Below are 56,735 nucleotides of genomic sequence, written 5' to 3'. Positions count from 1 at the left end.
AGAAGGTAATTTGGTCATTAAAGATTCATGGCCGGGTCAGATGCGTACCATTTGGGGAGATCCAGAACGCTTTATTGAAGCCTATTTTTCAACTTATCCGGGAACCTATTTTACAGGGGATGGCGCGCGTCGTGACGCAGATGGCTACTATTGGATTACTGGACGAGTCGATGATGTATTGAATGTATCGGGTCATCGTCTAGGCACAGCAGAAATAGAAAGTGCCTTGGTGGCACATGAACATGTTGCAGAGGCTGCTGTCGTGGGGATGCCACATGAGATTAAGGGACAGGGGATTTGTGCTTTTGTGACCTTACAGGCGGATATCGCTGAGTCGGACGAATTACGTACAGAGCTTATTGCATGGGTGCGTAAAATTTTAGGGCCAGTGGCAACACCAGATGCATTGTATTGGGCACCCGCTTTACCTAAAACGCGTTCAGGTAAAATCATGCGTCGTATTTTAAGGAAAATCGCGGCCAATGAACTGGATACCTTGGGTGATACGTCGACATTGGCTGAACCACAAGTGGTGGAGTCCTTAATTCAAACGGTTTATCCAAACCGCTAAACATCTAAGGGATAAATACTGTCTGATGTTTAGGCAGTATTTTTGTTTGGGGAATAAGCACTCACGGTCAGAGACTGCATTAAGCTAAAAAATCATAAAAGTGTTAGATCAAATGATGAATGTATGGACTGCATTAACTATCGATCTGCTATTCATTACGACGATGCAATGGTTTTCATAACTCAAACAGTATGGAGAAGTGACTATTGCCACAGTCAAAATGCATCCACGAATACATTATTCTATATCGCAAAATCTTTCAGGTTATGGAGGCATGAGCAACCACGGCCAAACGAAATATTGACCATTTTTAGCACTCTGTGTACCCAAACTTTGCATGATCCTGTGGATGATAAATATTGAAAATTTGGCGAATGGGGATTGATGAACAAAAGGCTCAAAGCCAGTTTTTATGCGTAATGGCCAGATAAAAAATATAAGCACGTATTCTAAGAGTATTAAAAAATACTATACGTATAAAAGGGTGCACTGCCATATAGGCAGCTTAGATAAACATCAATATATTTGAGTTAAAAAATAAAAAAAGCCCCCATCTTTCGATGAGGGCTTTTTGAATTTGGAGCGGAAAAAGAGACTCGAACTCTCGACCCCAACCTTGGCAAGGTTATGCTCTACCAACTGAGCTATTTCCGCAGGGTTACCCAATTTTTTAAATAAAAAAACTGAATGAAAAAATTTGGAGCGGAAAAAGAGACTCGAACTCTCGACCCCAACCTTGGCAAGGTTATGCTCTACCAACTGAGCTATTTCCGCAGGGTTACCCAATTTTTTAAATAAAAAACTGAATGAAAAAATTTGGAGCGGGAAAAGAGACTCGAACTCTCGACCCCAACCTTGGCAAGGTTATGCTCTACCAACTGAGCTATTCCCGCATAGCGATGTATAATACATTAAGAATTTTCAAGGTCAATCACTTTATGAAAAAGCTGAGTTTAATTGCATAAAATAAAAACAATTTAAAGGTGATTGATAATTATTTGATCAATTTTTTATAAAATTTGACTGTTGATCGTATAGGAAATGGATTTCTTCCACACAGAAGCTGAACACTGATCATTATTACCGCTATACTTAAAACAGTTTATTTTGATTTTTTGGAGCGCAGTCATGAGCTTAGAACAGCAACTCATAGAGCGGTTACAACAGTTATCACCTAGTCATTTAGAAGTCGTTAATGAATCTGCAGGGCATGGGGGGTATTTCCCAGATAAAGAATCACACTTTAAAGCAGTGATTGTAAGTGAAGCTTTCACTGGATTGCGTTTGGTTCAACGTCACCAAAAGATATATGCTGCAGCTGGTGATTTATTAAGTCCAGGGAATATTCACGCTTTGGCTATTCATGCCTTTTTACCTGAAGAGTGGAAAGAACAAGATACGTCTAGTCCAGAATGCGCACATGCTCCAAAAGCGTAAAGGTGATTAAAGAATTATGGAAACACAATTACTGATTAAAATCATTCATATGTCTGGCGTTGCCTTGGCGTGTTTGGCTATTTTCCTTCGGGCTTTTACGCTGTTTAAAGGCGTGCAGGGCAATCAACCCAATCCTGCTGGTCGTACCATGTTTGTGGCATTACAGCATGCGTCCATGACTTTAATTGCCGGCACAGGAATCGCCTTATTGGTGATGAAGAATTTTGATGTACAGCCATGGTTCTATGCCAAAATTATCTTATTCTTGGTTTTATTGTCATCTTTAAGTAAAGCTTATAAAAAAGGCGACACGTTTTTATTGGTACAACGCCGTGCAGGTTTACTCATTGCAGTCGTGGTTTTTATTGCGATTCTTGCTCTTGTGATGATAAAACCAAACTTTGGCTAATTGTTAGACATAATTAATTGTAGCGAAATGGTTCTCGGGTAGACTGAGCGCCATTGAAATAATCATCAAATATTGGGGTTTTTAATGCGTACACGGGTGGTGTTTAATCAAAAAGGTGGTGTCGGGAAATCAAGTATTACAGTAAATTTGGCGGCCATTAGCGCACATCAAGGCTTGAAAACACTGGTCATCGACTTAGACCCTCAGGCCAATTCTAGCCAGTATTTACTTGGAGAAGATGCCACTTATTCGGCCGATAAGCCTGCATTAGAACCCAATATTGAAAATTATTTTGAAGAAGTTCTTGGAACACAACCGGGCAAAGGTCTATTGGGCAATGCCATTGGTTCTATTCTAAAAAACCGTTCTAAGGGGTTGGAAAGTTATATCCATCAATCACCTTTTGAAAACTTGGATGTGATTCCTGCAAGTCCTAATTTAGGAGCTTTGGCCTATGCGCTGGAATCTAAACACAAAATTTATAAACTACGCGATGCTTTGCAACAGTTGAATGGCAAATATGACCGTATTTTTATTGATACACCGCCTGCGTTTAACTTTTTTACCTTGTCGGCACTGATTACTGCTGATCGCGTACTCATTCCTTTTGATTGTGATGTATTTTCTAAGCGTGCATTACAAACTTTAATTGAAAATGTGATTGAAACGCAGGACGATCATAATGATCGTTTGGAAATTGAAGGCATTGTGGTTAATCAATACCAGGCACAGGCCAAACTGCCACGTGAAGTCGTCCAACAGTTGAAAGATGAGGGCTTGCCAGTATTAAACAGCATGTTACCGCCATCCATCTTGATGAAAGAATCTCATCATAAAAATCGACCATTGATTCATTTAGCAGCAGATCATAAATTGACGCAGGCCTATCAATCATTGTTCAATGAAATTGAGCAAAAATAAGATCGAGAACTCTATGAACGCAATTAAATTAAGCTTATTGGCAACCTGTTCAGTATTGTTAGGTGCATGCGCCACGACAGTCAAACCGACTTATGTATCGCCAACGCAGTATCAATCTCTGAACTGTACGCAATTACAAAGTGAATATAATCGAATTCAGCAGTATTTAAACAATGGTGTGCAACCTGCAAAACGTACAGGAATGGGCGTAGGCGTTGGTTTAGGTGGTGGCTGGGGGAGCGGTGGCGGTTGGGGCATTGGCCCAAGCGTTTCAGTCAATATGGGGCAGTCTTCAAATACCAAAAAGACCGAAATTTCACGCTTAATGGGCGAACAAGAAGCGGTTATGCAAGCCGCAAAATTTAAGGGCTGCCCCATGATTCCACGCAGTGTACCACAACCTTAATTGGGGTCTAGTGGTGGATGTATTTTGTTCAGTTCACTGTGCATTGTGAGCTGAACAAAAAGAAAAGTGTAATAAAACTTGTCGATATAATTTTATATTTAAAGTCGGTTTTACCATCTTTGCGATAGATTATTCATAAGTTATTAAATAACTGAAAATTAAAAATAAAGAATAAACCCAGCACGCAGGTATTTCTCTATTTCATGCTTTCAATTGAGTCTAAATTTGCAATTATTGAGTGAATTAAATTAATTTTTTAGTTGGCGATAGACTTGTATTTATAAATTCATTTCGGCTAAGGTGTGCCCACTTTTGGGGAAATTCAGGTGCTTATGATTGAGAGTTGGCTTTTTGTATTGGCAATGATTGCTGTCCTTATGGCACCAGGATTGACCAATGCATTACTTGCAAGCTCCGCACATCAACAGGGCATCGCAAAAACCAGTTTATTTATTCCTGCAGAATTTTTTGGTTACTTCTACGCCATTAATATGTGGGCATTGTTGATTCATCTGAGCGCGCCGATTTGGCCAAATTTGATTCATATCCTGCATTTTTTAAGTATGGTGTATGTGTTTTGGCTGGCTTTCCATTTATGGAATTCAAACGATTTACAAAAGCATAATCAGAAAAATACCGCTATTCGCCCGCGACAACTGTTTTTTTCAACCTTAAAAAATCCTAAAGCTCTGTTATTTGCTGCGGGTATTATTCCGTTAGAAACATGGGAAAACACCACCAATTTTGTTTTGGTTTTTGCTATTTTTAGCTTAATTTTATTGCCGACAGCATTGTTTTGGATGTCTTTTGGACGGGCAATTTTGTCGGGTAGAGTGAAGCAAATAAAAACCGATCTCTTGTATAAAGGATCGGCTACAATGTTGGTGCTGTGTATGTTTCCGGTGATTATCCGTTTTTTCTCATAAGTGGTTTAGTCTGTGGTTGAAGGTGACTTCTTCAGTTTTTGGCGGATAAAACCAATAATGCCTGGTAAAATACTAATAATAATGATACCGAAAATTAAATGCGTGAAATTGTCTTTCACAATCGGCAGGTTGCCAAAAATATAACCCAGAAAAATGAATGAACCTGTCCAGCACAATGCACCAATGACATTGTAGCTGAGGAAAAATTTATAATTCATACTGCCTGCACCTGCCACAAAAGGGGCGAAGGTTCGTGCAAAGGGAATAAAGCGGGCAAAAATAATAGTTTTACCGCCATGCTTGGCAAAAAACTTTTGCGTTGCAATTAAATGTTGCTTATTGATAAAGCGTGATTCAATTTCAAATACTCGTGGGCCAATATATTTACCAATATGATAATTTAAGGTATCGCCCAACACGGCCGCAATAAATAGCAAAATGAATAAGATCCAAGGGTTCATAGCCCCTGTAGAGGCCGCCAATGCACCAGCAGCAAATAGCAAGCTATCCCCAGGTAAAAACGGCATAACCACTAAGCCCGTTTCTACAAAAATAATCAGGAACAGAATCGCGTATATCCAAACACCATAATTGGTAATGAATTCCAGCAGATGGTCATCTACATGTAATATAAAATCAATAAGTTCCATGAGTAAAAAACAAACAAAAATGTAGTGGAATGCTATCAGTACAGTCTTGTAAAGTCAGTATTAAAAGGGAAATTAATTGCATTATATATTGTTTTAAATATGGAACGCTGAGTATTAAAAACTCATATTTATTGTATAAAAGCAACGACGTATCATTTACACATCTTCAAAATAAAATTCAAAAGGTGCCAGTATGTTTAATCCCAATGTTGTTGTTAAAAATCTTGTTCATCAACCTGCTACCAATGCGACGATTGCACTGATTGCTCGTATTCTTATGGCGTATATTTTTCTTGTCGCAGGTTGGGGGAAAATCATGGCTTACAATGCAACGGTCGGTTATATGGAATCCATGGGTGTACCTGGTGCTATGTTGCCTTTAACGATTCTGGTTGAGTTCGGTGGTGGTTTGGCATTGCTATTTGGTTTTCAGGCACGCTTTGCAGCTTTTGGTTTAGCCATATTTAGTTTGATTACGGCATTCTTATTTCATGGCGGTGCAGAAGATGGCATTAATTTCATGAAAAATTTTGCCATGACAGGTGGGCTATTTTTCTTAATGTTACATGGTGCGGGTAAATTCAGTATCGACCATATTATTGAAAAATAAGTTCAAGAGATCCATCGATATTCAAGTGGTTCATTGCATTTGGATAAAATGAAACTGCGTTGAATACAGCATGATTGTCTATTCCATAGATCCTAGAAATTTCACTAAAATTAAGCGTTTTTAGGCTCTGTCCGAATAGTGTGCGTATTGCGTGGAAAAATGTTAGAATGTCGCGCTTATATTCGTTGCCTGCATAGTTGTTTACCCATGACTACCAATACCCAAATTACTGAAGATCGTATCCTAATTTTGGATTTCGGTTCTCAATATAGTCAGCTTATTGCACGTCGTGTACGTGAGGCTGGTGTTTATTCTGAAATGTATGCCTATGACATGTCTGAAGAAGACATTCGTGCGTTTAATCCGAAGGGTATCATCTTATCTGGTGGCCCTGAAAGTGTGCATGAAGAAGGTAGTCCACGTGCGCCAGAAGTTGTATTTAACTTAGGTGTTCCTGTTCTAGGTATTTGTTATGGTTTACAAACCATGTCAGAACAACTTGGCGGTAAAGTAGAGCCGGGTACTGTACATGAGTTTGGCTATGCTGAAGTTAATATTCAGGTTCGTGACAAACTGATTGGTGATCTTGAAGATTCAAAAGATCAGTTAAAAGTGTGGATGAGCCACGGTGACAAAGTAACCCGTATTCCGGCCGGTTTCCAAGTGACTGCAAGCACACCAAGTTGCCCATTTGCCATGGTTTCTGATGAAGCACGTCGTTTCTATGGTATCCAATTCCACCCAGAAGTAACCCACACTGCAAAAGGTGCAGAGATTCTGTCTAACTTCGTACACGGAATTTGTGGTTGCCGTAACCTTTGGAACTCTGAAAACATCATCGATTTACGTGTTGAACAACTTCGTAAGCAAATTGGTGATCAAAAAGTTCTTTTAGGTCTTTCAGGTGGTGTCGATTCATCGGTTGTAGCAGCACTTTTACACCGTGCCATTGGCGATCAGCTCACTTGCGTATTTGTAGACAACGGCTTACTTCGTTTGAACGAAGGCGAGCAAGTGATGGACATGTTTGCGAAAAACATGGGTATCCGTGTGATTCGTGCCGATGCTGAAGAGCGTTTCTTAACTGCGCTGAAAGGTGAAGTTGATCCTGAGAAAAAACGTAAAATTATTGGTCGTGAATTCATTGGTGTATTTGCTGAAGAAGCACGTAAGCTGGATGGCGTAAACTTCCTTGCTCAAGGCACAATTTACCCAGACGTGATCGAATCTGCTGCCACTAAAAATGGTAAAGCACACGTGATTAAATCGCACCACAACGTGGGTGGTTTACCAGAAGATTTAGCTTTTGAATTGGTTGAGCCAATTCGTGATTTGTTTAAAGATGAAGTACGTCGTTTAGGGACGACTTTAGGTTTACCATTCGAAATGCTTTATCGTCATCCATTCCCAGGTCCAGGTTTGGGCGTGCGTATTTTGGGTGAAGTGAAAAAAGAATATGCAGACATTCTACGTCTAGCTGATGATATTTTCATGCAAGAGCTTCGTGCAAGTGGTTGGTATGACAAAACTGCGCAAGCCTTTGCTGTGTTCCAACCTGTGAAATCTGTTGGTGTAGTCGGTGATGGTCGTCGTTATGCATGGGTGATTGCGTTACGTGCAGTTGAAACGGTTGACTTTATGACAGCGCGTTTTGCACATCTTCCATATGATTTAGTAGACAAGATTTCTACTCGTATCATGAATGAAATTGCTGATGTTTCTCGTGTTGTTTATGACGTATCAAGTAAACCACCTGCGACGATTGAATGGGAGTAATTTCCTGCGGAAATTACTAAAAATAAAAAAGACGCTTAAGCGTCTTTTTTATTTTTAGCTACCCATCCGATAGCATCTTGAGGTGGGTTTTCTTCATCTATCCAAATGAATTCAAGACCAATTCCTCTCATTTCATCTTTGAATTTGATTAGACGGATGCCATTGAGACCAATATCATCTAGTTTTTGTGAAGTTAGTAATTCTCTTTCTTTTAACTGGAAAACTTCCCATAAAATCCATCTCCCTAAAATATCCTGATTATTAATGGATTGAATTGCCTTACCTGAATCTTGATTTATATATGATTCAATTACATTACCCGATGGAATAAATTCTAGTTTGAATTTACGTTGATCTTTGGGTAAAGCTAATTTTGAACTCTGAGTTTCAAATGTACCTATATTTTTTCCAAAAAAATCTGGTCTATTTTTATGAAAATTTTTAGATTCAGGAATAGGGATATACATTTCTGTAGAAGAACGAAAAACTAATTTTTCAATCTCGTTTAATAATGGCTGATTTTTTAATAGATTGGTGTCTTGAATTAAATTTAAACGTAGCCCTTTTCTTTTATCAATATCTTCTGCTGATTGTGTCCAAGACGTTAATAAAATTCTTTCTAAAGATGAAATAATGAGGTCAAGTTGTGGCTTTGGTATTAATGGTTGATACTTTACCTGAATTGTATTAATTCTATCCTGTCTATCGACTGTAGATAACTTTGTAGACCCATCAAAAGCATTAAAGCCTGAACTAGTTTCTAATTTACCATCTTCATTGGGTATCATCCAACTCACAGAATCTGTAATTTCATCTTTGATTTGAGTATTATCTTCCTTAATTGGTGTTGTTATATGACTCGTTGATGTACTAAATTGATGTAAATTTTCAAAAAAATAGAATGGATTGTTAAGATAGTTGATATCCCATGTTTCTACTACAATTTCCCTATTTTTAAAGTCCATAAGCAATTGGCTATCTGATGAAGTATATCGATAGTTATGTTGACCATCAGTAAATTCAAAATTTTGAGGGTATTTATTATTTTTATTTTTGATAATACAAATATTATTAGTATCAATAGGTAAATAAGGAATCTGACCTACTAAAATTTGCGGTTTATTGTTTTTATTGAAGGGCATTAGTACATGATAAATAACTTCTACATCAATATCTGAACCATTAAATCCTTTCGTTTGTGCTTTAGATGATGCAATTCGAGCATTTCTTAAACCTGCTACTTTTAGAGCTAGTTTTTTGTATAAATTTTCATTTAACTTATTTGCTTCGGTTGCTTCTTGAGTTTTTAAATTTTTTTTAATATCGGTTAACAAAGTTGACCAATCATCAGATGCGCTATCACTTTTAAATTGAGCAACTTTTTGGTAACCAGATGTGTGACCAAAAGATTTAATACCTACTAAATATTTTTTCTTATTCGTTAATTTAACTGAAGCATCATAAGAAGTATTTGATATATCCTCACTGATCGCATCAAAAGCTTTCTGAAATGCTGTTTCTTGAAATTTTGAGTTAACGATAGGCGTAATTTCATTATCGTTTGATTCAGAAGATTTTTGAGAAAATACTTTGCTTAAACTAGCAAAGTTTGTAATTAATAATTTATATTTTTCTTTTTTTTCGGTTGGAAGTTCTGACCACATGACTATTATTCCAAATAAATGCTTATAAAACAAAGATATCAAAATTTCTATATGATTCCTGAAAATTCAAGAATCATATATTAAATGAACATTACGAATTAAGGACTTTTAAAATCTGCTCACCAATTTTTTGAATTAATGGCATCGTGACCGAATTTCCTGCTTGCATATACAGCGCACTATTGGACATTTTTTCAGGAAAAACCATTTTTTCTACAGGGTAACCTTGAAACGCAAAACACTCTTTTGGGGTCAATTTCCGGATACCGTAATTATCTTTAATTAACGGTACATTATGACCACCTGCACCCATATTTGCTGTTAAAGTTGGGCAGACATTGCTTTTATTTTCACGTACATATACACGACGCCACTGATATAAAGTATCACGAGAGGTCATACTTTCTTTCAATGTTGGGTAATACATGTGATCAGGTTGGTAATAATATTTATCATCCACTTTTTCTTGCTCTAAGACGTCATGGATTGTTTTTGTTAAGATGATTTCTTCAGGAAATTGAAACTCAGCATGATTTGGCACCAATGCTTCATGAAAAGCCACAATAAAAATACGCTCACGATTTTGAGGTACATTGGCATGCGTCATACTATTTAAAACTTGAAAATAAACCGCATAGCCCAGTTCTTTTAACGTATTTTTGATGACTTCAAACGTGTTGCCTTTGTCATGGGAAACTAAGTTTTTAACGTTTTCTAAGAAAATAACACGTGGTTGATGTTTTTCAGCGATGTCTGCAATATCAAAAAAGAGCGTCCCACGGGTTTCTTGAAACCCCTTTTGATTGCCCGCAATTGAAAAGGCTTGGCACGGAAATCCGCCACACAAAATATCAAATTGTTCAGGGATTTTCGCTTTGGTTTCATCAAGTGTAATGTCACCATCAGGAACTTCACCATAATTAGAAAAATAGGTTTGTTGCGCGTGCTTATTCCATTCACTAGAAAATTCACAGCGTCCCTTGAGGTTTTGCAAAGCCATCCGAAAACCGCCTACGCCTGCAAAAAGGTCTATAAATTTAAACTTATAGTCATGTGGTTGCGGGAAAGGAGTGGGCAAAAGATCAGATTGCATTAAAAACTCGACAATAGCGATAAAATTTTATTGGGCCTCATTCTAATTCAAATCACCGAAAGATTCAGTGAGAAACTCAAAAATTGAATCAGGTGGATAAAACTTTATAGAATTGACCAAGTGGATTTTGTTCTCTCTTTTTGATGTGTTTGAGACTTTATGATTGGTACTGGTTTTTTCATTTTGGCTGAGGTGAGTTTTGATGGAATACTCATTGATGGCTCATAACGAATCACACAATTTCGGCCATTTTCTTTGGCTTGGTACAGTGCAAGGTCGGCTTGTTTAATCAGTTCATCTAAATTTTGCTTATGTGACTTGAGCTCAGATATGCCAACTGAAACGGTAAAACACAGTGGAATTTCAGGCTTTAGAAATAGACACTTGTTTTGAATTTTGTTACGGATACGCTCAGCAATAGTTAAGGCATCTTGTATCGCGGTTTCGGACAAGAGCACAATAAATTCTTCGCCACCAAATCGGGCCAATATATCTTGTTGACGCATTTCTTTACGCGCGATATCAGCAATAACCTGAAGTACACGATCACCAATATCATGTCCGTATGTGTCATTAATTTTCTTAAAATAATCGACATCAAACATCAGGAGGCAGGTACTGGCAGGCGTGGGCCATTCATGAATTCGGCGTTCAGCCATATCAACAAATTGACGCCGGTTAAAGAGTTGAGTCAATTCATCGGTATGCGCCAAGCTTTTAAAATTATGTAAATTCCAGTCATCGAGTAAGCTTCTTAAAAAATATCTGCGTGCGTTGCGTGTACTATTCCAACTGATATATAAGCTAAACAAAACAATGGGAATAAAGGTTAGAAAAAATAGAAAGGCTTCTTGGGGGTTGAGTAATTTTTGTATAGCAATCAGCACAAATAGACTCATAAAGATGGTGCTATATAGGGCCGGTTTAAAATGTACCTGTATGCCCAAATTGGCAATTAGGATGAAAATTACAGCGGTATAAAGATAAGAACTGGCCCATGGGCTATCAGACTGTAACAACAAAAAAATCCATAGTGCCAGACCACAGGCGGTACTGATCGGGAGGATCATATCCAAGAGACGGATATCTTTTTTATACTGAAATAAGTAAAAACAGACCATTAAGGAAATTGCGACACAGCCTAAGCGTAGTACCGCAGATAGATAGTACACATCTTGTATAATAAAATAGTCTACAAAAAAGTAGATAAGCATGACCAATTGGGCAATGTAATTGATATGACGCAAAAAAAAGTGTTGTTGCTGATATTGGAAGTCTAAAAAAGCCTGTCGAAAGTCTGTCGGAATACGTGCTTGCTGGTCAGTTAAAGCTTGTTCAATGACGACACGGTTTTGCAGGCTACATTCTGATGGTTTTAGTAAGTGTTGCTGTAACGTACCTTGAGTCTGTATTCTCGAAAGGTCTTCCCCCCCCATTTGAATATCTACAGTCATGGCTTGACCTCTATGATTAACAGTAGTGCTAAGCTAATTAACAAGAAGTATGCACAACTTAACTGAAAAATAAACTCACCAAATTTGGGTATTTTACGATCTAATTTATTACAAAATGTGAATTTGTAGGTGTGTGTTTTTGGATTTATTTAGTATGTGTACGCTGTGGGGGGGGAGGCTCTTTATATAAAAGTGAGTGAAAAAAAACAAAAAATATATTGTCCTATTTATGATATTCAGCATATTAAGAGAAGCATAGGCTTAGACAAAATAAGCCGATATGATCGTAAAGTAGCGATATAAAGACAATATCCAGCACCAGAAGCTAGATTAGCTAGATTTAGGATAGAACGATGACCAATACTAATTATACCGAGTTGTCCTATTCGGACGACTGTGAAAAATACATCAATCAGTTTATTCAAGATTTTACTTTGCGTACTGCAGAAATTGGGCAAGGTACGGTCATTAAACGCGCTTTGCCTAGCCGTGAAAAACGGATGATTGGAGCATGGTGCTTTTTAGATCATGCTGGCCCTGTGACGTTTCCGCAAGGAGATGGTTTAGATGTCGGCCCACATCCACATATCGGTCTACAAACCTTTACATGGATGATTGAAGGCACAATGATGCACTCAGATAGTTTGGGTACAAAACAATTAATTCGCCCCAAACAGGTCAATTTGATGACCGCTGGATATGGCATTTCACATACTGAAGTTGCGCCCGAAACAGAAACGAGAATGCATGCTGCTCAATTGTGGATTGCCTTGCCAGATGCCAAAATTAAGATGGCACCTCGTTTTGATCATTATCCTGAACTCCCTGTCGTGCAAAAAGATGGTATCGATTTTACGGTATTGGTTGGCGAGTTTCTATCAGTGACCTCACCTGTGCAGGTACATTCAAAATTACTAGGGGTAGATTTGGCGACGCAAGAGTCAACCCGAACACTTCTACATTTAAATCCAAAATATGAATATGGTTTCATGGCGTTGGAAGGCACTGCTTCAATTAATGGTCATGAACTGACTGAAGATAATATGGTGGTGTTAGAACCGGGCTTAGAACAGGTTGATATTGCAATTCATGCCAACAGTCGTATTTTATTGCTCGGTGGTGAACCGTTCGAATCACCTATTTTACTGTGGTGGAATTTTGTTGGTCGTACTCAGGAAGAATTGAATATTGCCCGAGAGCAGTGGATGAACAGCGATGAACGTTTTGGTCAGATCCCTGATTATGATGGCCCGCGTTTAAAAGCCCCGATTTTTCCAGATAAAATGCGCGCTTCAAAATAATGCAATAAAAATAAGGACAATGAGATGGGATTGATTTCATCAGCAAAAGTACAAAGTTTAGCTGCACCTTGGGCAGGTCAGGTCAGTAGTGGTCAACATCAGCTACTGACAGATAAGCCCGCGTCATTTGGTGGTGGTGATACCGGTCTTGCACCCTATGATTTTATTTGTACAGGCTTAATTTCTTGCACCATGATTACGTTGCGGATGTATGCACAGCATAAAGGCTTAGATTTAGGTGAGTTTAGCGTTCAGGCCGATTTTTATACCAATAAAGAAGGGCATGAATGGATTGAACGCCGTGTACATTTTGAAAATCAGTTGGGCGCTGAACTAGAGCAAAAAGTACTGGATATTTGTAGTAAAACCCCAGTCACCAAAACATTGCTACGCAGTTTGGAAATTCAGACCAGCCTAATTTAAGGGTGTTGCTGACACATACACGATATGGTGCATTTGCTTTTTTGGATGTCACTAAATAAATCATACGGCACATGAACAATAAGGATAAATATGCTGACCTTGCATCACTTAGAACAATCGCGCTCTTTTCGTATTCTATGGGCATTAGAAGAATTGGGACTGGAGTATCAGATTAAGCTTTATAAACGGTTACCAACTTTTTCTGGCCCGCCAGAGCTAAAAGAAGTACATCCGCTGGGTAAAGCGCCTATATTGACCGATGATGATCAGTGTATTGCAGAATCCGCCGTCATTTTGGAATATTTGCAGGAGCACTTTGATGAGTCTGGTCAGTTTGCACCGCAAACGGCCTCTGAACGTCAGCAATACCGTTATTGGATGCATTATGCCGAAGGGTCACTGATGCCACTGCTGATCATGCAACTGGTAATGGAAAATGTACTAAAGTATGTACCATGGCTGATTAAACCCATAGCCCAAAAAATTACGGGTGGAGTAAAAGGTGGTTTTATCAAACCGCGTTTAAAAGATCATCTCGAATTTTTAGAACATCATTTATCTTCCAATGATTATTTTGCAGGGCAATTTAGTTTTGCTGATATTCAAATGAGCTTTCCGTTGCAGGCCTTGCAGTCACGTATAAAAGGAAAATATCCACATATTCAGGCTTTTGTTCAGCGTATGCGTAGTCGTTCTGCATTTCAGCATGCGTTGCAAAAAGAACAAGCGCTGAATTAAACCATCGTTGTTGCATAGATAAAAAGCCTGCATTTTGAGCAGGCTTTTTTGAGCGCTTGATGGATTCAATCTAAAGATCAACTGACGTGATATAAACGTTCTTTCGGGAAAACCACTTTAAAAATTGAACCGCGGTTTTCTTTGGACTCAACTTCTAAATGTGCCTGATGTTGCATTAACACATGCTTTACAATCGCCAAACCTAAGCCTGTCCCGCCAGTTTGACGGCTACGAGCGCTGTCGACACGATAAAAACGTTCAGTTAAGCGAGGAAGATGCTTAGGATCAATGCCGATCCCTGTATCTTCCACAGTAAAATAACCATGTTCGGTATCATCATGCCAGCCAATGGTGACTGTGCCTCCCTTGGGAGTGTATTTGATGGCATTGGTCACAAGGTTACTAAAGGCACTGGCCAGTTCCGTGTCTGAGCCAATTAAGTCACAGTGACTGTCAATTTCTAAATTCAGTTCATGGCCATAATCGACATTATAGGCATGTGCATCGTCATACAATTGATTCATGAGACTTGGCATATCGATAATTTGATTTTTTGCAATTTTCTTATCATTTTCTAAACGTGATAGGAGCAATAAATCATTCACCAAAGCATTCATGCGCCGTGTTTGAGATTGCATCTGGTCAAAGGCACGTTTCCAACGCGGGTTTAAATCTTCTTGATCGGTAAAGGTTTCAATATAGCCACTTAATACCGTCAGCGGGGTGCGTAGTTCATGAGAAATATTGTCCACGAAGTCTTTACGCATTTGCTCTAGATTATGCATGCGCGTGACATCGTAAGCGACCAACAAGCGACTTTCGCCACCAAATCGGGTCATTTTGACTTGTACATAATGCTCATCGAAACCCGTCGATTTCATTTTTAAACCGTCAGGTGCTTGATCGATATTGTTAAAATATTCAATAAAACTAGGTTGACGTAGAATGGTCAGAATACTGCGCCCTCGGTCGGTAGACTGAATGCCTAACAGGTTTTCAGCCGCAGGATTCCACCATTCAATTTGATGCATTTCATCAATTAAGACCACCGCTTCCGCTAAGGCAACCAAGGACGATTGTGCGCGGTCAATCAGCCCGACCATTTCTGCCTGTACGATGCGTTCTTGGCGCTGTGCACGATAAACATTGAACAGTAATGCCCCCCAAATACCATCTAAATTGGGAGGAACATCGTAGGGGCGGTTAGAAATCCATTCATTGACCAAATACAAGGAGCGCAATTGCAACGCAAAGAAAATACTAAAGGCGAGAAAAATACTGACCCAAAAATACCCGATCCCAAGGCCAATAAAGCCACCGATCATCAGCAAGAACGCCAGCTGGCGTAAGTCCTGCTTGGCAAAAGTCCATAAACTACTGTAGCGGAATTTTTTATGTTCACGCGCCAGTTCTGGGACGGGATATGGTTCGTACATAAAATGCAATTAACCTAAAAAACACTAACCGAAAGCGGCATCCGCACGGGTAGAAAAACGATAGCCTGTACCGCGAACTGTTTGTACAAAGCGGTCAGCACCATAAGGTTCTAATACTTTGCGTAGACGACGGATATGTACGTCAATGGTACGGTCTTCAATATACACGTTTCCGCCCCAAACTTGGTCGAGTAATTGAGCGCGTGTATAAGCACGTTCTGGATGGGTCATAAAGAATGCCAATAGACGGTATTCCGTTGGGCCCATTTCTAAAATACAGTCACCATGGCTGACGCGCTGACTGACTGGATCTAAGATGAGGCCATTGGCATCAATGGTTTTTTCACCCCCCAAGGCATTTGAGCGACGCAATACCGCTTTAATACGTGAAACCAGCTCACGGGTAGAAAACGGCTTGGTCATGTAGTCATCTGCACCAGCGTCTAGACCTTGTACTTTATGGTCTTCTTCGCCACGAGCAGTCAACATAATGACGGGAATTTCAGATAAGCTTTCATCTCGTTTTAGACGACGGCATAAATCTACACCGCTCACACCGCCAGGCATCATCCAATCTAATAGGATAAGGACAGGGCGCTGATCTACGATCATTTGATGCGCTTGTTTCGCATCTTCTGCTTGTTGGCATTGAAAACCTGCCATATCTAAAGACGTATGGATCATTTCCCGAATTGGGAGTTCATCGTCGACAATCAAAATGTAGTCATCTTTCACAGCGCAATACCCTATTTCATGTAAACGGTGGACCGTTTTATATTTATGACAGGCTTATTACAAAGATTAATTATGACAGTATCATTGCAAAAAGGTAGGGGAACCCTATTTTTGAAAGCTTTTGTGACAAATATTTGAGTGAAAAACCTATTTTATTTAAAAATAACCAATTGTTTTTAAATAAATTAATGAAAATATTTTTAGCGTCACAAATCACGACTAATTTTTTTTCAACGCGAGGTTATTTTCAGAGAAAACATTCAGTAAAGATAAGAATACCAGACTACACGAAGATAAAACCTCATCCATCGATTGTTTAAATCCACTCATGACCCAACGAATGGCAATTTGTGTGACATAACCATTGAGTCCTGTCGCGACCAAGGAAATTTCGCGTTCCGAACGGTCAATATTGGGCATCATCAGCATGACAAAAGCATGAATCATCCGGTCAAAACGGGACATGGTTTCATGAATCGTGGCTTGGTTATGCAGTTCTTGCACCAACATGGCATCAATATAAATAATCCGTGCCATACGTGGATTATCTTTTAAGGTCGTCAATAATGCAGTTAAACCTGCTTCAATCATTTTTTTCGGATCGGTCGATGCTTGCATAATGGCTTGCATGACGTTTTGTTGCAGTTCATCAATCAATTTTAAAAAAATGGTTTGAAATAAGTTTTCACTTTTTTTGAATGACTCATAAAAATAGCGTTCGGTCAGCTTGGCTTCATTACAAATATCTTTGACCGTAACAGAGAAAAAACCATGCGTGCCGTAGGCTTCAATGCCTGCTTCAATGAGTTTTTCACGACGCAATTGTTTACGTTCAGTCAGTGACATGCCTTTGAACTGGCGCTCTTTTTGGCTATTTTTCTGCGGTGTTGTCGTTATCGGTTGTTCTGTCATATAAAACGTAAGCCAACTGGGTGCGATGTCTGTTGGTATATTAACAATAAATGTGACAAAGACCTATGCCATTTGCTTTGAAAGTCCCTGTGATTGTTCAGTCCCAAGATGATATTGACAATGTGTATTGTCAAAACTATATTGGAGGCCAGAACTGCAATAAAAATAGTGCAGTAAATGCATGGTGCTGAAGCGTGAAGCGGATCACTGGTTTAAGCCAAAGGAAAAAACAATGAAAAATTTTAAAAATAAAGTGGCCGCAATTACTGGAGCAGGTTCAGGCATTGGTCAGCAGTTGGCGGTATTATTGGCAAAACAGGGTTGCCATTTGTCATTAAGTGATGTCAATGAGCAAGGTTTGGCCCAAACAGCAGAACTGGTTAAAGGTAGTAATGTGCGGGTCACAACCCAAAAAGTGAATGTGGCGAATTTGGAAGAAATGCGTGCTTGGGCACAGGACACCGTACAGAATCACAGTTCAGTCCATATGATTTTTAATAATGCAGGCGTGGCGTTGGGTTCAACAGTAGAAGGTGCAAGTTATGAAGAATTGGAATGGATTGTAAATATTAACTTTTGGGGCGTGGTGTACGGCACCAAAGAATTTTTGCCCCTGATTAAAAAGTCAGGTGAAGGCCATATTATTAATATTTCAAGTTTGTTTGGTTTGACTGCGCAACCGACGCAGTCGGCGTATAACGCGACCAAATTTGCAGTGCGGGGTTTTACAGAGTCTTTACGTCAGGAATTGGACATGGAAAACTGTGGTGTGAGCGCGCTGTGTGTGCATCCAGGCGGGATTCGTACCAATATTGCCAATGCAGCCAAAATGAATGATAGTTTGCGTACTTTGGGCATGAACCCTGAAAAATCAGCCCAGACGTTTAATAAATTATTACGTTGCCCGCCTGAAGAAGCGGCCCGCCAAATTTTAGAAGCGGTACAAAAAGATAAACGCCGTTTATTGATTGGTAACGATGCCAAAACTTTAGATTTAATCCAGAGGATTTTACCGACGGGCTATCAGAAAGTCACCGCCTTGGCGACGAAATGGAGTCAAGGAAAAGGAAAATAAACTGTTTTGGTGTAAAAGAAGAGTCCGCATGATGCGGGCTTTTTTATTGGAAAATAAAAGCCTTAGATACGGTACAAAATGACGTATTGAAGTCATTTGGTGATAATTTTATCCGCATCGTATGGTCATTCCTTTGGGGGCTTAATGCTGTTTTTAATTTTTATATATCTAAAATGCAGTATAAGAATGTCAATTTTTTGACAGATTTGAATAAGTAAATTGTTCATGATGACTTCACAGACAACCAGTCTATCCAATATCAATATATGAGGGCGTGATCATGAGCAAGCAATATCAACACATTCAAGTTAAGCCAGTAAATGGTCGCATTGGTGCAGTGATTGAAGGCGTAACGTTATCTTCAAAACTTGACGATGCTGTGGTGCAAGAAATTAATCAGGCACTGCTGATACATAAAGCAATTTTCTTTAAAAATCAGTCACATTTAGATGATACCGAGCAAGAAGCTTTTGCTACCCGTTTGGGTACACCATTGAATCATCCGACTGTTCCTGTCAAGCAAGGGTCTAATCACATTTTAGAACTTGATTCGCGTGGCGCACGTGCAGACAGTTGGCATACCGACATTACTTTTTTAGATGCCTATCCAAAAGCGTCAATCTTACGCAGTATTGTTGCACCAGAAGTCGGGGGAAACACCGTTTGGGCCAATACCACGACGGCATATAATGATTTGCCAGAAGAGTTAAAAACTTTGGCAGACAGCTTAAGAGCCATTCATAGCAACAATTATGATTATGCTGCCAAAGCCAGTGTACCTGCTGAAGTGTTGGCAAAATATAAAGATTTTTTTAATTCGACTGAATATGAAACGGAGCATCCTTTGGTGCGTGTACATCCAGAAACGGGTGAAAAGACTTTATTACTCGGACATTTCTTCAAAAAATTTGTCGGCTATAGTGCCGCAGATTCACGCCGTTTATTTGACTTATTTCAGAACTATGTCGAAAAGTTGGAAAATATTGTCAGCTGGCGCTGGGAAGCAGGTGACGTTGCCATTTGGGATAACCGCGCAACGCAGCACCGTGCAATTAATGATTATGGTGATCAGCACCGTGTGGTGCGTCGTGTCACTTTGGAAGGCGATATTCCAGTCGGTGTTGATGGTCAATTGAGTCAAGTCATTCGTAAAGACGTAAAGCGTGATGTATCGGATTTCCGTTATGTTGTAGCTGAAGGCGCTTATAAAAAAGTTTCATAATAAAAGCAGATTCATTGACAAGCTTTGCAGATAAAGCGAAAACCAATGAAGAATAAATGATTCGTCTGTCCAAAATAATCCATCTAATATGCATATTAAAAGTATTAGATGGATGAATAATCAAAATGCATGATTTAAAAGATCAGACGAATGGTCAGGTTTTAAAAAATATATTTAAAAATTTATCTGAGCATGAAATTAATTTTATTTTAAAAATGTCATTTATAAAAAAATATCAAAAAGGTGATTTAATATTAAACAAAGAAAATTGTAGAGATGCTGTTTATATTTTACTCGATGGAATTATCCAAATTGGATATTTAAGTCCATCGGGTCGTTTTCATGCCTTTAATTATTTTTCAGAAAAAAGTCCGATTAATTTACTGGCGTGTATCAATGAACAGGTCATTGATTATGATTATTATGCGTTTAATCAAGTTAAAATCTTGCATATTCCGATCGCTATTTTTTCAAAAGAAATTGGTAATAACAATGCTTTAAAGCAAGATGCTTTAGATATTTTGAGCCTGCGCATGCAATATCTTTTACAGCAAATGAAGTTTTTGCAAGTTGCTAATTTGCACCAAAAAATTTGTAAAACCTTACTCGACTTGTCTCATCAATATGGTCAAAAGCATCCTTTAGGTACCGAAATTAGATTGAAAATTTCACAGCATGATTTGGCTGATTTATTATCTTCTTCTAGGCAAACCATTAATAAAGAGATTAAGAGTTTAACTTCTCAGGATGTGATTTTTTGGCAGTATGAAAATATTATTATTAAAAATTATGAATATTTGAAATATCAGATAAATAGAATTTAAAATCACTTTTTATGATTTTATAAAATCAGATATAAAAATCAAATTATATTATTTTTATGGGTTTAGTAAATAGGTCATATTGGTTTCTAACAAAAAATCAGGAATTTAAAATGACTATTCAATCTATTAATGTACGTAATCAAATTAAAGGCACTATTCAGGAAATTGTCAAAGGAGATGTAGTTTCTGAAGTGGATGTCGTGACAGCATCGGGTGTTTTTACTTCCGTCATAACCACTCGTTCAGTTGAAGAATTGGATTTACAGGTCGGCAGTCAAGTGATTGTGCTGATTAAATCGACCGATGTGTCACTTGCCAAGCTGTAGGTGCACCGTTTCCATGAAAAAATTTATAACAAAAAGTGCAGGTGTATTGACCTTACTGAGTGCCAGCATTGCTATAAGCCATGCAGATACAGATGTCGCGCAGTTACAGCAACAAGTCAGCCAGCTTGAGCAGTCACTTAAGCAATTGAAGACTGAGTTGAGCCGTATACAGGGGCAGAGCCAAATAGTAGCCGTGTCAGCTGATGCCGACAGTGTGGATGCTGAATTGGCATCAGAAGGGGAAGATGATCAAAGCTTTGTGACCCGAGCAGAATTGCAAGGGCTACAGAGTGATATTGAAAACTATAAATACCAAGTCCAACGTGAACGTGATACCAAAACAGCATTATCCACCCGTCAATTGCTGATTAATGGAGTGGTGCAGGCCAAAGCATCTTATATCGATGAACCCCAAGTGGTACAACCGCAAGGTCAAAATACGGGTTCTGCGGTGAATAATCGTCGTTCATCGTTTGATTTAGGTGCAGTACAAATTGGCTTTGCAGGGAACCTGTTTAAAGATTATGAACAGGGAAAAAACCTAGATTTTAATTTGCGTTTCGGAACTTCGCCACAAACAGGAACCAATAATAGTTATCTGAATTTATTAGATGCGCAGCTGATTTATAACGTACTTCCAACTTTCAGTGCAGATACAGGGCGTTTGACTGTGACTTTGGGGCAACAGTTATTGCCTTTTGGACAAGAAGTACAAGCCACGGAAGATTTAAAACCGACCATCAACAATGCCTTATTTAGTTTGCCTGGCTATGGCTATGGCTTGGCACTGCGTGAAGTCGGGCTAATTGTCCGTGGTGATGCCTTACCAACGGTCGATTATGGCTACAACTACCGTTCGCCAATGATCAGTTATGCCTTTGGTTTAGTGAATGGTAATGGCGCCAATAAGTCGGATGACAATGACGATAAAAACTTTATTGGTCGCCTGCGCTATACCTTGCCTGCGCAATACAACTCATGGTTGCGTGAACTGAGTTTTGGCGTGTCATGGTATCAAGGCAAGAGCAATTTGTTTGATACCTCAGGTGTTTCAGCATCTTTTGCTGGCAAAGGCGATGTGTTACGGAAAGGTTTTGATATTTATTATAACCATCATCCTTTTGGCGCCACCTATGAATATGTACAAGGTGAAGATGAGACCTATAGCAATTCAACGGCAACGGTGTATACGCGCGAAAGTGAATCACATACCGGCACATTGTTTTGGAATTTTGGTGAACAATTTGTCAAAGGGTTTCGTAACCAAGGTCGCTATGACGACTGGTGGCCAAAGTCTTATCAAGCGTTTTACCGCTTTGACAGTATTGATCGTGACACCAATGCATCGAATCAAACCATTGATATTCACAGCTTAGGGCTGAATGCATTTTTTGCAGAAACCACCAAGTTACAAGTGAATGTAAACCGCGTCAATAATGAAATTACCAATAAGACATATAACGAGCTGGTCGCACAGCTTCAATACGGTTTCTAAATTTTAAAAATCAAATTCAGAGGAAAGTTAGAGATGTACAAGTGGACTAAGATTTTATTTACAGGTGTTGTTGTTGCAGCCACTTTGGTGCCTGCTGTACAGGTGATGGCTACCGAAGCAAAGCCCAGTGTGATTCGTTTGGCATCACCTTATGTTGGCAGTGGTAACCGTCCCGTGGGGTATGGTAGTTATTATGCCACCACGCAAACCTTGGGCTTAATTGAAAAAGAATTCCAAAAAGATGGCATTAAAGTGCAGTGGAATAACTTTAAAGGTGCAGGTCCTGCCATTAATGAATCCTATGCCAATGGTTTAGTTGATATTACGTGGTTAGGAGATTTGCCGACACTGATAGGCAAGGCCAGTCGCCTAGATACTAAATTGATTGCAGTCGGCGGTTCACATGATAATACCTATTTGGCCGTCGCCCCAGATTCTCAAGCGAAGACATGGGCTGATTTGAAAGGCAAGCGGATCGGTTTCTTTCGCGGTACCAGTATTCATCTCGGACTGTATCAAATCATCAAAAAATATGGCTTAACTGAAAAAGACTTCCGTTTTGTTAATGTCGATGGCCCTGTGGGATATGCCGCTTTAGCCAGTGGGGATGTCGATGCCATTTTCACTAATCAGTCGATATTTCCAGTGGTTGACCGCGGTATTGCGAAAATCATTTACAGTTCGAAAAAAGAGCCGAGCCAGCTACAAAGTTCAGGCTACATTTTGGTGAGTTCTAAGTTTGAACAAAAATATCCTGAAACTGTACAGCGTGTCGTAAATGTACTGGTCAAACAGGCCGCATGGGAAAGCCAAGCCAGTAACCGTGAAGCATTATTTAAATTGTGGTCGAAATCGGGATTGTCTTATAACACCTTTGTTCGTGCCAATTCAGGTGTCGATTTAAAAGCGCACAGCGCACCGATTCTTGATGCTTATAACGTGTCTTTAATTAAGCAAAAGCTGAAAGCAGGACAGGACTTGAAACTCATCCGAGGCACGATTGATGTCGACAGCTGGATTGAGCCGAAATATGTCAATAATGCGTTAAAGAGCCAAAACTTACAGAATTTTTGGACGCCTTTAAATGCCAGTGGAAAATAAGCCATTGGCCTGCGAAAGGAGCGGAACAGATGTTACAAGAACTTGAATTCGGTGTGGCTAAATCAGAACCGCAATCCACGGTACAAAGCACCCAAACTATTGGGGCATGGCTGAGGCAAAGTCACATAGTACAGTGGGGCGTTGGCCTTATTTTCCCTCTTGCGTTGCTTTGGTTGTGGCAGGTTTCTGTGGCAAAAAACTGGGTGAATCCGTTGTTGTTACCTGCGCCCGAATTGGTCTGGACAGCGTTGAAGGATTTATACAGTAGCGGTGAGTTATGGAGCAATCTTCGGGTCAGTTTAACTCGTATTGCATATGGATTCAGCGCAGGCATCTTGCTGGCCATAGTTTTGGGTTTGACGATGGGTTTATCGCGTCGCGCCGAAGCCTATATTTGGCCAACCTTTAAAGTCATTAATTTGGTGCCAATTGTCGGCTGGATTCCCTTACTGATTTTAGTGGTCGGAATTGACGAAGCTTTAAAAATTATCCTGATCGCCAAAGCGGCGTTGGTGCCGATGACCATTAATGTCTTTAAAGGGGTTCGTAATATTCCACAGCCCTTAACTGAAGTGGCGCAGGTCTATCAATTGGGCACCTGGTCAAAGTTTAAAAACTTGGTTTTACCGGGTGCATTTTTAAGTTTTATTGGTGGCTTGCGCTTATCGTTGGCCAGTGCATGGGGCGCGTTGGTGGCGGTAGAACTCTTGGCATCTAGTGAAGGCATCGGCTATGTCATGGTCTATGGCCGTCAAATTTTCCAGCTAGATGTTGTCATGGCCACAGTCATTGTGATTGGTTTGGTGGGTTTTGGTTTTGATGTGTTAATCAGCCTTTTACAAAAACAATTTCGTGGCTGGGACAAAGCCCAATAAACAGGTGAGTGAATGAAAAAACTTGATTACCGTGGTGCAGTGATTCCACTGATTTTATTTGGGTTGTGGTCATGGGTAACAGTAAAGCAATGGATCGACCCTGCACTATTACCCCTACCGAAACAGGTTTGGCTGGCATTTTTAGACGGGCTTCAATCTGGTGAACTATATGAAAATGTGATTGCCAGTTTGTTGCGCAATACCACAGGTTTTATTGTGGGTGGCGTGATTGGTGCTGGTTTGGGCCTACTATTGGGTTTAAATGTCTGGCTAGATCGGTTTTTCTCACCGACCTTAAATGCCATTAAGCATGTCGCGGTTTTTGCATGGATTCCTCTTATGATCATGTGGTTTGGTCATGGTGAATTATCCAAAGTGATTTTCATTGCTTTGGTGGTGTTCTATCCCGTGTTTTTTAATACCTATGATGGAGTAAAAAATGTGCCCAATAAAATTAAGGAAGTGGCACAGATTTTCCAATTGAGTCCTGTCAGCACCTTCTTTAAAGTCATTTTACCGGCAGCAGCCCCGAGTATTTTTGCAGGCTTAAATATTGCGTTGGTGTTTTCTTGGGTAGCCACCGTGGGCGCAGAATATTTCTTTGTCTCGGCCGTTGGTGTAGTGAACCCAATTTTGGACGGGCAGAATTTATTTAAAATGGAAGTCGTATTGTATGGCATGGCCGTGATTGCGGTAGTAGGGTTGCTATTTTCCAAAGCAGCTCAGTTTTTCGAAAATTATAATTTACGCTGGCGTCAGGCCGTGAATAAAAAAACTTGAGGTATCAAATGAATCAGCCAGTCAATATTTTGGGTCATGTTGAGATTCAGAAATTAGATAAATTTTTCCCCCATGCGGGAGAAGACTTACAAGTGCTTGAGCAGATTAATTTAAATATTCAGCCAGGTGAGTTTATTAGTATTGTGGGCAACAGTGGTTGCGGAAAATCAACGCTCTTGCGCTTATTGGTGGGTTTGGATGCAGACTTTCAAGGCCGTATTTTAATTGATGGTCAGCCCATTCAAGGTACCAGTTTAGACCGCGGTATTGTTTTTCAAGATCACCGACTCTTTCCATGGCTGAATGTCGAACAGAATGTGGCGTTAGCACTTGAAAAGAGTCCACTGTCTAAAACTGAAAAGCAGGAATTAATTGATTATCACCTTAATTTGGTACAACTCAGTGCATTCAAAAAAGCCTATCCAAGCCAATTGTCTGGAGGCATGAGTCAGCGCGTGGCGATTGCCCGTAGTTTGGTGAATCGTCCACAAATTTTGCTGTTGGATGAGCCTTTTGGGGCACTAGATGCCTTAACCCGTGCCAATTTACAACAAGAGCTACAACGTATTTGGCAGTCTGAAAAAATCACCACCATTTTAGTGACCCATGATGTAGAAGAAGCTGTGCTTTTAGGGGATCGGGTGGTGGTGATGCAACCGCATCCCGGGCGGATTAAACGGATTGTTCCTGTGCATTTAGAACGACCGCGTAAGCGTGAAGATTACCGTTTGGCCTCGATTAAAAATGATATTTTGCGAGATTTTCAAGAACATGCTGACGTGATTCCACATGAATTGGATCAGTACAAATTGTCATGGTAAGTGCCAAGCTACAATTAAAAAGCCTGCAATTTGTAGGCTTTTTTTTGATCTGGTTTTTAGACATTAAAAATGGAAGGCTCATCCGTTTGATATTCGGAATTAATAGATGAATTTTATTCCAATTTAAATTAAAGCAGTGACCGTTTTCTTCTTCCAGAAGAATTGATAATACAGTCCTTGTAAAATACACAGACTGACAAATGCCAAGGCATAGGCATACCAAATACCTTTTAAGCCCCACCATTCACTAAACAGGTAAGCAAAAGGCACTTCAATGAATAAAATGGCCACAATATTAATAATCATGGGAACGGTAACGGTGCCACTGGCGCGCATAATAGAAGCAAAAATAGCACTCGCACCAAAGAATAAAATCGACCACAGCACAATAAACAGCAGTTGTTGACCTAAGGCCACCACTTGCGGGTCAGTAATAAACAGTGCCATTAAGTACTTCGAAAATAAATAAGCCAAAGTCACTAAAGTACCGGTAATGGCAATATTCATACCCAATGCTGTACGCGTAACTTTGTTAAGTAATTCTGACTTACCTGCGCCAATGGCTTGGGCTGCAAAAATAGAGGCCGCAATTGAAATAGAGAGTGCAGGGAATTGAATATAATTGAGTACCTGATTGACTGCACCATAGGCCGCGGTCGCATCGGCGCCATAACGGTTCACTAAGCCGACAATCACTAAACCTGCAATTGAAGTGGTCATCATTTGAATACCGGTTGGTATGCCTAAGCGCAGAATAATTTTACTCAGCTCAGGCTGGTGACGAATATGTTTGATTAAAGCCAAATCTGGACGCAAAGGATGATTGGTCTTATTTAAATAAAAATATAAAAAAATCAGGGCAATCAAAAAACCAATGATGGTGGCAATTGCAGGGGCAATAATCCCTAATTTGGGAAAACCAAATTTACCTAAAATTAGTACAGGTGTAATGATTAATCCTGTGCCAATGGTCATGGCTGAGGCAATGAGTGGGGTGGTGCTGTCACCGACACCGCGCAGAATCGAGGTATAAATAATATAGATAAACAGCAACGGACTACCAGCAAGCATCCATTGCACATACGGGACAGACAAATGTAGTACATCGGGCGCCGTACCCAAAGCCTGCAAAATATATTTGGTAAAAATTACCCCCAATAATGCAATCAGCGTACCGCCAATGAGGGTCATAAATAATGTTGAGCCCACCACGCAACGCACTTTTTCTACATTTTTTGCACCCCAAGCCTGTCCAACCAGCACGGTTGCCCCCGCTGATAGACCAATCACAAAGGCCATGAGACAAAACAAAATAGGAAAAAATACCGCCACAGCGGCAATAGCATGTACGCCTAGCATTTGCCCAACAAAGACAGTATTAATGGTGCCTGACAGATTTTGTAGAATATTGGTGGCGATTAAAGGAAGCAGAAAAATTAAGAAGGTTTTCCATAATTTTTGTTGATTTACGAGCGGTTGATGCTCTGACATATGCAATCCTTTGATATTCTTTTGTTGGCGGTGTTTTGCAGTCTACACTAGCATACTTACCATAAAAAAAGCCTTAGCTTTTAAGTAACTAAGGCTTCAATGGAAGGTTTCACTGACGCCATTAGACTGCAGATAAAATTTGTCCTGCTTGTTGTAAGGTGTCGTGTTTTTTCGCAAAACAGAAACGAATTAAACGTAAATCTTCAGGTGTCTTTTGATAGAACGCAGAAACAGGAATAGCAACAATACTGTGTTGTTCTGCTAAATATTGACACATCTCGATATCATTTAAATCGGGGCGGATGGCGCTGTAATCTAAATTTTGAAAATAAGTGCCTTGCGATGGCGTGAACTGGAAACGTGATTCTTTTAAGCCTACATTGAATAGATCGCGTTTGGCCTGATAGAAACCAGACAGTTGCGTAATATGTTCAGGATGCTTGGCCATAAAGGTCGCCAAAGCCATTTGCACAGGGGTAACGCCGCAGAAATTGGTGAATTGGTAAATCTGACGAAACACTTGCATCAGGGCCGGTGTTGCAATGCAGTAACCAGTTTTCCAACCGGTGACATGAAAGGTTTTACCAAAAGAGCCAACCACAAAACTACGTTCACGGAGTTCTGGAAAAGACAGCGCTGAATAGTGGCGCTGTCCATCATAAATCAGGTGTTCATAGACTTCATCGGACAGCACAATAATATTTTTATCTTCAATTAAGGCAATGAGTTGCAACCAGTCCTGCTTTGACCAAATTGCCCCCGTTGGGTTGTGGGGGGTATTCACAATGATCATACGGGTTTTATGATTAATGGCTTGTTCTACGATATTCCAGTCCACATTAAAATGCGGTGTTTGCAAAGGAATATGCACAGGAATACCACCAGCCAATTTCACGCTAGGGGCGTAACTGTCATAACTTGGATCAAAAATAATTACTTCATCACCGCTATTGACCACGGCATGAATAGCACTAAAAAGACCAATGGTTGCACCTGGGGTGATGGTTATTTCATTCATCGGGTCAAGCTGCAATTGATCGCGCTGTAAAAATAATTGGGCCAGTTGTTCACGTAAGCTCAGTAATCCATCACCTGATGCATACTGATTAAATCCATCCTGCGTTGCTTGAGTTAAGGCATCTAATAAAGCGGGTGGGGCAGGAAAGTCTGGAAAGCCTTGAGACATATTTAAGGCATTCAAACGCTGTGCCATCGCACTCATGACGCTAAAAATAGTGACGCCTTGGGCAGGGATTTTGGATTCAATCTGGATCATGGCGAAAATATTGAAAAGGAAAGATAAACAACAGTGTAGCAGTCCGTTTTTAGTGCTGAAAGTTTTATCGGCTATATTCTTCGGCCATTTTGAAGCAGAACATCTGTTACATAAAATATAAAATGTAATGAAAAAATGACTGGACTAAAAAATAGACATTTCCTAGAATGCGCGTACAAATAAAATAAATTTATAAAAAAAAGATGATTAATAATATTTATTCCCTCATTGAGACTTTTGGGCTGAGTGTACAAAAGCGCGCTTTGCATATTCAGTTTTCAAATGAAACTTTAAACCCACAAGTTTTTCTTCAGCGTATAGAAGGTCAACATCAAATCAATCAAGGCTTACGTGCCGAAGTTATTTGTTTATCTACACATGCTTATATTCTGCTCAAGCAATTTATTGGCGTACGTGTTGCGATTGATCAAGTGACCGATACTGGTCAGCTTTATCGCATGACTGGGATAATTACGGGTGCAAGTCAAGGCCAGAGTGATGGTGCGCTGACTCTTTATAAGTTGGTTATTGAGGATGCGACGGCACTGTGGCATAAGCGCCGTAACAGTCGTGTTTTTATGAATAAAAGCGTGCCAGAGATTACGGAAATACTCTTTAGCGAATGGCAACATAAAAGTGCGTTATTTGCTTCAAGTCTAAGTTTGAATTTGGCAGGATTGAGCCGTGATTATGCAGTACGCCCTTTTGTTATGCAGGCCAATGAAACCGATTATGCATTTTTAACCCGACTGTGGCGCAGTGAGGGCATTAACTGGTTAATTGATGAAGCGACCTTGATGGTTCCAGCTTCGATTGAGCCGATGCAGGCACAGAAATTACGGTTAATCGATTGTAATCAATCCTTTGAAGCGCTTGAGCGCCAGTCCATACGCTTTCATCGGAGTCATGCAACTGAATGCTTAGATACCATCACCAGTTTTGTGGCACAGCGTTCTTTGCAGTCCGCTATTATTCAGACTCAACGTTGGCAAGCTCAAACATTAGCACAAGATCAATCTAGCCCGATGTTAAGTGCACATCAACACAGTGATGCACAAGACAATGAAACTTTAAGTTTAGAACAGGCGTGGACGGTTAGTTCAGCATGGACAACCGATTTAAATGGCGAAGATCAAGCCACAACCGCACATTCAGGGCAATTAGAGCAGTTGAATCAGCAATTGAATCAATATCAAGAATTACAGTCTAAATATTTTAGGGTGCAGAGCAGTGTACGTGATGCGCAGGTTGGTTATTGGTTTGAACTACAAGATCATCCTGAAATTAATCAGCATCAAGGTTCAGACCGAGAGTTTTTAATTTTAGGCAAAACTTTTTATAACCAAAATAATTTACCTAAAGATATTTTGGCACAGTTGGATCAATTGCTCAGTACAAGTCGCTGGACATCTTTGGGCGATGAACGTCAAGCCAACGAATTATATGTGGTGCGCCGTCATGTGGCCATTGTTCCTGAATATGATCCGATACAACACCGTACCATTGCTTATCCGCAACGGGCTAAAGTGGTGGGGCCTGAAGGTGAAAGTATTCATGTGGATGCTTGGGGGCGAATAAAAGTTCGGTTTTTATTTACCCGTAATGATGACCATAGCCATGATGGCGGTGCTGGAAGCAATGACAATGATACAGATTCTGCTTGGGTCGATGTATTAACGCCATGGGCAGGTGAAGGTTATGGGGCACGTTTTCATCCACGAGTTGGTGAAATTGTGGTGATTGACTTTTTTGAGGGCGATGGAGATCGCCCTTTTGTTGTTGGGCGGATTCACGAAGCGGAACGTCATCAAACCATGTTTGATATGAAAGGTCAGCTTCCAGATACTCAAAAACTAAGTGGCATTCGTTCACAAGAGGTTAGAGGGGCAGGTTTCAATCAACTTCGCTTTGATGATACGACAGGCCAAATTAGTACCCAATTGCAAAGTAGTCACGGTGCGAGTCAATTAAATTTGGGTAACCTCAGTCATCCCAAAGACAGTGAAAGTAGTCATGGGCGAGGTGAAGGTTTTGAATTAAGAACCGATGCATATGGCGCAGTTCGCGCAGGCAAAGGCATGCTAATTAGTACCTATGCTCAGGAACATGCAATTGCAGATCATTTGGATGCTACGCAGGCGCAATCTTTGCTGAATCAAGGCAATGAGAGTATGAAAATACTGAGTGGCATTGCAGTGAAACAGCAAAGTGATGCATTAAATGTGATTGGCCGTTTACCGAAGCTTATACAATCCTTAGAACTCAAAAGTAGCTCACAAGCAATGTTGGCCACCTTAAATTTATTTAAGGATGATTTGAGGCGAGACCCATTGAGTGCATTGAAAAACTGTAAAGGTTTTATCCAAGATATTGGCTCAATCACCCAAGATACTACAGGCACGATCCAGCAATTTAAGGCATATTTTAATGATACAGAAGAAGCTTTTAATAATCTAAAAGAGGTGATTCAGAACTTAGAGGATCATGGGGCTGACCAGCTGCAGGTGCGTATTAGCCGTTTAAGACATCAGTTAAAAGATGATCCGTTGAGCGTATTAAAGGAGGTTAGTAAGATTGTTGAAGAGATTGAAATTAACCCTGAGGATTTAATCATAGGTGGTTTTGGTCAGCCAGAAATTTTTACGCCAATGAAAGCATTAGAGCATGTTAAAAGCTTTATGGATGGTTATGCACAAGAGTTGGAAAGTTCCAGTAATCCTAAGCAATTGGAGCAAGGTAAGTTATTTCGTCAGGCATTAATGTTATTGGCATCCCCAAATGGCATTGCTTTAACGACTCCAGAAGACATTATTTTACAAGCCTCACAGGATATTGCGCAAAGTGCACAGGGTTCAGTCAATGTCAGTGCGCAAAAAAATATTGTTATGCATACGCAGGACAAAGTGAGTTTATTTGCGGCTCAAAAAGGGTTAAGTGCTTATGCTGCAAAGGGCAAAGTTGAGCTACAAGCGCAAGATGATGCAATTGAAATTATTGCTCGTAAAGTGATTAAGTTAATTTCAACAGAAGACAAGATTGAGTTAACCAGCCCAAAGGAAATTGTACTGACGGCAGGTGGTTCGCAACTAAGAATTAATGGGGACGGTATATTTACTACAACAGGTGGCAAGTTTGAAAGCAAGGCAGGGCAGCATAGTTTTGTGGGGGGGAAGGAAATCAAAGCAGAGATTGTTTCCTTACCTAGGAATAACAAGAATGTATTCACAAATAAATGGGATTTTTATGACTTATTCTATAATGCCGATTTTTCAAATGTTCGATATAAATTAATCAATAATGAAAATAATACCTATGTTTCTGGAACCTTAGATAAACATGGTCGAACTCAACGAATGAATACATCCAATAATGAAAATCATGACATTCTCATTGGTACTGATGATGACTGGACTGTGTCATTAGATGATGGAAATGAAGATGATGATTTTGAGTTTAACTGTAGTTGTAGTTCACACCAAGATCATGAGGATGAAATATAATTATGGATTGCTTAGCGAATATTAAATTTTTGGATGCTCTTGATCAGCCGATTAATGGCTTAGTTCATCAACTTTGGGTTGATTCAATATTAATCTCCGACCATATTACGATTGATAATGGTGAATCTGTATGGATTAAGCGTCCGGTCAGCACAATTATCGATGTTCGAGTAAGAAGTATAACTTCAGGGGAATACGAATCCAAAGTTAAGATAAAGCTTATTGGTGAAAAAACTATTTTTATTGTTCGTAGCCCTAAGGTTTTATTAAAAGGGGTAAATCTCTCAGCCAAGGACGTAGCAACGGGCACATATGTCAGGTCGACCTACATTGTTGCAGAAGGTGACTATTTGTCTCGAATCGCAGATGATAATCATACCACTACAGCAGAATTGATTAGAATTAATAATCTAAAAAGTGATACAGATATTCATCCTGGCCAAGTGTTAAAAATTCCTGTAAAAAAAGTGGACGTATCAACGCCACCATCTGAAAGTAAACCACAACAACAAACGAAACCAAGTTCGCAAGACAAAACCAAGATTATTGTTGTTCAACAAAAAGATATTCTACCGTTGATTGCTAAACTCACTGGCAATACTGTTGATGAAATTAAGAAATTAAATGGATTAAGTAATGACAAGCTGAGCCAAAATCAAAAACTAAAAGTTTATGACCGTAAGGTGGCATCTCCTGTATCTAAACCACAGGCTGAGAAGAAGAAAGAAGATAAAAAGCCAGTTACGCCACCAACAGTAAAACAAGATGCATCAAAGAATAAAGAAGAGACTCCAGTGGCTAAGGTTGAAACCCCTACTTCAGTTAATGTAAAAGGCTTGTTGCCACAAGCGTGTGGAGGGGAAAAGCACTATAAGAGAACATTAGCAAAAATTGCTGAACTTCACCCTACTTATCAGCCTTATGTCATTAGATTGATTAATACAGCATATACAAAATTAGGAATTACTTGGGCTATTACAGATGGTTATAGAAGTCCATCTGCACAAGATGCTTTACCAAGCGCCAATACTAATGCAAAAGCATTACAAAGTTATCATCAGTATGGTTTAGCAATAGATATTTGCTCTGTAAGGGATGGTGAGATTGTTGCTTATAATATAAAAATTAAGAAAGCTGACCGTGAAAAAATTGCAATAGATGATGTTAAAAAACTAGGGGAAATAGGCGGAGAACTTGGATTAGTGTGGGGAGGGATATGGAGAAGAAAAGATTACCCTCATTTTGAATTGCATCCTAATGGAAACACATGGCGTGATTTGAAGCCACAGCTTCTTAAATTAGGTGTAAGTAATTATAAAAACTTAACATTCTAATGAGGAAAATGTAATGAGATACTTAGTTATCATCACTCTATTATTTAGCAGTTGCATTGCTCAAGCTAAAATACAAAATAAATATACAGGTTATGAGATTAATCATATGTTTAAATCATTACAAAATTTTATTGTTGACTACGAGGTGGAGAATGGGGGGCCTGTTTTAGATAATAAAGTAAGTATTTATAGGATTAATAAAAATCATTGTGTAATTATTTCAAAAGTTGATGGTGATTCTGGCGGTTATGGTAGTGAGGATCTATTATATTTTTATAATTCCAAATTTTTATCAGGTTATAGTCTTAGTTACAGCTATACATATTTAAATAGTAAAGGTACAAAAAAATCCAATAAACCAAGTTATATGGAAATTATAGATGATAGTGAAAATGCAAATGTACTAAAAACTGACTTTATAAAGTATCTAGGAGAATTTAATAAAAATACCTTAAGTAAATGCTCATCCAAAAATCAACAAAAAAAGTAAGATCAATATTAAGAAAATAAAGATCATTTATTGTTTTAAGCTTAATTTTTTCTTTCTGTTTTTTAGCTATGGATGTTTGGAGGGTAATATTTTTTATTTTAAAAATGTGTATAGTGATAAGAATGAAGTTATAAAGAATAAGTGAATATAATCTGAATCTCAGATAAGGTTTAATTATGAGAGTTTTTTTAATATTATTTATTGTTTTTGGGTTTTATTTTATATATGAAAAACAAACTAATTTGATTGGATCTTGGGCTGTAGAATTACTCAAAAGTGATAAAAATATACCAATTTATATATTTAAATTAAATATAATTGAGCAGAATAAGAGAGTGTTAGGAGAGTATTTTTATATTTTAAATTATGGCAATAAAATTGATTTTAATAATAATTTTATTGGGAGTTGGGTTTCGGATAATAAATATAGTATATTTTTTTATAGTGGTTTTAGTTGGAATTTTGGATTGGTTGATTTAATTTTAACTCAATATAGTAAGTTGTTATGGAAAGTTACTAAAATCCCTGAAAAGGGTGAGTATTTAATTCCAAAAATAGCGATTTTAGATAAGAAAACATTGACGGATCAGGATGATGTTGTTAACCAGGGAAAAGTTTTTATTTCTAATAATCCAGATGTTTTATCAAAAACAAAACCTTATTCAATGGAATTAGATAAGGTAACTATAAGTGAGGGAGAAGATAGAAATAAAATATTTGAACTGGATTTAACTGATGAACAAATAAGTACAGAAGGAGGTGTAATTGAACTGAAAAAGGGTAGAAATAATTGCTCTCTTATACTTAATATTTATAGTGAGTTGGGGCAGGAACGTTACGATTTTAAATTTAAAGAAAATAATTTGATAAAAACATCTTATCTAACTTATAGATATCAGAATGGTTTATTGGTTACTGATGATGACTTGAAAGATCTTATTGCTGATGATAATACTGATTTAGATGGTAGTGATATGGAACTGATTAGTAGGAAATATTTTATTGGAAGTGAAAGTGATCATATTGTTAAAAAGTTCATATTTTATAAGCAAAAAATCCCTAAACCTATTTTAATTGAAAGTTGTAATTAATCTAAGCCATGAAAAAAATAAATATAAGAAAATTATTGATATATACATTTGTATTTACTATTCCTATATGTTTTTCAAAAGATATAGATTTTTTTGGAGATCTAAAAGAAGACAGTATTCAAGTAAATGAACCAGTTAAATTTATTGATGAATATAATGGTTATACAGTTATCAACAAAAATAAAAAAATAAAATTAACAGATTTTGGAAATATCGAAAAAAATAAGAATGGAGTTAAATATATATTAAAGAGTTATGGTGTTCAGATTTTAAATAATGGCAAGGTTTTTAATGTATTTAAAACTACAACACCTGTAAAATCAAATGTAGACTTTAATTTACTATATCATGATGAAAATATTGTTGCTTTCAGAGTGCGTGACAATAGTACGATTGATTATGTAAAAAAACCATTCAGAAGTTTTGTGGTAAATACCTATATATATAATTTAACTTCGAATAAATTCTCGACGGTCCCTGTTTTGAATTTTGAGAGTGAGCTAGATGGGAAAAAATTAGATTTATTACAAGGAGATCAATTTACATTTAATCCTAAAAAAGGAACTTATACTTATCTCGCAAATATAAAGTATGCCAATAATAGAAAAAAAGAAACATTTCAAGTGGACTTAAATGTTTCTTTAAAATGTATTTCAGCTTCTCTAGGGTGTGACAATGTCGGACTTTCTTTGGCAGAAATTGATGTGGTTGGTAAATGAGTTAAGATGATGCAGAGTGTATGGAAAGTACACTCTGCATAGGATCATCCTTCCAGCACTTCTTCCAACAACTCTTCACTCGGTGCAAAATAATATGCACCATCCATCGGTGTTACAAAGTGCAGTAAACGGTCATGAATACCGTCACCGCTAGTACCAAACATACGCAATAACATATTATCGATAATGCTGAGGTCATTGGTATAGGCAATAAAAAATAAACCTTGCTCACCTTTACCATCACCATAAGGCAATGAATGGCGCAAAATCGCCATTTCTTCACCTTCATTATCTTCAACAACTGTACGTGAAACATGTGAATTTTCAGGCTGTTCATCTTCATCTAATTCAATAGATTCAAGCTTAGTCCGCCCAATCACCTGCTCTTGTGTATCAACTTTGAGCTTTTTCCATTTTTCTAAATTGTGCGCATAGCGCTGTGCAAAAATAAAAGAACCATCTGCAAAAACTCCAACATCATTTTGTAGTAAAGCGGTTTCAGCACGGTCATCTGGAAATTGCGGATTTTCAGTACCATCAATAAAGCCAGTTAAGTCGCGCCCATCAAAATTGCGGAAGCACACACGCTCATCTAGTACTTCTACTTTGTCCTGAATACCATCAAAAAAAGACTGGCTGAGTGCAAAACAAATGTCGGTACGCTGTGCCGCAATATGAATCAGTACGTCGGCTGGCACAACGGGCATGTGAAATGAACCAGAAATTGGATCTAATTGCTGAAAGCCTGTTGGTGTTTGTGCATACAGTTTGGCCCAAAGTTCAGGCCCAAAGGCCACAGCTGTTTTAATCTGAGCTTGTGGGTATTGGCTGATCAAACGGTCGCGTGTGGTAAATAAATCCCCAAGTTTTTCTTTGAGTTCTTCAATCGTTAAATTTTTTAAACGAAGAACAATAAAGCGCGCATGATCTGAAGGTAGTGGCAAAATTACAGATTGGGCGGTCATTCATGGCTCCTAAATATTGGTATTTTCTATGTCGCTGTTTCTATTGTGCCTTATTGATCTTGTAGAGGATAGTTTAGATCTGAATATTTAATTGCTAATTTTTTATACGTTTAAACGCTGTAAATATCATATAATTAAGATCTTCTTTCTGTTTCAATAATTTTATGTCCTTCCAAATTTGGCTGGCTTATATGTTAGCGTGTTGGGTCATCAGTATCTCTCCGGGCGCAGGTGCTATTGCCTCTATGTCCAGTGGTCTGAACTATGGTTTTAAACATGGCTATTGGAATGCTTTGGGCTTACAGCTGGCGCTATTGGTACAAATTGGTATTGTTGCCGCTGGGGCAGGGGTGTTGTTTGCAACCACACCTTGGGCATTTTGGGTAGTGAAATGGTTTGGGGTGAGCTATTTATTATATTTGGCCTATATGCAATGGCGCGCACCTATTCAGACAATTAAAATTCAGCAAGATTCACGGCCGAAGTCTCGTTCAAAGTTGGTGTTGTACGGTTTCTTGGTGAATATGAGTAATCCGAAAGCTATTGTCTTTTTGTTGGCCGTATTACCCCAGTTTTTAGATTTGTCCCAACCACAGTGGCCTCAATATATAATCATGGCGATGACCATGGTGATAATTGATTTGATTGTTATGGCGGGTTATACGGGTTTAGCTTCCAAAGTTTTAAGGCTTTTGAAATCACCACAACAGCAAAAATATATGAACCGAACTTTTGCGGTATTATTTGCCTGCGCTGCCAGTCTCTTAAGTTTGGTACATCAATAAGTAGATCATGTGGTTGATACCGCTGATGAAAATGTTGGCATCGGTATTCGATTTTTAGCGTTAATTTTATATACTGTAGAAAAATAATACGAGAAAAATAAATGTCGGTAATACTGTGGATTGCAATCTATACCATTTATTCATTGGTCACAAAATGGATTATATCGTGGGGCGGGGCAGGATATATTCAGGGCTGGAAAACTTGGTTTTTCTTTAATATGTCTCAATCTGAAGAATGGACGAAAGATCAGGTGATTATGATGGCATGGTTTTTCTGGATTCTATATACGCTTTGGTTTCTGCTAGGCTTGTTTAATCCTGAACTCAGATTTTATCAACTCAAAAATAGCCCATAACAGATTGGTTTTTTATAGGCTATTTTATGTATTAGGCGAGTTTTTTGATTTTTTGTATCGTAAAAATCACGGCAAAAATAATCGCCATGGTCAGTACAATACTTAAACCGGTAGAGATATTTAGACCTGCACTAGACCATAAGCCAACGCTAATCCCAATTTGTGCAAAAATAAATGCCCAAAGCACCATTTGTCGAGGTGAATGCGCCATTAAACGTGCGGTTAATGCAGGAATCACCAGTAAAGCGCCCATAAGTAAAGAACCGACTGCGCGTAAAGCCAAGACAGTAAATAAAGCCAAAAGCATCATAAAAATGAGACGCTGCCATTTGGCATTAATCCCTTCGCTGACTGCAATATCAGGGTCAATCGCAATTTGAATTTGTGCCTGCCAGCTTTTATATAAAACAGCTAAAGCAATTAAAATGACTGTCGCAAAAATGGGTAAATCTGACCAAGAAATGGTCAGTAAATCGCCAAATAAATAGCTGAGTAATTCAGGTCTTAAATTAGGTAAATGTTGAATTAACAATAAACCTGAACACAATAAGGTCGCAGAACATAGTGCTAGCAACGCATCATTAGGTAGGCGCGGATCATGTAAGAGCCATAAAATGCCCACTAACATCACAGCCAATAGCGTGACCCCCAACCACAATGGCAGACTGAGTGCCCCTGCAATTGCAACACCGAGCAAGGTGCCATGTGCCATGGTGTCAGCAAAAAAGGACATCCGTCGCCATAACATCAGGCAACCTAAAGGTGCTGTAAGAAACACCAATAAAGTGCCCATAATCCATGCGGGTAATAGTAGTTGTAACCATTCCATCATGGCTTAAGCTTCCGGTTCGGGGTGAATATGCGGGCGAGAGTCGTGCTGACAGGCGGTTGCCGAATCACCATGCGCACAGTGTTGATGGTGATGTTGATAAAAGACGCGGTTAGTCCCAAATATCGCTTGATATTCAGGATGTTGTTGTATGTTTTCTGGCAAACCACTACAACAAATATGTTTGTTTAGGCAGACCACGCGGTGCGTCCCTTGCATGACCCATTGCAAATCATGTGAAACCATCAGCACAGCACAACCATATTTTTCAGGCAAACTACGGACATAATCATACAGTTCAGCTTCAGATTGAATATCTAGACCTTGCATCGGTTCATCTAAGACCAACACATTCGGCTGGCGTAGCAAGGCACGCGCAATCAGGACTCGCTGACGTTCTCCACCAGACAGCTGCTGAACTTTCGCGTTTTGTAACTTTAAAATTCCTGTATCACGGATAATCTCTTCCTTTATAGAGGCTTCACATTTTTCTAAAGCCAAAAGGTCACAAACTCTTAAAGGAAGGCTGTGCGAGGGATTAAATTTTTGTGGCACATAAGAAAACGTTAAATTCTTAGCGGTAATAATTTGGCCCGAATTGGGCTTATGAATGCCCAACAAGACCTTAATTAAGGTTGATTTACCTGCACCATTGGGGCCAATCAAGGTCACAATTTCACGTTCATGTAAGGTGAAATCAATATTTTTTAAGATATCGCGCTCATCTATGCGCACATAGATATTTTTCAGATCAATTAAATGTGCTGAATTTAAGATTTGTTGCACTGCTGACAGATTCCTGAAATTTCAATAATGCTGTGATGTGCGGTGAAATGATCGGATGCAGATAATTCATCAAGTTGTTGTAACAGCCCTTGAGCCGAAGCTTCTTTTACCGACTTACATTCCGTACAAATCAGAAATGCTGCTTGGTGGCCTCCACGTGGATGGCAACATGGAATATAAGCATTAATTGATGTTAAACGGTGGATTAAACCTTTTTCCAGTAAAAAATCCAGTGTTCGATACACTGTTGGGGGGGCAGCAGGGCGGTCTGATTCACTTTTGATTTTCGCCAAAAGATCATAAGCACCCATTGGGCCTGTTGCATTTAAAATCAGTTCTAATACTTCCTTGCGTAAAGGAGTGAGGCGTGCGCCCGTTGACGAACAAAGGCTTTCAGCTTCTGCAAGTCGTTGTGCCACATTGGGGTGGTCATGTACGCCATGCAATGCATTGTGATGTTCGTGCGAACAAGAGCTCATCATTAACCTCAAGTACGAAACTATAAAAAGAAAAAGACTTTAAATCTTAGCATGAAGCGAAACAACTTTCGATCAGCCGTAGGTATTTTTGAGAATTTGTTATATTATAACACTATTCAAATTTTAGCGATCTTTCCCTCATGTCCCGTATCTTGGCATTTTGTGCTTTTGCATTTTTCAGCTCAATGAGCTGGGCACAAGGATTGGTAGTTTCTACACATCCGATCTATCTGATTGCCAAGGAAGTGACCAAAGGGGTAGAGCAACCAACCTTATTGTTGCAACATCAATCAGGGCATGATGTCAGTTTAACGCCGATGCACCGAAAAATTGTGCAAGATGCAAATTTGGTCATTTGGCTAGGCAAAGCGCATGAAGCACCGCTGGATAAACTGTTGTCGGGTGATGATAAAAGCATCGCGATTTTAGACTCAGGCATTGTTTCTACCTTGCCACTACGTAATCCACGTGGTCAGGCACTGCCAAATACCATAGATACACATGTGTGGTTAGAACCCAATAATGCAGTGCGTATAGGCTTCTTCATTGCGGCTTTACGCTCTCAGCAATTTCCTGCGCACCGTGAACAGTATTGGGCCAATGCCAGAGCATTTGCACATAATATGTTAATAACAGCACAGCGCGTCAATATGAAAAATAATGCCGAACCGTATTGGTCTTATCATGATGCTTACCAATATTTAGAACGCTCATTGAATTTGAAATTTGCAGGTTCATTGACTGATGACCCGCATGTTGCACCGACCATTGCACAAATAAAATATCTGCAAGATAGTCGTCCACGAGCGAAAATGTGCTTATTGGCTGAAGGTCATGCCAGTAAAAATCAATACCAAAAATTAAATCCAATCATCTTTGAAGCGGTCGATGAAAGCATGAGTGCAGAGACCAGTTTTATCCAAGCTTGGAAAAAATTAGCTGATCAAACACAGAGCTGTGTGCTAAATACCCGAAAGTGATGCAAAAAACAATCAATTATTGTTTAGTTTGAAAGCAATTTACACATTTAAAAAAACCAGACTTAGGTCGGGAAAAGATTGCATGTTCAGGGGTGTAACTCTATAATGCCTGCGATTAAAAATAATCATCTGTTAAACTTGTCAAGCATAAATGCTGTGAGTGAGTAAAAAATGAGCCGAACTAGTCGCATGATTGATCGACGATTAGCGAAAGCTTTGGTCATCTTACAAGCATTAATGATTCCTGTTTCAGCCTTAATAGGGTGGGTTCTCAAAGACTCAACCGTAGCATTAAGCGCAGCCTTGGGTGCGTTGGTGTGTTGGCTGGCAAGTTGCTATTTTACATGGCAGTCATTTCGAGCCGCTGGTGCTCGAGCCACGAAACAAGTACTGTTAAATATGTACCGTGGCATGATGGGTAAGTTTGCAATTGTGATTGTTGGATTTATTTTAATTTTGAGCAATGTAAAGCCACTATCACCGGCAGCATTGTTTTGTGGATTTATTCTTGTTCAATCCATGTCGTGGGTCGCTCCATTTTGGGCGTCACGTCTGCAGAAACGAGTATAAACGCAACAAAAATTGAAAAGTTTTTTCAGGAACGAACGAGATATCAAGCAGCACGCGATATTCGTGAGTTCCATTAGTTTTTTGACATTGACCAGGTGTGATTTATGGCTGCTGAAGAACATGCCCTTACTTCGACCGAGTATATCAAGCACCATTTGACCAATATGACCTATGGCAAAATGCCAGATGGTACTTGGAAATTGGCTGAAAGTGGTGCTGAAGCTCAACAGATGGGGTTCACTGCAATTCACTTGGATTCAATGGGTTGGTCTATTGGCCTTGGTGTGATTTTCTGTTTGATGTTTTGGATAGTTGCGAAAGCTGCGCAAGCGGGCGTTCCAACAAAATTCCAATCAGCAATTGAAATGATTATCGAGTTCGTAGACTCGAGTGTGCGTGATACTTTCCATGGAAAGTCTCGCTTGATTGCACCCTTGGCTTTAACCATTTTCGTGTGGATTTTCCTCATGAACTTAATGGACTTAATGCCTGTAGATTTTATTCCACATCTTGCAACTCTTATTGGTAGCAATGTATTTGGTATGGATCCACATAGCGTGTATTTCAAAATTGTTCCTACAACAGATCCTAACGTCACTTTAGGGATGTCTTTATCTGTATTTGCACTTATTATTTTTTACAGTATTCGTGAAAAAGGTATAGGTGGTTTTGTAGGTGAATTGGCACTGAATCCATTTAACCCAAGTAACCCAATCGCTAAAGCGCTTTTAATTCCATTTAACTTGCTTTTGGAATTGGTAACTTTTCTTGCGCGTCCGATCTCATTGGCGCTTCGACTATTCGGTAACATGTATGCGGGTGAATTGATCTTTATCTTGATCGCGCTACTACCGTTTTGGATCCAATGGGCATTGTCTGTGCCTTGGGCGATTTTCCATATTTTGATTATCACCCTGCAAGCTTTTATTTTTATGATGCTCACCATCGTTTATCTAAGCATGGCAAGCGAAAAGCATTAATGGTATTGCCTAACTATCAATGGATGGTTGGGCACAGATTTTTTAACTTAACTTGGTATATACCTAACCTCCGAGGAATTTTTCATGGAACTCACTTTAGGTCTAGTTGCAATTGCATCTGCTATCTTGATCGCTTTTGGTGCTTTAGGTACTGCGATTGGTTTTGGTCTTCTAGGCGGCCGTTTTCTTGAAGCTGTTGCGCGTCAACCAGAATTGGCTCCACAACTTCAAACTCGTATGTTCTTAATCGCAGGTCTTCTTGATGCTGTGCCTATGATTGGTGTTGGTATTGGCTTGTTCTTCATCTTCGCTAATCCGTTTGTAGGTTAATCAGCTTAATTCCTAAATTAAACTATTGAGGAATAGCAATGAATATTAACCTCACATTGATTGGTCAAGCGATCTCGTTTGCGATTTTTGTCGCATTCTGTATGAAGTTCGTATGGCCACCACTAATCAATGCGATTAGTGAGCGTCAGCGCAAAATCGCTGATGGCTTAAATGCAGCTGAAAAAGCGAAAGCTGATCTTGCCGATGCGCAAGCTCAAGTGAAAGCTGAATTAGATGCAGCTAAAGCACAAGCGGCTCAATTGATTGAACAAGCGAACCGCCGCGGTGCACAATTGGTCGAAGAAGCGCGTACTCAAGCATCTGCTGAAGGTGAGCGTATTCGTCAACAGGCTAAAGAAGCTGTTGATACTGAAATCAATTCTGCTCGTGAAGAATTACGTCAACAAGTTGCTGCTTTGGCAGTTACTGGTGCTGAGAAAATTCTTAGCCAGCAAGTTGATGCAGAAGCTCACAATGCCATGCTGACTCAGCTGGCTGCTAAACTTTAAGAGAGGCGATTATGGCTGAACTCTTGACGTTGGCACGCCCATACGCTAAGGCAGCATTTGCTTATGCTTCTGAGCAAGGTGCAGTTGACTCTTGGTCAAATGTATTAGAATTGCTTAGTGCAGCAATGCAAGATGAAGCATTTTCAGCTTACTTGAATCGCCCTGAGCTTACTCCTGCAGAGCAGGTAAGTATTTTTGCCAAAGTTTTAGGTGAAGATCAGACCGCTGCAGTGTCAAACTTTTTGACATTGCTTGCCGAAAATGATCGTCTGGCGCTTTTACCTGAAATTGCAGAAGAATACGAGCAGCTCAAGTCACAGAATAACAATACTGTGGATGTTGTGATTGAATCAGCATTCCCATTGACTTCTGTACAGGAACAATTGCTGGTACATGCGTTGGAAAAACGTTTTGAAGCAGCTGTAAATGTTTCTGTTGAAGTTAAACCAGAGTTAATTGCTGGTGTAGTTATTCGTGCAGGCGACCAAGTGATAGATGATTCTGCGCTTAACAAGCTTGAGAAAATGCGGACACGTCTTCTTGCTTAATTGCATTGAAGACTGAACTTAAAAAAGATTGAGGTATAGCGCAATGCAACAACTGAATCCATCCGAGATCAGTGCGCTCATTAAACAGCGTATCGGCGATCTGGACACCAGCGCGACCGCTAAAAACGAAGGGACCATTGTTATGGTTTCCGACGGTATTGTGCGTATTCACGGCCTAGCTGATGCTATGTACGGTGAAATGATCGAATTCGACGGCGGCTTATTTGGTATGGCACTGAACCTAGAACAGGATTCAGTGGGCGTCGTTGTTTTAGGTAACTACTTAAGCCTTCAAGAAGGTCAGAAAGCGCGTTGCACAGGTCGTGTATTAGAAGTTCCGGTTGGTCCAGAACTTTTAGGCCGTGTAGTAGATGCTTTGGGTAACCCAATTGATGCTAAAGGCCCAATTGATGCTAAATTAACTGATGCTGTTGAAAAAGTAGCACCAGGCGTAATTTGGCGTCAATCAGTGGATGAACCTGTACAAACTGGTTATAAATCAGTAGATACAATGATCCCTGTAGGCCGTGGTCAACGTGAGTTGATCATTGGTGACCGTCAAACTGGTAAAACAGCAATGGCGATCGATGCGATCATCGCTCAGAAACACTCTGGCATTAAATGTGTATACGTAGCTATTGGTCAAAAACAATCGACTATCGCTAACGTTGTACGCAAGCTAGAAGAAACTGGCGCTATGGCGTATACAACTGTTGTCGCAGCAGGTGCATCTGATCCAGCAGCAATGCTGTATTTGGCTCCGTACTCTGGCTGTACAATGGGCGAATACTTCCGTGACCGCGGTGAAGACGCGCTTATCATTTATGATGACTTGTCTAAACAAGCTGTTGCGTATCGTCAAATTTCATTGCTTTTACGCCGTCCACCAGGTCGTGAAGCATACCCAGGTGACGTGTTCTATCTACACTCGCGTCTACTTGAACGTGCTTCTCGTGTATCTGCTGACTACGTTGAGAAATTCACTAACGGTGAAGTGAAAGGCCAAACTGGTTCATTAACTGCATTGCCGATTATTGAAACTCAAGCGGGTGACGTATCTGCATTCGTACCAACGAACGTAATTTCGATTACTGATGGTCAGATCTTCCTAGAAACATCATTGTTCAACGCAGGTATTCGTCCTGCTGTGAACGCGGGTATCTCTGTATCTCGTGTTGGTGGTTCTGCTCAAACCAAGATCATCAAAAAATTGTCTGGTGGTATCCGTACTGCTTTGGCGCAATATCGTGAATTGGCAGCGTTCGCTCAGTTTGCTTCTGATCTTGATGAAGCAACGCGTAAGCAATTAGAACATGGTCAACGCGTAACTGAATTAATGAAGCAAAAACAATATGCTCCATATTCAATCGCTGACCAAGCTGTTTCAATTTATGCATCTAACGAAGGTTATATGACTGACGTTGAAGTGAAGAAAATCGTAGACTTTGATGCTGCGCTTGTTTCTTACTTCCGTTCAGAAAATGCTGCGTTAATGCAAAAAATTGACGAGTCTGGTGCTTGGGATAAAGAAATCGAAGCAGCATTCAAAGCAGGTATTGAAAGCTTTAAAGCGACTCAAACTTACTAATTTTCAATTGATTTGAAATTTAGTGTCGGTTTGGTTCACGGAATCAACCTTCGGAAGCTCGAAAGGGCTTTCGAATACTAGGTTAAGCGTATGGCAAACTTAAAAGAAATTCGCGCCAAAGTAGCTAGTATCAAAAGCACGCAGAAAATTACTCGCGCGATGCAGATGGTAGCAGCTTCTAAGATGCGTCGTGCGCAAGAGCGCATGGCTCAGGGCCGTCCGTATGCCGAAAATATGCACCGTGTAATTGCTCATTTGGTTCAAGCGAATCCTGAATATAAACATCGTTATATGGTTGAACGCCCTGTAAAACGCGTTGGCTATATTATTGTTTCTTCAGATCGTGGCCTTGCTGGTGGTTTGAACATTAACTTGTTCAAAAAAGTGGTCAAACACGTCCAACAGCAACAAGAGCAGTCAATTGAAGTTCAATTTGCTTTAATTGGTCAAAAAGCGGTTTCGTTTTTTAAAAACTACGGCGGTAAAGTACTTGGTGCAACGACAAATGTCGGTGATACACCAAGTCTTGAACAGTTAGCTGGTTCTGTACAAGTGATGTTGGATGCTTATGATAAAGGCGAGTTAGATCGTATTTATCTTGTGTCAAACGGCTTTGTTAATGCCATGACTCAAAATCAAAAAGTTGAACAACTTGTTCCTTTGGCAGCAGCTGATACGGACAAGGGTTTGAACCGTCAATACGGTTGGGACTATCTGTATGAGCCAGAAGCTGAAGAGCTTTTAAATGGCTTATTGGTTCGCTATATCGAGTCTGTGGTGTATCAAGGTGTGATTGAAAACATCGCATGTGAACAGTCTGCACGTATGGTTGCAATGAAAGCTGCAACAGACAACGCAGGCGACATCATTAAGAGCCTACAACTTATTTATAACAAGCTGCGTCAAGCCGCGATTACTCAGGAAATTTCTGAGATCGTTGGTGGTGCCGCTGCCGTTTAACATTATTTTGAATTGAGGAGACAGCAATGAGTAGCGGTCGTATCATTCAGATCATCGGCGCGGTTATCGACGTCGAGTTTGAACGTAATAACGTTCCTAAGATCTATGACGCTCTCCAAGTTGACGGTACTGAAACTACTTTAGAAGTTCAGCAACAACTTGGTGATGGTGTAGTTCGTACAATTGCAATGGGATCTACTGAAGGTCTTAAACGTGGTTTGAACGTCGTTAACACTGGCGCGCCTATTTCTGTACCTGTAGGTACAGCTTGTTTAGGTCGTATCATGGACGTTCTTGGTCGCCCAATCGACGAAGCTGGTCCAGTTGCAACTGAAGCGCGTTTGCCAATTCACCGTGCAGCACCTTCTTATGCAGAACAAGCAGCATCTACTGACCTTTTAGAAACTGGTATTAAAGTCATTGACTTACTTTGCCCGTTTGCGAAAGGTGGTAAAGTTGGTTTGTTCGGTGGTGCCGGTGTTGGTAAAACTGTAAACATGATGGAATTGATCAACAACATCGCGAAAGCTCACTCAGGTTTATCTGTGTTTGCTGGTGTTGGTGAGCGTACTCGTGAAGGTAATGACTTCTATCATGAAATGAAAGATTCTAACGTTCTAGACAAAGTAGCAATGGTCTACGGTCAGATGAACGAGCCACCGGGTAACCGTTTACGCGTAGCGTTGACTGGTTTGACCATGGCTGAATATTTCCGTGACGAGAAAGACGAAAACGGTAAAGGCCGTGACGTACTATTGTTCGTAGATAACATCTATCGTTATACACTAGCGGGTACTGAAGTATCAGCACTTCTAGGTCGTATGCCATCTGCAGTAGGTTATCAGCCTACACTTGCAGAAGAGATGGGTGTTCTTCAAGAACGTATTACATCGACTAAGTCTGGTTCTATTACGTCAATTCAAGCGGTATATGTACCTGCCGATGACTTAACAGATCCATCGCCTGCGACAACATTTGCTCACTTAGACGCAACTGTTGTATTGAGCCGTGACATCGCATCTTCTGGTATTTACCCAGCGATCGATCCACTAGACTCAACTTCACGTCAGCTAGATCCTTTAGTTGTTGGTGCTGAGCATTATGAAATTGCACGTTCTGTACAGAACATTCTGCAACGTTATAAAGAGCTTAAAGACATCATCGCAATTTTGGGTATGGATGAGCTTGCAGAAGAAGATAAATTGGTTGTTTACCGTGCGCGTAAAATCCAACGTTTCTTCTCTCAACCATTCCACGTAGCTGAAGTATTTACTGGCGCGCCTGGTAAATTAGTATCTCTTAAAGAAACGATTCGTGGCTTTAAAGGTCTTCTAGCTGGTGAATACGACCACATTCCAGAACAAGCGTTCTATATGGTTGGTGGTATTGACGAAGTGATTGCTAAAGCTGAGAAACTTTAATTAGCAACTCTAATTTAGGGGATTCTCATGTCTACTATGCAGTGTGATGTTGTAAGTGTAAAAGAGTCTTTGTACTCTGGCACTGTAACGATGCTAATTGCAAAAGGTGCTGGTGGTGAGTTGGGTATTATGCCTGGTCACGCGCCACTAGTAACTTTGCTTCAACCGGGCGCAATTCGCGTTCTGTTGGAAAACGGTACAGAAGAGTTAATCTATGTATCTGGTGGTGTTCTAGAAGTTCAACCGCATGTTGTGACGATTCTTGCTGATACAGCAGTTCGTGCAGAAAACTTAGATGAAGCTGCAATTTTAGAAGCGCGTAAAAACGCTGAAGCTTTGCTTGCTAATCAAAAGAGCGATTTGGACACAGCTGCAGCACTTGCTGTTTTGGCAGAAACTGTTGCTCAGCTAGAAACGATCCGCAAAATCAAAAACCGCGCTCAATAAGCGACTGTTTAAGATTTAAAAAAACCACCCGAAAGGGTGGTTTTTTTTGTGAAAAATAAGAGCAAATATAGGGTTTATCTAAAGTTGCATATATTTTGTGCGGAACTTAGATTACTTTCAATCAATTACAATTTTTAATTAATTTATATGAATTTGATTGCCTTTGAACCGCATTTTTGGGAACTTTATCAAGAAGATATACATTATTATCTTAGTATTGCGGTAGATATGAGTTCCGTAGTGTCATGTTGGGATTTGGTTTTAACCAATGATGAGATACAAGCTTATGAGCATCATGGTCGCACTGGTATTGATGAATTAGCGAAATCCATTATTGCTTCTGCCTACATAGGTGATTTTTCGAGTATGGAAAGCCGATTGGCAAAACCGTATGAACGCAATGCAATGCAAGCCACTTTCAAAGCATGGCAAAACAGTCAAAAAATACCATAAGTATTAATCTGACATAGGCAGAATAGAAAATTCGCCATGACCTATAATTTTGACCTGAAAAATTTCAGAAAATCCTTCGCTTAAATGGGGGATCTGTATTTTTTTATAGGTTGCTCGAACGCCAATTTCAGGAATATAGGCTTTGCCTTGACGTTGCTTATTTCGTTCTAAAGTACTGTTTAAATCGGTTTTAAAATAATATGCAATCACTTCAAAGCCTGCATCTTTGGCGCGTTGAATATAACGTGCCCGAGATTCATCGTCAGGGTTGGTATTATCAATCACCATTTTAGTTTTAGAGGCTAAACCCGCTTCAAAAATTATATTTTCACGATGCCGTGTTTTTAGCATGTCTAGATTAATCCGTAAATGTGTACTGCTAAAATACTGCTGATAAAAGGTCGATTTTCCAGAGGCTTGAATGCCTGTAAAAATAATCAGTTGCATGCGTATTGGCTTTAAAAAATGAGCTGGAATGCAAGCAATAGTGTATCCAAAAAATTAAGCGTTATTTGAGTTTTTCTGAAGAAAGATCTGTTTTATAAATGATCTGTTTTTATTTTAGAATTTAACTTTAAAGTAATTTGATGTCGATTGAACGTAGTGATAAAAAGCCCATAGCAAAGATGCTATGAGCCTGAGTTGAGATTTTCAGTATTTGATGTTTTAGGATTCAGAATTTTCAGAAGAGTTGCTGTGGTCACTGTTGTTTTGAAGCAACATAGATGCAAGTTTCAGCATTTCAGATTGAATAGAACCCATTTGTTGCTCTATTTTTTTCAAATCGACTTTACTTAGGTCAACTTGACCATTTAAAAATGGCGTTGCTAGGACTTGCTCATTGGCCGTTAATAGGTTTTGACGGATGTCTGAAATTTCTTGTGTTTTTAAATTGATACTGGTTAAAGCCTGATTGAAATCAGTCAGTTGCTTTCGTAACTGCGTTGCCTTGTGTTGCAGTGCTTCATGATCTTGTGCATTTACTGCACTTTGTAAATCTGTTTTGGTTTGTTGCAGTTGCCCAATATAATCGCCAGCTTTTAGCTGTAAATCAGCAACATCACGAATCACATAAAACATATTGCCATTTTTTAGTTCAGTCTGCGCGGTGGTATTCGTTGTGTCAGGAGCTGTATTCATTTGATGGGTTTCAGATTCTTGATTCTCAGATTGAGCCACTTGATCGCAACCCAATAGCGTCATACCTGTAATAAAAATACCGAAAGGAAGTAAAGCGCCTTGCAGGAATTTTTTCATAATGCTGTTTAATCTCTAAATATTAATTAATTTTGACTCTGAGTGAATATAAGGGTGAAATGTGAATTAAAAATAGATTGTTGCAAAGTAATAACAAAAAGCATTCTTTTACGCGCATGGTGCTACTGTCGAATGATGAAAATAAGAAAATACGTACTGTGCATCAATAAAAAAGGAAGTGATGTGCTCACTTCCTATAAGATGTTGGATTACTTGGCTAATTCAGCGTTAATAGCATCGACAAGACGGGCATCATCGGCCTGAATATCGGGTGCAAAACGACCAATAATTTCTCCTGATTTATTCACTAAGAACTTTTCGAAATTCCACAGCACTTCAGGGGCTTCATTTGGGGTTAGGCCATAATCAATCAGGTCCTTTTTCCATGGGCCTTCGCCAAGACGTTCAGGCACGGCACTAATCAGTGCGGTGTAGAGCGGATGCTTATCTTCACCTGCAACAGAAATTTTTGAAAATAAAGGAAAATCAACTTGATAGTTTAAAGAACAGAATTGTTGAATTTCTTCATCTGAGCCTGGCTCTTGTTCTAAAAAGTTATTGGCAGGGAAGCCTAAAATTTCTAAACCTTCGGATTTTTTATCTTTATAAAGTTGTTCTAAGCCTTCATATTGCGGGGTTAAGCCACATTTAGACGCCACATTAACAATGAGAAGCACCTTACCTTGATATTGGTTTAAGGTAGTTTCCGTACCATCAATGGTTTTTACGGGAATGTTATATGCTGATGTTGCCATGAAAAAACCTGTTTATATGTTGTTTGACTTGAATGTTGTAACTGGAAAATGGATGAGGAGCAAGTATTGTTCGTTTTTGTTTTATCTTTTTTATCGGCTTTCTTTCTGGGTGCTGAAATGAGAGTGAAAATAGGTTTTTTATTCAAAAAATGCATGGTCGAATTTTTCTTATAAAGGTTTGAGGCGATGATATTTAAAGCGCTTAGACCATAATGCTCATTTTGTTTTTGTACTGGTTTTTAGTTGAGCAGGTGTTTGTCCCGTATAGCGTTTAAAAAATTCAATAAAATTAGAACTGTGTTGATAACCTAATTCTAAACTTAAGGCTTTAATTGAAAGACCTTGGCGCAATTGGGTAATGGCATATAAAACTTTTGCTCGGTTACGCCACTCGGACAGACTGAGTTGTAATTCTGTCTGACTGATTCTAAGGAGTTGCCGTTCACTGATTGGGTATTGCCTTAAAATTTGTTGCAGGCTTTTACTGAAGTATTTTGGCGATGATAAGTCGGCAAGTATCGGTTCTAACAGAGAATGGTGAGATTGAGGTAAGTAGTGATTGTGCTTTGGCGCGACTTTCAGCTGATCGAGTACCACTTGGAGTAAATGCCTATAAGACTGTAAATCATCGCCTTGATGTTGTAGTCGAAAAATTTCTTGAATTAAGTGGCGAAAGAATGGGGTAATACTGAGCATTTCAGCTTGCGTAGAAAAATCTAGGCAGAGTGCAGGATCAAGGCGAATAGCCACATAATGTGTCGTGTGTTTATCGACAGCAATGGCATGGTGTGCCACACGTGGTGGAAGCCAAAGTCCATAACTCGGGGGAGACAAATGAAGTTGATGATCTACTTCATATTCTAAAACACCATTTAGGCAAAAATTAAAATCGCCCCAAATACAACTGTGTGGGTAAGCGATATCGTGCTGTTGATAGAAAAGTTCTGTGATTTCAATTCGATGTTCTAAATCATTTTGCATAGATTGAAGAGACCTGAGTGTGTATTGGTTTGGGCATGTCGGTGAAGCAATATAGAAGTCTGAAAATCAATATTTAATTTATATCGGACATCGGGCAGTATAGATACTGAAATTGAGTAAAGAATCGAATCATGGAATTAAATCCAAAATTAGCCAAATGGTCTGTCCTCTTGCCTGTGATAGCCGTATTTTTCTGGTCATTAAACATTGTGGTGACACGTTATGTTGCCGAATTTATCTCGCCCGTTAGTATTAGTTTTTACCGCTGGTTCATTGCTTTTATATTATTAACACCATTTGTCTGGCCACAATTAATTCGTCAACGCAGCATGGTGGTTCAGCATTGGAAGCAGCTGGCGGTTTTAGCGGCTTTTGGCATGGTGCTGTATCAAGGCTTAAGTTATAGTGCCGCGCATTATACCAGTGCAACCAATATGGGCATTATTAACGCCTTTATTCCTGTATTTACTATTTTCGTTTCTATTTTTATTTTGAAGGAATGGCCAAATCGCTTTGCAGTGATTGGTTGTATCATTTCATTTTCTGGTTTGTTATTGGTTATTGCCAAAGGAAACTTCGCCAATTTAGTGTCTTTAGGAGGGCATTCGGGCGATATTATTATGATATTTGCGGTTTTCTTTTATGCTTTTTATGGCGTTTTTTTGAAGAAATGGCAGTTAAAAATCCCTTTATTTACCAGTTTGTATGTGCAAATATTTTTTGCTTTGTTATATCACCTGCCATTCGTTTTATGGTTAGGCTTAGACCGAATTGATGCACAGAATGTGGGCAGTGTTTTATACGCAGGAATATTCCCTTCATTGGTCGCACCTCTGGTCTGGATAATGGCTGTGCAAGCGATGGGGCCAAATAGAACCAGTGTGTTTATGAACCTCATGCCAATTTTTACTGCGGTGATTGCTTATTTTTGGCTTGCAGAACAGTGGAGTATTTATCACACGATTGGAACAGTTTTGGCTATATTGGGTGTCATACTGGCGCAAAGAAAACCACTATTGGTGTTGGAAAAATGAGCTAAAGCGGGATGTAAATAGCATTTAACTAAATTATTTTTGTAAAAAAATTATATTAATAGCTAGTTTTTACCTAGTAAAAACTAGCTTAAACTGTAATTAAATTGATCAAAAATAAAAAGTTACATTTAATAAGGTACTGTTTTTAAATTGGATAATCTATATAAACTCATTTGTTATAGGAAAAATCTATTGGTTTTAAAAAGTGCTTTATCACATAATAGCGCCATCGAAAGTGGTGAAGATATTCTTAAGAATACCTTCAGTGTTTTCTCTGAAATTATCAGACCCTCTGGATGTGATTTTATGCACATCCTTTTTCATGCTCAGCCGATCCTATATGGCTGAGCTTTTTTTTGCCTATCGCAAAAGCAAAGTTGCATTATGCACGAATCACTTCACCTGTTTCGGCATCAATAATTCGGCTGGGTTCTTGACTCAAGCCTAAATCGCCATTTAAGTATTGTAATTCTTGGGCGAAGTATCGAGTGGCTTCTTGTAGCGAGCGGGCAGGAGAAAGCCCAGCAGGGTTTGCACTGGTAGAAACAATAAAGCCATTAAAGGCCTGACAAAGAGCGACGCAAAGCGAGTGTGTAGTGACTCTGACAGCAACTTTAGAATGGTTGCCTTTAATCCAACTGGGAATTTCATCTCCTGCAGGCAATAACCACGTGGTGGCTCGTTCAATTGCACTATGGTTGCTCCATGACGCAATGACTTGTTCACGCATTTGAGAGGGCAGTGTTGTTAATAAGTGCTCGATTTGTGAAATATTGGCAGCCAACAAGATGACTCCTTTTTCTAGAGGGCGTTGTTTTAATCTTAAAATTTCATGAAATGCATGCTCGTTATAAGGGTCACAACCTAAGCCCCAAACGGCCTCTGTAGGATATGCCAAGACCTGTCCTTTTTTAAGGCAGATCGCTGCTTTGGCAACAGAGGTGGTAATCATCAGAGATAGACCTTATCAAAATAAATAAGCTCTATTGTGAACCTTATTACGTTGGACGACAACGCAGATAGCAACCAGCTTGTTGCATGGCCAATCCTAAAAGTTCCAATTCCATTAATTGTGCTGTTAAGGTCGCCACATCAATATGCAAATGTTGAGCCAGTCCGTCTAAGCCTTGACCTGTCCAATCCAACTGGTTATAGAGTGAGATTAAATGTTCTGGAACATTCAGACTGATAGTTATTGGCTCAGATTTTTCTGCGGTAATGTGTGTGGATTGCCACTGTGTCGGTAAGGCTAAATCTTCAATGACTTGTTGTGGATGGTCAATCAGAATGGCGCCTTCACGAATCAGTTGATGACAACCTTGATGAAACTCACCATAAATATGTCCAGGAATGGCAAAAACCACTTTTCCTTGTTCGGCTGCAATTTTGGCTGTAATCAATGAGCCACTTTTTAAGGCTGCCTCTGCGACAATGACCCCAAGACTTAAGCCACTGACGATACGGTTGCGTCGTGGAAAATGGTGTTGCAATGGGGGCGTCTGAGGAAGAAATTCCGTAATAACAGCACCGCCATTTTGCAAAATGTCTTCTCTTAAAGCTTGATGCTGCGTGGGGTAGGTTTGATCGAGTCCTGTTGCCATTACTGCAATGGTACGTTGATTTTTTAAGGCAGCTTGATGCGCTGCTTGGTCAATGCCTTGGGCTAAGCCACTATTAATATAAAAGCCTTGTTCACTTAAATAAAAAGCAAAGTCATAAGCCACTTGACGGCCATGTGGGCTTGGTTTACGACTTCCGACAATGGCGACCTGAGGTTGGAGCAGTACTTGAGCATTGCCCTGACCAAAAATAAGAGGTGGTTTATCTATATAAGGGAGCAGTTGTTGTGGATAATTCGCTTCTGAAAAAATCAGAACAAAATCACTCGATTGTTGAATCTGTTGTAGGCAGTGTTGAAAGTTTTTCTGACCTTCAGATGTGTGAAATTCTTGAAACCGTTGTAAATGATTTTTATGAATGCCTAAAGCTTGCCAAATAGCCAATTGATTGGGCGAAAAGGCTTCGGACAAAATCGGGTAATGGCCTTGAATTTTATAGAAACTGGAGAGTGAATGCTGAACCAGATACCACAAGGTAATTGTTTCAATTTGCACTTGTGATAACGGGTTTAGCATAAAGTAACCTAGGTCAGATTAATCATCCAAAAGTGGTGGCAAAATTGCAGCACCGACTTTAATTGGTAGTTCACTGTCAAGTACGTAAGCATAGCTTAGGTTATCAAAGGTTTTGAATACCATAATATTGGCAATACGTTGATCAGGAAGATGAATTTTTTCTTTGGTTTTTTGATCGGTGACCAGTTGACCTTTTTGATTCACATTGAAGACATAGCCAGTTTGAACGCCTTGTAATGAACCACGATCAATCGCGACCACGCTACTGGCTGCAGCCATTCCAATCGAACCAAGAACACGGACAATACTACCACCTGCAGTGATATTTTCAGCACTGGTCGGATAAAACAGTGTTGGAAGCATTGGATCGTATTCAGGCAATACATGATCGCTTCGACGTACTTCTTCATTATAAGTATCTGTTAATTCAAGGGTGGTAATATTGTTTTCACCACGAATTGCAATCCCAGAAGCCACTTGCGTCAGTTCAGTACCTGCATTAAATTTTTTACCAGTGGCATCTGTTAGCATATACGGTTCACCTTCGCGATAGACCGCATAGCGTTGGCCGACCGTCATGCCATTACCGCGTGCGTAAACAGTTTGGCCTTTGGCAGCCAATACACGGTCATCGGAAGCACCGACAATATAAGGCGTGTTTTGTAAGGCATCTGGTGAAATGACCATACTGCGTTCAAGCCATTTCACAATATGATCTAGTGGAATCACAGGAATGGCATTGTTGAGCGATTCAATGCGAACCTGAGGTTGCATTTTGGTATGACCCGTATAGCGACGAATGATGCCTTCACAACCATCACCTTCATCTTTACCAATAAGGGGTTTGCCATTGTGTGTACACATGAGTAAACGATCGCCTGGGAAAATCCAGTGTGGGTTTTTCACATGTTTATTGCTTGCCCAAATTTCAGGCCAACGGACTGGATTTTTTAAAAATCTTTTGGAGATATCCCAAAGCGTATCGCCTTTTTTTACGATATAAACTTGAGGTGCACTGGCTTTTAATGCGGGTGGATTGACATTGCGCGCAGGTGCCGCTTCGGCAGTGGTTACAATTCCAGCCCCAACACTGACACAGATGGCGAGTGCTAATAATTGTTTTTTAAACCCCAAGGCACTAAAAGTTGGCATGCCCTTCAAAACCTTTTTCATTATCATAATTCCTAAAATTATGTATGCAGTTGCGTTATAATAACGATATTACACACAATTTTTTAATGAAGCATTCCTTCATTTTGTTTTTTGATCAATGGCATAAGTGAGGACGTCGTATGGCCTTATTACCTATTTTAAGTTTCCCCGATCCCCGTCTTCGTACCATTGCAAAACCAGTCGAAGAAGTCACTGATGAAATTCGTCAGTTAGTCGCAGATATGTTTGAAACAATGTATGAAGCACCCGGCATTGGTTTGGCTGCTACACAAGTCGATCAACATATTCAGCTGATTGTCATGGATTTATCTGAAGATAAAAACGAACCCATGGTTTTTATTAACCCCAAAATTACGCCATTGACGCAAGAGACACAGCCGTATGAAGAAGGCTGTCTGTCAGTGCCTCAAATATACGATAAAGTTTCGCGTCCGTCACGTGTAAAAATTGAAGCAGTGAATCTTGAGGGGCAGACATTTGAGCAGGAAGCTGACGGACTTCTCGCTGTTTGCATTCAGCATGAAATGGATCA

60 protein-coding genes and 3 tRNA genes (2 of these 63 only partly in view) are annotated in these 56,735 nt (G+C 39.5%); 40 read left to right on the top strand and 23 right to left on the bottom strand.

Annotation, left to right across the window (positions count from 1 at the left end):
* Positions 1–571 carry the 3' end of an acetate--CoA ligase gene (acs, locus tag BBP83_RS02655; RefSeq protein WP_068885844.1) on the top strand. The gene continues 1,373 nt to the left of window position 1, outside the view, so only the last 571 of its 1,944 coding nucleotides appear in the window; its start codon lies beyond the left edge, outside the window; the stop codon is at positions 569–571.
* A gap of 578 nt (positions 572–1,149) precedes the next feature.
* Here the strand turns inward: acs and BBP83_RS02650 are convergent.
* The 3 genes from BBP83_RS02650 to BBP83_RS02640 form a co-directional block, all read right to left on the bottom strand.
* A tRNA-Gly gene (locus tag BBP83_RS02650) sits at positions 1,150–1,225 on the bottom strand.
* A 44-nt stretch (positions 1,226–1,269) separates the two neighbouring features.
* Positions 1,270–1,345, bottom strand: a tRNA-Gly gene (locus tag BBP83_RS02645).
* A gap of 43 nt (positions 1,346–1,388) precedes the next feature.
* Positions 1,389–1,464: transfer RNA gene (locus BBP83_RS02640), tRNA-Gly, on the bottom strand.
* Between the two features lie 235 nt (positions 1,465–1,699).
* Between BBP83_RS02640 and BBP83_RS02635 the strand changes: the two genes are divergently transcribed.
* The 5 genes from BBP83_RS02635 to BBP83_RS02615 all read left to right on the top strand — a co-directional run bounded on the left by BBP83_RS02635 (position 1,700) and on the right by BBP83_RS02615 (position 4,670).
* On the top strand, positions 1,700–2,008 hold the full coding sequence (locus BBP83_RS02635; RefSeq protein WP_068885843.1) for a BolA family protein: 309 nt from the start codon (positions 1,700–1,702) through the stop codon (positions 2,006–2,008).
* A 16-nt stretch (positions 2,009–2,024) separates the two neighbouring features.
* Entirely contained in the window at positions 2,025–2,417 is a 393-nt protein-coding gene (locus tag BBP83_RS02630) for a SirB2 family protein (protein ID WP_068885842.1), read from the top strand.
* An 84-nt stretch (positions 2,418–2,501) separates the two neighbouring features.
* Positions 2,502–3,338: a ParA family protein gene (locus BBP83_RS02625; protein ID WP_068885841.1), complete on the top strand. Its 837-nt coding sequence runs from the start codon at positions 2,502–2,504 to the stop codon at positions 3,336–3,338.
* A 13-nt stretch (positions 3,339–3,351) separates the two neighbouring features.
* Positions 3,352–3,744: a hypothetical protein gene (locus BBP83_RS02620; protein ID WP_068885840.1), complete on the top strand. Its 393-nt coding sequence runs from the start codon at positions 3,352–3,354 to the stop codon at positions 3,742–3,744.
* Positions 3,745–4,076: 332 nt separating this feature from the next.
* Positions 4,077–4,670, top strand: a complete 594-nt coding sequence (locus BBP83_RS02615; protein WP_068885839.1) for a LysE family translocator — start codon at positions 4,077–4,079, stop codon at positions 4,668–4,670.
* Positions 4,671–4,675: 5 nt separating this feature from the next.
* On the opposite strand, the gene BBP83_RS02610 is transcribed toward BBP83_RS02615, so the two are convergent.
* On the bottom strand, positions 4,676–5,320 hold the full coding sequence (locus tag BBP83_RS02610; protein WP_068885838.1) for a DedA family protein: 645 nt from the start codon (positions 5,318–5,320) through the stop codon (positions 4,676–4,678).
* Between the two features lie 193 nt (positions 5,321–5,513).
* Here BBP83_RS02610 and BBP83_RS02605 point away from each other — a divergent pair, with 193 nt between their 5' ends.
* Positions 5,514–5,930 carry a DoxX family protein gene (locus BBP83_RS02605; RefSeq protein ID WP_068885837.1) on the top strand — a complete coding sequence of 139 codons (417 nt, stop codon included), beginning with the start codon at positions 5,514–5,516 and terminating at the stop codon, positions 5,928–5,930.
* 207 nt (positions 5,931–6,137) lie between these two features.
* Positions 6,138–7,706 (top strand): glutamine-hydrolyzing GMP synthase, encoded by a 1,569-nt coding sequence (guaA, locus tag BBP83_RS02600; RefSeq protein WP_068885963.1) that lies wholly within the window; start codon positions 6,138–6,140, stop codon positions 7,704–7,706.
* 35 nt (positions 7,707–7,741) lie between these two features.
* On the opposite strand, the gene BBP83_RS02595 is transcribed toward guaA, so the two are convergent.
* From BBP83_RS02595 to BBP83_RS02585, 3 genes are all read right to left on the bottom strand, one after another.
* Positions 7,742–9,370: a hypothetical protein gene (locus BBP83_RS02595; protein ID WP_068885836.1), complete on the bottom strand. Its 1,629-nt coding sequence runs from the start codon at positions 9,368–9,370 to the stop codon at positions 7,742–7,744.
* Between the two features lie 91 nt (positions 9,371–9,461).
* Entirely contained in the window at positions 9,462–10,463 is a 1,002-nt protein-coding gene (locus BBP83_RS02590) for a DNA cytosine methyltransferase (protein WP_068885835.1), read from the bottom strand.
* Between the two features lie 104 nt (positions 10,464–10,567).
* Positions 10,568–11,917, bottom strand: coding sequence for a GGDEF domain-containing protein (locus tag BBP83_RS02585; RefSeq protein WP_068885834.1), 1,350 nt, complete (start codon positions 11,915–11,917; stop codon positions 10,568–10,570).
* A gap of 353 nt (positions 11,918–12,270) precedes the next feature.
* Here BBP83_RS02585 and BBP83_RS02580 point away from each other — a divergent pair, with 353 nt between their 5' ends.
* The 3 genes from BBP83_RS02580 (at position 12,271) to BBP83_RS02570 (ending at position 14,379) form a co-directional block, all read left to right on the top strand.
* Entirely contained in the window at positions 12,271–13,218 is a 948-nt protein-coding gene (locus BBP83_RS02580) for a pirin family protein (RefSeq protein WP_068885833.1), read from the top strand.
* Positions 13,219–13,242: 24 nt separating this feature from the next.
* Positions 13,243–13,641 (top strand): OsmC family protein, encoded by a 399-nt coding sequence (locus tag BBP83_RS02575; RefSeq protein ID WP_068885832.1) that lies wholly within the window; start codon positions 13,243–13,245, stop codon positions 13,639–13,641.
* A 90-nt stretch (positions 13,642–13,731) separates the two neighbouring features.
* Complete coding sequence (locus BBP83_RS02570; protein ID WP_068885831.1) at positions 13,732–14,379, top strand: glutathione S-transferase family protein; 648 nt, start codon at positions 13,732–13,734, stop codon at positions 14,377–14,379.
* A gap of 77 nt (positions 14,380–14,456) precedes the next feature.
* Here the strand turns inward: BBP83_RS02570 and phoR are convergent, their stop codons facing one another.
* The 3 genes from phoR to BBP83_RS02555 all read right to left on the bottom strand — a co-directional run bounded on the left by phoR (position 14,457) and on the right by BBP83_RS02555 (position 17,462).
* Entirely contained in the window at positions 14,457–15,815 is a 1,359-nt protein-coding gene (gene phoR / locus BBP83_RS02565) for a phosphate regulon sensor histidine kinase PhoR (RefSeq protein WP_068885830.1), read from the bottom strand.
* Between the two features lie 24 nt (positions 15,816–15,839).
* On the bottom strand, positions 15,840–16,550 hold the full coding sequence (phoB, locus tag BBP83_RS02560) for a phosphate regulon transcriptional regulator PhoB (protein ID WP_068885829.1): 711 nt from the start codon (positions 16,548–16,550) through the stop codon (positions 15,840–15,842).
* A gap of 219 nt (positions 16,551–16,769) precedes the next feature.
* Positions 16,770–17,462: a TetR/AcrR family transcriptional regulator gene (locus tag BBP83_RS02555; RefSeq protein ID WP_068885828.1), complete on the bottom strand. Its 693-nt coding sequence runs from the start codon at positions 17,460–17,462 to the stop codon at positions 16,770–16,772.
* 232 nt (positions 17,463–17,694) lie between these two features.
* Between BBP83_RS02555 and BBP83_RS02550 the strand changes: the two genes are divergently transcribed.
* The 9 genes from BBP83_RS02550 to BBP83_RS02510 all read left to right on the top strand — a co-directional run bounded on the left by BBP83_RS02550 (position 17,695) and on the right by BBP83_RS02510 (position 25,981).
* Positions 17,695–18,537, top strand: a complete 843-nt coding sequence (locus tag BBP83_RS02550; protein WP_068885962.1) for an SDR family NAD(P)-dependent oxidoreductase — start codon at positions 17,695–17,697, stop codon at positions 18,535–18,537.
* Between the two features lie 280 nt (positions 18,538–18,817).
* Positions 18,818–19,759, top strand: a complete 942-nt coding sequence (locus BBP83_RS02545) for a TauD/TfdA dioxygenase family protein (protein ID WP_068885827.1) — start codon at positions 18,818–18,820, stop codon at positions 19,757–19,759.
* Between the two features lie 125 nt (positions 19,760–19,884).
* Positions 19,885–20,583 (top strand): Crp/Fnr family transcriptional regulator, encoded by a 699-nt coding sequence (locus tag BBP83_RS02540; RefSeq protein ID WP_068885826.1) that lies wholly within the window; start codon positions 19,885–19,887, stop codon positions 20,581–20,583.
* Positions 20,584–20,693: 110 nt separating this feature from the next.
* On the top strand, positions 20,694–20,909 hold the full coding sequence (locus BBP83_RS02535) for a TOBE domain-containing protein (RefSeq protein WP_068885825.1): 216 nt from the start codon (positions 20,694–20,696) through the stop codon (positions 20,907–20,909).
* Positions 20,910–20,922: 13 nt separating this feature from the next.
* Complete coding sequence (locus BBP83_RS02530) at positions 20,923–22,404, top strand: hypothetical protein (protein ID WP_068885824.1); 1,482 nt, start codon at positions 20,923–20,925, stop codon at positions 22,402–22,404.
* A 33-nt stretch (positions 22,405–22,437) separates the two neighbouring features.
* Entirely contained in the window at positions 22,438–23,505 is a 1,068-nt protein-coding gene (locus BBP83_RS02525; RefSeq protein WP_068885823.1) for an ABC transporter substrate-binding protein, read from the top strand.
* 29 nt (positions 23,506–23,534) lie between these two features.
* Positions 23,535–24,380 (top strand): ABC transporter permease, encoded by an 846-nt coding sequence (locus BBP83_RS02520; RefSeq protein ID WP_068885822.1) that lies wholly within the window; start codon positions 23,535–23,537, stop codon positions 24,378–24,380.
* Between the two features lie 12 nt (positions 24,381–24,392).
* Entirely contained in the window at positions 24,393–25,160 is a 768-nt protein-coding gene (locus tag BBP83_RS02515) for an ABC transporter permease (protein ID WP_068885821.1), read from the top strand.
* Between the two features lie 8 nt (positions 25,161–25,168).
* Positions 25,169–25,981 (top strand): ABC transporter ATP-binding protein, encoded by an 813-nt coding sequence (locus tag BBP83_RS02510; protein WP_068885820.1) that lies wholly within the window; start codon positions 25,169–25,171, stop codon positions 25,979–25,981.
* A 123-nt stretch (positions 25,982–26,104) separates the two neighbouring features.
* Here BBP83_RS02510 and BBP83_RS02505 read toward each other — a convergent pair whose 3' ends face one another.
* Together BBP83_RS02505 and BBP83_RS02500 are read right to left on the bottom strand one after the other, a co-directional pair.
* The gene (locus BBP83_RS02505; protein ID WP_068885819.1) at positions 26,105–27,472 is read right to left on the bottom strand and encodes an MATE family efflux transporter; all 1,368 of its coding nucleotides are present in this window, start codon (positions 27,470–27,472) and stop codon (positions 26,105–26,107) included.
* Between the two features lie 121 nt (positions 27,473–27,593).
* On the bottom strand, positions 27,594–28,748 hold the full coding sequence (locus BBP83_RS02500) for a methionine aminotransferase (RefSeq protein ID WP_068885818.1): 1,155 nt from the start codon (positions 28,746–28,748) through the stop codon (positions 27,594–27,596).
* A 203-nt stretch (positions 28,749–28,951) separates the two neighbouring features.
* Here BBP83_RS02500 and BBP83_RS02495 point away from each other — a divergent pair, with 203 nt between their 5' ends.
* The 5 genes from BBP83_RS02495 to BBP83_RS02475 all read left to right on the top strand — a co-directional run bounded on the left by BBP83_RS02495 (position 28,952) and on the right by BBP83_RS02475 (position 35,882).
* On the top strand, positions 28,952–32,248 hold the full coding sequence (locus tag BBP83_RS02495) for a type VI secretion system Vgr family protein (protein ID WP_068885817.1): 3,297 nt from the start codon (positions 28,952–28,954) through the stop codon (positions 32,246–32,248).
* A 2-nt stretch (positions 32,249–32,250) separates the two neighbouring features.
* A complete protein-coding gene (locus BBP83_RS02490; RefSeq protein WP_068885816.1) occupies positions 32,251–33,582 on the top strand; it encodes a LysM peptidoglycan-binding domain-containing protein in 1,332 nt (443 codons plus the stop codon).
* Between the two features lie 13 nt (positions 33,583–33,595).
* On the top strand, positions 33,596–34,072 hold the full coding sequence (locus BBP83_RS02485) for a hypothetical protein (protein ID WP_068885815.1): 477 nt from the start codon (positions 33,596–33,598) through the stop codon (positions 34,070–34,072).
* A gap of 176 nt (positions 34,073–34,248) precedes the next feature.
* The gene (locus tag BBP83_RS02480) at positions 34,249–35,163 is read left to right on the top strand and encodes a hypothetical protein (RefSeq protein WP_068885814.1); all 915 of its coding nucleotides are present in this window, start codon (positions 34,249–34,251) and stop codon (positions 35,161–35,163) included.
* An 8-nt stretch (positions 35,164–35,171) separates the two neighbouring features.
* Positions 35,172–35,882 carry a hypothetical protein gene (locus BBP83_RS02475; RefSeq protein WP_068885813.1) on the top strand — a complete coding sequence of 237 codons (711 nt, stop codon included), beginning with the start codon at positions 35,172–35,174 and terminating at the stop codon, positions 35,880–35,882.
* 44 nt (positions 35,883–35,926) lie between these two features.
* On the opposite strand, the gene BBP83_RS02470 is transcribed toward BBP83_RS02475, so the two are convergent.
* Complete coding sequence (locus BBP83_RS02470) at positions 35,927–36,847, bottom strand: Dyp-type peroxidase (protein WP_068885812.1); 921 nt, start codon at positions 36,845–36,847, stop codon at positions 35,927–35,929.
* Positions 36,848–37,011: 164 nt separating this feature from the next.
* Between BBP83_RS02470 and BBP83_RS02465 the strand changes: the two genes are divergently transcribed.
* Positions 37,012–37,632: a LysE family transporter gene (locus BBP83_RS02465; RefSeq protein WP_068885811.1), complete on the top strand. Its 621-nt coding sequence runs from the start codon at positions 37,012–37,014 to the stop codon at positions 37,630–37,632.
* Positions 37,633–37,733: 101 nt separating this feature from the next.
* On the top strand, positions 37,734–37,988 hold the full coding sequence (locus tag BBP83_RS02460; RefSeq protein ID WP_068885810.1) for a hypothetical protein: 255 nt from the start codon (positions 37,734–37,736) through the stop codon (positions 37,986–37,988).
* 31 nt (positions 37,989–38,019) lie between these two features.
* Here the strand turns inward: BBP83_RS02460 and znuB are convergent, their stop codons facing one another.
* Genes znuB through BBP83_RS02445 form a run of 3 tightly spaced genes read right to left on the bottom strand, consistent with a single transcriptional unit; the run spans position 38,020 to position 40,082 of the window.
* Positions 38,020–38,820, bottom strand: a complete 801-nt coding sequence (gene znuB, locus BBP83_RS02455; protein ID WP_068885809.1) for a zinc ABC transporter permease subunit ZnuB — start codon at positions 38,818–38,820, stop codon at positions 38,020–38,022.
* A gap of 3 nt (positions 38,821–38,823) precedes the next feature.
* The gene (gene znuC, locus BBP83_RS02450; RefSeq protein ID WP_415502411.1) at positions 38,824–39,603 is read right to left on the bottom strand and encodes a zinc ABC transporter ATP-binding protein ZnuC; all 780 of its coding nucleotides are present in this window, start codon (positions 39,601–39,603) and stop codon (positions 38,824–38,826) included.
* Positions 39,588–40,082 (bottom strand): transcriptional repressor, encoded by a 495-nt coding sequence (locus BBP83_RS02445; protein ID WP_068885807.1) that lies wholly within the window; start codon positions 40,080–40,082, stop codon positions 39,588–39,590. Before BBP83_RS02445 ends, znuC begins: the two co-directional genes overlap by 16 nt.
* Before the next feature lie 140 nt (positions 40,083–40,222).
* Here BBP83_RS02445 and BBP83_RS02440 point away from each other — a divergent pair, with 140 nt between their 5' ends.
* The 11 genes from BBP83_RS02440 (at position 40,223) to BBP83_RS02390 (ending at position 48,868) form a co-directional block, all read left to right on the top strand.
* The gene (locus BBP83_RS02440; protein WP_068885806.1) at positions 40,223–41,062 is read left to right on the top strand and encodes a metal ABC transporter solute-binding protein, Zn/Mn family; all 840 of its coding nucleotides are present in this window, start codon (positions 40,223–40,225) and stop codon (positions 41,060–41,062) included.
* Positions 41,063–41,233: 171 nt separating this feature from the next.
* Complete coding sequence (locus tag BBP83_RS02435) at positions 41,234–41,632, top strand: ATP synthase subunit I (protein WP_068885805.1); 399 nt, start codon at positions 41,234–41,236, stop codon at positions 41,630–41,632.
* Between the two features lie 104 nt (positions 41,633–41,736).
* A complete protein-coding gene (atpB, locus tag BBP83_RS02430) occupies positions 41,737–42,612 on the top strand; it encodes a F0F1 ATP synthase subunit A (RefSeq protein WP_068885804.1) in 876 nt (291 codons plus the stop codon).
* Positions 42,613–42,696: 84 nt separating this feature from the next.
* Positions 42,697–42,942 (top strand): F0F1 ATP synthase subunit C, encoded by a 246-nt coding sequence (gene atpE / locus BBP83_RS02425; RefSeq protein WP_000424060.1) that lies wholly within the window; start codon positions 42,697–42,699, stop codon positions 42,940–42,942.
* A 38-nt stretch (positions 42,943–42,980) separates the two neighbouring features.
* Positions 42,981–43,451: a F0F1 ATP synthase subunit B gene (locus tag BBP83_RS02420; RefSeq protein WP_067670551.1), complete on the top strand. Its 471-nt coding sequence runs from the start codon at positions 42,981–42,983 to the stop codon at positions 43,449–43,451.
* Positions 43,452–43,462: 11 nt separating this feature from the next.
* Positions 43,463–43,999: a F0F1 ATP synthase subunit delta gene (locus BBP83_RS02415; RefSeq protein ID WP_068885803.1), complete on the top strand. Its 537-nt coding sequence runs from the start codon at positions 43,463–43,465 to the stop codon at positions 43,997–43,999.
* 43 nt (positions 44,000–44,042) lie between these two features.
* Positions 44,043–45,587: a F0F1 ATP synthase subunit alpha gene (gene atpA, locus BBP83_RS02410; RefSeq protein WP_068885802.1), complete on the top strand. Its 1,545-nt coding sequence runs from the start codon at positions 44,043–44,045 to the stop codon at positions 45,585–45,587.
* Positions 45,588–45,677: 90 nt separating this feature from the next.
* The gene (gene atpG / locus BBP83_RS02405; RefSeq protein ID WP_068885801.1) at positions 45,678–46,547 is read left to right on the top strand and encodes a F0F1 ATP synthase subunit gamma; all 870 of its coding nucleotides are present in this window, start codon (positions 45,678–45,680) and stop codon (positions 46,545–46,547) included.
* A gap of 26 nt (positions 46,548–46,573) precedes the next feature.
* Positions 46,574–47,968 carry a F0F1 ATP synthase subunit beta gene (gene atpD, locus BBP83_RS02400; protein WP_068885800.1) on the top strand — a complete coding sequence of 465 codons (1,395 nt, stop codon included), beginning with the start codon at positions 46,574–46,576 and terminating at the stop codon, positions 47,966–47,968.
* Positions 47,969–47,995: 27 nt separating this feature from the next.
* Positions 47,996–48,415, top strand: coding sequence for a F0F1 ATP synthase subunit epsilon (locus BBP83_RS02395; RefSeq protein WP_067670561.1), 420 nt, complete (start codon positions 47,996–47,998; stop codon positions 48,413–48,415).
* Between the two features lie 147 nt (positions 48,416–48,562).
* On the top strand, positions 48,563–48,868 hold the full coding sequence (locus BBP83_RS02390; protein ID WP_068885799.1) for a hypothetical protein: 306 nt from the start codon (positions 48,563–48,565) through the stop codon (positions 48,866–48,868).
* 3 nt (positions 48,869–48,871) lie between these two features.
* Here BBP83_RS02390 and BBP83_RS02385 read toward each other — a convergent pair whose 3' ends face one another.
* The 4 genes from BBP83_RS02385 to BBP83_RS02370 form a co-directional block, all read right to left on the bottom strand.
* Positions 48,872–49,315, bottom strand: a complete 444-nt coding sequence (locus tag BBP83_RS02385) for an AAA family ATPase (protein WP_068885798.1) — start codon at positions 49,313–49,315, stop codon at positions 48,872–48,874.
* A 219-nt stretch (positions 49,316–49,534) separates the two neighbouring features.
* Complete coding sequence (locus BBP83_RS02380; RefSeq protein WP_068885797.1) at positions 49,535–50,125, bottom strand: hypothetical protein; 591 nt, start codon at positions 50,123–50,125, stop codon at positions 49,535–49,537.
* Between the two features lie 209 nt (positions 50,126–50,334).
* A complete protein-coding gene (locus BBP83_RS02375) occupies positions 50,335–50,880 on the bottom strand; it encodes a glutathione peroxidase (RefSeq protein ID WP_068885796.1) in 546 nt (181 codons plus the stop codon).
* Between the two features lie 216 nt (positions 50,881–51,096).
* Complete coding sequence (locus tag BBP83_RS02370) at positions 51,097–51,861, bottom strand: AraC family transcriptional regulator (RefSeq protein ID WP_068885795.1); 765 nt, start codon at positions 51,859–51,861, stop codon at positions 51,097–51,099.
* 131 nt (positions 51,862–51,992) lie between these two features.
* On the opposite strand from BBP83_RS02370, the gene BBP83_RS02365 reads away from it, so the two are divergent.
* Positions 51,993–52,895, top strand: a complete 903-nt coding sequence (locus BBP83_RS02365; RefSeq protein ID WP_068885794.1) for a DMT family transporter — start codon at positions 51,993–51,995, stop codon at positions 52,893–52,895.
* A 382-nt stretch (positions 52,896–53,277) separates the two neighbouring features.
* Here the strand turns inward: BBP83_RS02365 and tsaC are convergent, their stop codons facing one another.
* From tsaC to BBP83_RS02350, 3 genes are read right to left on the bottom strand one after another with little or no spacing between them, the layout of a single operon-like run.
* Positions 53,278–53,847 (bottom strand): L-threonylcarbamoyladenylate synthase type 1 TsaC, encoded by a 570-nt coding sequence (gene tsaC / locus BBP83_RS02360; RefSeq protein WP_068885793.1) that lies wholly within the window; start codon positions 53,845–53,847, stop codon positions 53,278–53,280.
* Between the two features lie 46 nt (positions 53,848–53,893).
* Positions 53,894–55,030 (bottom strand): DNA-processing protein DprA, encoded by a 1,137-nt coding sequence (dprA, locus tag BBP83_RS02355; RefSeq protein ID WP_068885792.1) that lies wholly within the window; start codon positions 55,028–55,030, stop codon positions 53,894–53,896.
* A gap of 18 nt (positions 55,031–55,048) precedes the next feature.
* A complete protein-coding gene (locus BBP83_RS02350) occupies positions 55,049–56,203 on the bottom strand; it encodes a LysM peptidoglycan-binding domain-containing protein (RefSeq protein WP_068885791.1) in 1,155 nt (384 codons plus the stop codon).
* 119 nt (positions 56,204–56,322) lie between these two features.
* Between BBP83_RS02350 and def the strand changes: the two genes are divergently transcribed.
* On the top strand, positions 56,323–56,735 hold the 5' portion of the coding sequence (gene def, locus BBP83_RS02345) for a peptide deformylase (RefSeq protein ID WP_068885790.1). 118 nt of this gene lie beyond the right edge of the window; the window shows 413 of its 531 coding nt (coding positions 1–413); its start codon is at positions 56,323–56,325; its stop codon lies off the right edge, out of view.

Origin of the sequence: Acinetobacter celticus (assembly GCF_001707755.1) — a bacterium.
Lineage (GTDB): Bacteria > Pseudomonadota > Gammaproteobacteria > Pseudomonadales > Moraxellaceae > Acinetobacter > Acinetobacter celticus.
The sequence above is the reverse complement of the archived record's forward strand: the minus strand, read 5'-3'. Positions and strand labels throughout refer to the sequence as shown.

What these genes read in the sequence shown, in the direction of transcription:
- BBP83_RS02635 (WP_068885843.1), top strand. Translation starts at nt 1,700, where the DNA reads ATGAGCTTAGAACAGCAACTCATAGAGCGGTTACAACAGTTATCACCT.
- BBP83_RS02630 (WP_068885842.1), top strand. Translation starts at nt 2,025, where the DNA reads ATGGAAACACAATTACTGATTAAAATCATTCATATGTCTGGCGTTGCC.
- BBP83_RS02625 (WP_068885841.1), top strand. Translation starts at nt 2,502, where the DNA reads ATGCGTACACGGGTGGTGTTTAATCAAAAAGGTGGTGTCGGGAAATCA.
- BBP83_RS02620 (WP_068885840.1), top strand. Translation starts at nt 3,352, where the DNA reads ATGAACGCAATTAAATTAAGCTTATTGGCAACCTGTTCAGTATTGTTA.
- BBP83_RS02615 (WP_068885839.1), top strand. Translation starts at nt 4,077, where the DNA reads ATGATTGAGAGTTGGCTTTTTGTATTGGCAATGATTGCTGTCCTTATG.
- BBP83_RS02610 (WP_068885838.1), bottom strand. Translation starts at nt 5,320, where the DNA reads ATGGAACTTATTGATTTTATATTACATGTAGATGACCATCTGCTGGAA.
- BBP83_RS02605 (WP_068885837.1), top strand. Translation starts at nt 5,514, where the DNA reads ATGTTTAATCCCAATGTTGTTGTTAAAAATCTTGTTCATCAACCTGCT.
- guaA (WP_068885963.1), top strand. Translation starts at nt 6,138, where the DNA reads ATGACTACCAATACCCAAATTACTGAAGATCGTATCCTAATTTTGGAT.
- BBP83_RS02595 (WP_068885836.1), bottom strand. Translation starts at nt 9,370, where the DNA reads ATGTGGTCAGAACTTCCAACCGAAAAAAAAGAAAAATATAAATTATTA.
- BBP83_RS02590 (WP_068885835.1), bottom strand. Translation starts at nt 10,463, where the DNA reads ATGCAATCTGATCTTTTGCCCACTCCTTTCCCGCAACCACATGACTAT.
- BBP83_RS02585 (WP_068885834.1), bottom strand. Translation starts at nt 11,917, where the DNA reads ATGACTGTAGATATTCAAATGGGGGGGGAAGACCTTTCGAGAATACAG.
- BBP83_RS02580 (WP_068885833.1), top strand. Translation starts at nt 12,271, where the DNA reads ATGACCAATACTAATTATACCGAGTTGTCCTATTCGGACGACTGTGAA.
- BBP83_RS02575 (WP_068885832.1), top strand. Translation starts at nt 13,243, where the DNA reads ATGGGATTGATTTCATCAGCAAAAGTACAAAGTTTAGCTGCACCTTGG.
- BBP83_RS02570 (WP_068885831.1), top strand. Translation starts at nt 13,732, where the DNA reads ATGCTGACCTTGCATCACTTAGAACAATCGCGCTCTTTTCGTATTCTA.
- phoR (WP_068885830.1), bottom strand. Translation starts at nt 15,815, where the DNA reads ATGTACGAACCATATCCCGTCCCAGAACTGGCGCGTGAACATAAAAAA.
- BBP83_RS02555 (WP_068885828.1), bottom strand. Translation starts at nt 17,462, where the DNA reads ATGACAGAACAACCGATAACGACAACACCGCAGAAAAATAGCCAAAAA.
- BBP83_RS02550 (WP_068885962.1), top strand. Translation starts at nt 17,695, where the DNA reads ATGAAAAATTTTAAAAATAAAGTGGCCGCAATTACTGGAGCAGGTTCA.
- BBP83_RS02545 (WP_068885827.1), top strand. Translation starts at nt 18,818, where the DNA reads ATGAGCAAGCAATATCAACACATTCAAGTTAAGCCAGTAAATGGTCGC.
- BBP83_RS02540 (WP_068885826.1), top strand. Translation starts at nt 19,885, where the DNA reads ATGCATGATTTAAAAGATCAGACGAATGGTCAGGTTTTAAAAAATATA.
- BBP83_RS02535 (WP_068885825.1), top strand. Translation starts at nt 20,694, where the DNA reads ATGACTATTCAATCTATTAATGTACGTAATCAAATTAAAGGCACTATT.
- BBP83_RS02530 (WP_068885824.1), top strand. Translation starts at nt 20,923, where the DNA reads ATGAAAAAATTTATAACAAAAAGTGCAGGTGTATTGACCTTACTGAGT.
- BBP83_RS02525 (WP_068885823.1), top strand. Translation starts at nt 22,438, where the DNA reads ATGTACAAGTGGACTAAGATTTTATTTACAGGTGTTGTTGTTGCAGCC.
- BBP83_RS02520 (WP_068885822.1), top strand. Translation starts at nt 23,535, where the DNA reads ATGTTACAAGAACTTGAATTCGGTGTGGCTAAATCAGAACCGCAATCC.
- BBP83_RS02515 (WP_068885821.1), top strand. Translation starts at nt 24,393, where the DNA reads ATGAAAAAACTTGATTACCGTGGTGCAGTGATTCCACTGATTTTATTT.
- BBP83_RS02510 (WP_068885820.1), top strand. Translation starts at nt 25,169, where the DNA reads ATGAATCAGCCAGTCAATATTTTGGGTCATGTTGAGATTCAGAAATTA.
- BBP83_RS02505 (WP_068885819.1), bottom strand. Translation starts at nt 27,472, where the DNA reads ATGTCAGAGCATCAACCGCTCGTAAATCAACAAAAATTATGGAAAACC.
- BBP83_RS02500 (WP_068885818.1), bottom strand. Translation starts at nt 28,748, where the DNA reads ATGATCCAGATTGAATCCAAAATCCCTGCCCAAGGCGTCACTATTTTT.
- BBP83_RS02495 (WP_068885817.1), top strand. Translation starts at nt 28,952, where the DNA reads ATGATTAATAATATTTATTCCCTCATTGAGACTTTTGGGCTGAGTGTA.
- BBP83_RS02490 (WP_068885816.1), top strand. Translation starts at nt 32,251, where the DNA reads ATGGATTGCTTAGCGAATATTAAATTTTTGGATGCTCTTGATCAGCCG.
- BBP83_RS02485 (WP_068885815.1), top strand. Translation starts at nt 33,596, where the DNA reads ATGAGATACTTAGTTATCATCACTCTATTATTTAGCAGTTGCATTGCT.
- BBP83_RS02480 (WP_068885814.1), top strand. Translation starts at nt 34,249, where the DNA reads ATGAGAGTTTTTTTAATATTATTTATTGTTTTTGGGTTTTATTTTATA.
- BBP83_RS02475 (WP_068885813.1), top strand. Translation starts at nt 35,172, where the DNA reads ATGAAAAAAATAAATATAAGAAAATTATTGATATATACATTTGTATTT.
- BBP83_RS02470 (WP_068885812.1), bottom strand. Translation starts at nt 36,847, where the DNA reads ATGACCGCCCAATCTGTAATTTTGCCACTACCTTCAGATCATGCGCGC.
- BBP83_RS02465 (WP_068885811.1), top strand. Translation starts at nt 37,012, where the DNA reads ATGTCCTTCCAAATTTGGCTGGCTTATATGTTAGCGTGTTGGGTCATC.
- BBP83_RS02460 (WP_068885810.1), top strand. Translation starts at nt 37,734, where the DNA reads ATGTCGGTAATACTGTGGATTGCAATCTATACCATTTATTCATTGGTC.
- znuB (WP_068885809.1), bottom strand. Translation starts at nt 38,820, where the DNA reads ATGATGGAATGGTTACAACTACTATTACCCGCATGGATTATGGGCACT.
- BBP83_RS02445 (WP_068885807.1), bottom strand. Translation starts at nt 40,082, where the DNA reads ATGAGCTCTTGTTCGCACGAACATCACAATGCATTGCATGGCGTACAT.
- BBP83_RS02440 (WP_068885806.1), top strand. Translation starts at nt 40,223, where the DNA reads ATGTCCCGTATCTTGGCATTTTGTGCTTTTGCATTTTTCAGCTCAATG.
- BBP83_RS02435 (WP_068885805.1), top strand. Translation starts at nt 41,234, where the DNA reads ATGAGCCGAACTAGTCGCATGATTGATCGACGATTAGCGAAAGCTTTG.
- atpB (WP_068885804.1), top strand. Translation starts at nt 41,737, where the DNA reads ATGGCTGCTGAAGAACATGCCCTTACTTCGACCGAGTATATCAAGCAC.
- atpE (WP_000424060.1), top strand. Translation starts at nt 42,697, where the DNA reads ATGGAACTCACTTTAGGTCTAGTTGCAATTGCATCTGCTATCTTGATC.
- BBP83_RS02420 (WP_067670551.1), top strand. Translation starts at nt 42,981, where the DNA reads ATGAATATTAACCTCACATTGATTGGTCAAGCGATCTCGTTTGCGATT.
- BBP83_RS02415 (WP_068885803.1), top strand. Translation starts at nt 43,463, where the DNA reads ATGGCTGAACTCTTGACGTTGGCACGCCCATACGCTAAGGCAGCATTT.
- atpA (WP_068885802.1), top strand. Translation starts at nt 44,043, where the DNA reads ATGCAACAACTGAATCCATCCGAGATCAGTGCGCTCATTAAACAGCGT.
- atpG (WP_068885801.1), top strand. Translation starts at nt 45,678, where the DNA reads ATGGCAAACTTAAAAGAAATTCGCGCCAAAGTAGCTAGTATCAAAAGC.
- atpD (WP_068885800.1), top strand. Translation starts at nt 46,574, where the DNA reads ATGAGTAGCGGTCGTATCATTCAGATCATCGGCGCGGTTATCGACGTC.
- BBP83_RS02395 (WP_067670561.1), top strand. Translation starts at nt 47,996, where the DNA reads ATGTCTACTATGCAGTGTGATGTTGTAAGTGTAAAAGAGTCTTTGTAC.
- BBP83_RS02390 (WP_068885799.1), top strand. Translation starts at nt 48,563, where the DNA reads ATGAATTTGATTGCCTTTGAACCGCATTTTTGGGAACTTTATCAAGAA.
- BBP83_RS02385 (WP_068885798.1), bottom strand. Translation starts at nt 49,315, where the DNA reads ATGCAACTGATTATTTTTACAGGCATTCAAGCCTCTGGAAAATCGACC.
- BBP83_RS02380 (WP_068885797.1), bottom strand. Translation starts at nt 50,125, where the DNA reads ATGAAAAAATTCCTGCAAGGCGCTTTACTTCCTTTCGGTATTTTTATT.
- BBP83_RS02375 (WP_068885796.1), bottom strand. Translation starts at nt 50,880, where the DNA reads ATGGCAACATCAGCATATAACATTCCCGTAAAAACCATTGATGGTACG.
- BBP83_RS02370 (WP_068885795.1), bottom strand. Translation starts at nt 51,861, where the DNA reads ATGCAAAATGATTTAGAACATCGAATTGAAATCACAGAACTTTTCTAT.
- BBP83_RS02365 (WP_068885794.1), top strand. Translation starts at nt 51,993, where the DNA reads ATGGAATTAAATCCAAAATTAGCCAAATGGTCTGTCCTCTTGCCTGTG.
- tsaC (WP_068885793.1), bottom strand. Translation starts at nt 53,847, where the DNA reads ATGATTACCACCTCTGTTGCCAAAGCAGCGATCTGCCTTAAAAAAGGA.
- dprA (WP_068885792.1), bottom strand. Translation starts at nt 55,030, where the DNA reads ATGCTAAACCCGTTATCACAAGTGCAAATTGAAACAATTACCTTGTGG.
- BBP83_RS02350 (WP_068885791.1), bottom strand. Translation starts at nt 56,203, where the DNA reads ATGAAAAAGGTTTTGAAGGGCATGCCAACTTTTAGTGCCTTGGGGTTT.